This window comes from Blautia sp. ZXY-1-C6 (genome assembly GCF_056339875.1).
The window spans coordinates 1-57,671 of the sequence record NZ_JBWJVQ010000170.1 but is presented as its reverse complement, the minus strand read 5'-3'; the positions used below and the strand labels follow the sequence as shown (position 1 = coordinate 57,671).

Below are 57,671 nucleotides of genomic sequence, written 5' to 3'. Positions count from 1 at the left end.
TGGCAAGCCAGCGTCTCGTCCTCATGACTCTGTTATTCACATTATTTTCTGTGATATGATAATGTCTGGCAACGAGACGCGTTGGTATGTCATATAACGTTACACTGACATAGATTTCATAATTTGTCCTGTTCTTTTCTCTCAGTTTTTCAAATATCGACTGCAGGTATCCTGCTGCCTCCAGATTCAGAACAATCTCATCTACACGATTACCTTTTCTTACCCGCATATCTGTCATTTCCAGAATCGCATCTGAGTTCGCATATTCATATTTCCTGAAGGCCTTTTTGCGATGATCGGATGCCTTATGGTAGCTGATTCTGACAATCAGATTCTCCAGTTTCTTTTCATCTGAAAAATCCACACTCCGGCCCATATGAAACAAAGTCTCAAATACATCCTGACAGACATCTTCTGCTTCGTCTTCATCGCCAAGGATAAATTTTCCAATATTGAACGCCCGAGAGCGGTATTTCCTGTAGATACTTACAAAATCTATATTCTCCATCTTTTGCAATGTGCTGTATCAGAATATCAGGACAGCTGCTCCTTTACTTTTAACAGGATTTCTTCTTTATCTGCATCACTGAGTTCACCCGGGTGCCATGTGATTCCCACCTGATCTCCTTTATATCTCGGAATCAGATGCATATGAAAATGAAATACTGTCTGCCCTGCACACTCGCCATTATTCTGTACAATATTAAATCCGTCACATTTCAGTGCTGCTGTCATTGCTGTCGCCATTTTCTTTGCAAGAATCATTGCCTTTGCAGCCATTTCATCCGATAATTCATAAATATTGGCAGCATGCGATTTCGGAAGGATCAGCGCATGTCCCTTACTCGCCGGGCCCAGGTCAAGAATTACCCTGAAATTCTCATCCTCATAAAGTGTTGCAGCAGGAATCTCTCCATTAGCGATTTTACAAAAAATACAATTTTCCATCTTTAAATCCTTCTTTCTTAAAATTCAAGATTTTGATTTGCAATAATCAGTAATACTTGTCGTTTTATTGCGAATTTTTCAGGACGAAATCAGTTGCGGCTGAAAGTTCACAATGATACACTTTTCCTGAGGTGATAATATGCAGATTGAAATAACAAAACAATCAGAAAAAGATTTTCGTTTTCTTTTATCCAGACTTTCACATGAAATCCGTAATCCGGTCACGCTGATCAACAGTGAACTTCAGTTGATGGCTTCCTCTCACCCGGAACTGTGCAGTTACAGACAATGGGACAGTCTTATGGATAACCTTGAATATGTAAAAGAACTGCTGAAAGAACTCTCTGACTTCAGCCATGCGCAGACAGTTACTCTTGTTCCCGTAAATCCCGCGGAATTTCTGACCACTGTTTTATCCTGTCAGAAAAACACTCTGGACTATCTGGGAATCCGGCTGGAAATACATGTGGAACATACTTCTTCACCTGTTTTTCTTGACCGGATAAAAATGCGTCAGGTCATATTTAACCTGATCAAAAATTCCTGTGAAGCCATCGATCAGCCAGGCGGAAAGATTATTGTAAATCTCACCCCTGCAGATTCCGGCATCTGCATCTGTATTAAAGATAACGGATGTGGTATGACGCATAAGCAGACTGAGAATATCTTTCATCCCTTCATTACATATAAACCGGAAGGAACCGGTCTCGGGCTTGCAGTAACAGCAGAAATCATCTCTGCACACCATGGTCAGATCAGGGTTTCCAGCACTCCCGGTCAGGGTTCTGCCTTTTATATTTATCTGCCGGCATCCCCTGAATAAAGGTCGGTTATCCTGCACGCTGCGAAGGATGATAAAGCAGAACTGCAAGCAGGAATCCACAGATAAGACCGCCTACATGTGCCGCATTGTCCACCCCTTCGCTTGTAAAACCAAAATAAAGCGAAAAAGCAGCCATGATCACTACCTGTCTGGCAGAAAGATCTTCAATATGACCTCTGCCCCTGATCACAGCATAGATCATTGCACCCATCACAGCAAACACTGCACCGGATGCACCTGCTGAAACTGCAAAATCCGCACTGTCCAGTTCCAGGAACAGACACAGCAGATTTCCACCCATTCCTCCCAGAAGATAGATCAGCAGATATTTCAGTTTTCCAACTGTACGCTCCAGTCTGCCTCCAAGCACAAACAGTACCAGCATGTTATTTCCAAGATGCTGCGGTCCAAAATGAAGGAACATACTTGTAAAGATCCTATAGTATTCTCCCTGCATAATGGCGGGAGTATATGCCGCTCCGCACTGAAGCATATGCATGGTATCCTCTGATCCTCCGGTAAATTCCACTGCAGTAAAAACAAGAATATTCGCCAGAATGAGAAGCACTGTAACCGGTGCCTTTTTCAGTTCTTCCAAGTTTTACCTCTTTTCTGTTTCTTTATCTCAAAAACAATGTACCATTACTAATTGTAGCAGACCTCCTGTATTTTGTAAAAACATTTATTCCAGAAATATATATCTTGCCTGTGCAAAATCCACTTCATCTTCCGGTTCAAGCTGATATTCCTCATCCGGACGAAGTAATCTTCCATTTACAGACGTTCCGTTTCTGGAATTCATATCACTAAGGAAATAGTTTTCTTCTTTTTTTCGTATTTTTGCATGGATACGGCTTACGGTAGGCAGGCTGACCACCGCATCACAGGCAGTTTCCAGCTTTCCGATCACAGTCAGATCTTCATTGAGATAAATGGTCGCCAGTTCTCCCGGTTCTTTGCTCACCAGACTTGCAGGTCCGCTTACTGTTCCGGCAGATAGTACTACTGTTTCACCATAGTCCATATGTATCCGGGATGATTTGGAAGTTTTTTGTCCACAGTCTGACATTTTCTGCCCATTCACCGGCTGACTCTGATTTGTTTGCTGATTTCTCTCCACTGTCTGGGACAGGTTTTCATATAATCTGTCCTCCCATTTCTGCCCTGACACTTTTCCTTCTGCTTCTTTCCATCCTGATCTTTTCCCTGATGTTTTCTTTTCTGTTTTATTCCATGATGGCATATTTCTTATTTTTTCTATGTGTCTCACTGTTTCTCCTGATGCATACGCCTGTTCCGGGAGATGCAAAACTTTTTTTGTCTTTATAATACGCAGGCCCAGCATGATACCCGCTATAGCTATAACAATTACACCAAGTATGGTTTCCATTTCCACATGTGGCAGATATCCCTTCAGGATAGCAGCTGCCAGTCCACAGATCAGAACAGCAGCCGGCACAATAACACCGACCGGGTTCAGTCGGCCGGGTTCTTTTGAATCTTCTCCTTCTCTTACAAATTCATTCCGGTTTTCATTATCTTCCGGGAAAGTCTCTTCTTCTGCAAACTCCATCTCCTGCTCTGTCTTTTTTGCATTTATTTTTTCTTTCTTCTCCCCATTTACATCTGAACTCTGAGTTTTATATAATTCTTCTTTAATATGCTCCAGATGAAAACTGTCTTCCATTGCTCTTTTATATACTCCATATCCAAGGATTACCGCATCCTGATCCTGATGGTCTATTTTCGGCAGAATATATTCTGTCAGAAGCTGAAACTGTTCTTTAATATCCTTCTCATATCCGGGCATCATGCAGAAATAAATCTGTCTTTTTTCAATATCTGTATAAATATATTCCGGCAACATTATAAACTGTCCGGGATTGATCAGATATTCCGCCGCATCTTCCATAGCCTTTACAAAACCACCGAAAATAAGCCTGAGATCTTCAACTCCCATCTTCTTTTCTTCATACAGCACATTCACCGCCTGTTTTGAAGTAATATCAAAATAGATAAAAAATCTGCCATCCATCCCCTGTATCCTGCACTTTAGAAGAGAGGGAATCACATTTCCCGCAAGCATCCTTACCTGATAGGAATCTGTATTGATCTCATTCTCACCATAGACAATGAGATAATTATGATTCATATCCCTCTTATATTCTGTCCGCATACTATTCTATTCCCCCATTTCTCTCAGTACCGCCTGCGCCGCCCGCAGTCTGCGAATATGTTTCACCGGATTTATCACTGCGGATTTCCCTTCTGTCCTCAAATGCCAGCTCAGATTGCCATACGACGAGATCGTGTCCAGGTCATAGGTTACCTGCACTTCTTTTCCCACATTTGTCTGAGTGCCTAAATTCTCCGCCCCGAAAAAGCCAATACTCCCCAGCTCCTCACTGCGCATCCTTGCAGTATCATATATTTCTCCGTTTTTCTTAATCCCTTCCATGCTCCCGCTTACTGCCGATTCATAAGCTGCCGCTGTCAGCCATGCCCTGTTATGTACAAAAAAGCTCAGATAGATAAGTCCCATCAACACCAGCAGGATCAACGGCATGACACAGGCAGTCTCGATTGTAAAACTTCCCTTACGAATTATACTGTATTCATTTGTTATACGAAAATTATCTTTCATATCAAAAATCCTCCCAGATATCCTGCCAGCAGAAATGGCACAAACGGTATCTCCGTACTTCCCTTTCTGCAAAATCCCATCATCATGATGCCTGACCATACTGCACTGCAGATCATTCCCATAAAAAGTGTTGAAAAAAATTCTTCCGGGTACAGCACTGTCCCCAGTGCCATAAGCAGCCAGCCATCGCCCATTCCCACAGCACCTTCTGTAAGTATGCTGATCAGCACAAAGAGAAAACCTGTCCCCACGCACATAAGAACCTCCGGAACATTTCTTCTGCTATATATTGTCCACACAGTTCCGCAGACTGCAAATATTATGATCAGTAGAAGAGAAACCTGCTTTTTTCTGATATCTATCCATGAATTTATTCCCAGAAATCCAAGTACACATATTTCTTTTACACCATTCATCTCCATATACATCTCTCCGGCAAAATTCAGCCACACCTGCTACATGCTCCCATTTCCGAAACAGAGGAAGCTTTTACCAGTCTTACCGAACGTTTCAGCCCACTGCAGGACTCCAGATTATGGTATCTGTTTCCCTGTTCCGTAACATATACCACTCCTGCCGGATTCTGATTCCTGCTGCAGATTTCACAGGCTGAATAATGCTCCCCGTACTTATTGGATGCAGATTTTGCGGAACTTCCGGGAATTTGTTTTAATGAAACATTCAGATAGCTGCAGCCCGGATTTTTATGGTACACACTGCCCGAGGCAGTTACATAAACCATCGGTTCTGTTTCTCCCTGCTCTCCTCCATTGTCAGGAAATTCGGTTCCTGTCCATGCATGGACTTTCACATGGTTATAAACTCCAACATCCGGAAGAGGTATCAGTCCACCAAAGGGTTTATACGTGTAGATATCCGGCAGCGTAATATCATCAACACTGTCCCCACCCGGAAGATACGCATACATTCCCGCCTGTTTTGCCTTCGTACACAATGCAGTCAGATGTTCCGTCTGCAGTTTATATATATCCATAAACGAAATCAGCGTAACCATTCCCAGGAAGAACAGCGGCAGTACAAGTGCTGTTTCTACTGCCAGACTTCCCTTCTTAATCTTTCCCCGAAAAGAGGTGCAGAAAGATACTTTTACAGAAGAAACTTCTCCAATATGTTCTTTTGCATTTGTCCGAAAATATTTCCGACTCTTTTGGGGGAATAAAAGATCGTAAATATTGCTTAGAGAGACTTTTCTCCTTTCATAAATTTTTTTATCTTTTTTTCCGATTTCTTCAATGCTTTGTTTTTCTTTCTGTAAAAGCATCTTTTCACACCTCTTTTCAGCAATTCATTCATAACAATACTGACGTATCACCTGAAATTCCTTTTTCCTGTTTGCTTTTACCTCCGCAAATGCCTCCAGAGCTACAACACAGGAATCCATATAAAAATTTGCCCTGCCTTTCTTTCTTATCGCATCTTCGATCATATCCATAGCTCTCATCACTTTCTTTTCCTTTGAAACAGGCAATATCAGAACCTGAAGGTAATCCTCATAGGACAATCCATGTTCATTGTTTTTCCGCATGGAATCCAGTCCTTCCATCAGACTTGAAAGATTAGACAGCGAAATCTGCCAGTCTGCGGAAGTTTTTACAAGGGGAATCTTCCCTCCTGCAAAAAGTTCTCTCACATCCAGTACGCTCTCCGCAAATGCCCAGCATAAAAGCAATGCAGACTCTATCACTACCGCTGCCGGAGGAACCAGAAATCCCGACGCAATGGCTGCAGCGAGTGCCTGTGCCTCTGTTCTTTTTACATTATCTGCCATCAAACATGCAAAGTTTACGCCTTCTCTGATGAACAAGAGCTTTGATGCCACAGATTTAAGGTTATCTATATCATTGTCTCTTCCTCCAAAAACATATTCCATCTGATATGCAAGACTTTCTTTTGACGGATCTGTGTAATTTCCCAGATGATTCATCAGATACTGCTGAAACAAAACCCCGGAAGTATAACTGCTATCTGCTGTCACTCCGTCCGGCATCTCCATTCCCTGTTGCAGCTGTCTTCCCGAAACCATTGTGTCTTTGCTGACTGTCCGGGTGGAAATTTCCCGTCCGGGTGGCAAAACCAGCTCCAGTATTCCCATTTTCATAATTCTTTTTATAATACTGATGGGATTGTCAGCCTGTGGCTGCGTCGGTGCTGGCTGGGTTGATATTTGTCCTTCCTGTTGCTGCCTGTTTTCAGCTTCCTGTGCTGCCTGCCGGCTTTTCTGAGAAGCCTGATTCATTTCTGAATCATATCTGTCGATGGAGCCTCCTGTCTCCGCCTGTTTCGCTTTCAGATCCGCCTCTTCTGTTTTTCTCTCTCGATCAGACATTTTGTTGAGAAGGAGCTGTACCCCCTGACTTCCAAGAGTTTCCTGCATATACTGCACAATCTGCTGATAAAAAACCTCTCCGCACTCATCTGTCAGAAGCCGGTAACCGGTAAGTCCGCTCTGATGCAGTTCAAGTTTCTGACTGTTCTGCTTTAACACCGGTTTCATATAGGATTCCAGATTATCGCAGATCTTTGCGAGATTAAGCTGCCCGCCTCCCATGGAACCATCCAGCGCAAACAGATCATATTCCTCAAGAAGTTTCCTGTCATACTGTCCAAATACAGAATAAAGTCCGATATCCATACTGTTGAGTATTTGGGTTCTGGCCGATGCCATACATACAGATTCTATACTTGTACATACAAGAGACAAAAGCAGACTGAGTATTAATGCAAGAAATAATGTAATGCTTCCTCTTTCCTTTCCGCAATATTTCATACAGGAAGTACACCTCCTTCTCTTTTCATCTTAAATAGAATTACTCTGTTTGGCGATCTTTGAAAGAATGCTCTGCACCAGTTCGGTCAGCTGCTCTTTGAAAATAATGACAAGCCCGATCAGGACTACAAGAATCAGAATGATCTCCACAACACCTACAGCGTCTTCTTCCTCTGCGAATCTTCGTATCAGTCCGTTTTTCTTTTTTATCTGTCTTATCAATTGTCCCATTTTTTCCCTCCATATCCAAAAGCACCCTTTACGCTGCACAGAATTTACTGCAGCACCTTATCATGTTTCTCCGTAGAAAGACATAAAAGCAGGAATCATGACAATTGCCATAACGACAATAAGCATCATGATCATCGGCACCAAAAGTTTTGTGGCTGCAGCCTCTCCAAGAACACGTGCTTTTCTCTTTCGTTCTTCCCATGCTTCGGTTGATTCTCTTTCAAGCATATCAGCCATCTGTCTGCTGCCCTTCTGGAGATTCTGGATAAGAAGCGTGGCAAATGTTTTATACTTTGCCTGACCACATCTTTCTCCAAATCTTCTGTATGCTTCACTTTCAGAAACTCCGCTTTCCATCTCATAGCAGACAATCCGTATCTCTTCATACGCAGGTCTTGGATTCCGCTTTCTCTTTCTTCCATAATCCAGAGAAATTTTCTGGAATGCCTTTCTTACAGTCATCCCGGCCTGAACCAGAAGTGTAAATTTCATGATCAGTCCCGGATAATCCATAAGAAGTTCTTCATACCGTTTCTGAAGCTGAACCTGTTCTTCTCTCCCTTTCATCACAAGAATTGCCATTGCCGCAATAAGAAACAGTCCTGTCAGAAGCATTCCGGAAGTGTCTGCCGGACTTTCCCATTTTACCTTTTTTCCATTCAGCTTATCCGGAAGATAATAATAATCCGGATCACTGCGCTGCTCGTTATACCGGGATACTGCCTCTGCAATACTTTTTTGTGCCTGTTCTTTTCTGGTCAGCTTCTTATTCTGTTTCGGTTCTTCCTCCTGCTCTTCCAGTTCCTTCTCCGGTACCTGAATGTACATGGAGACCGGTTCTTCTCCGTCAACGGATACCATAAATTCCTTCTCATATGATCCTGTATCCTCCTTTTCCAGACGGTATCCCTGAGGATACACCTGTCCACCGTTTTGCAAAGTAAGGATCATGCCCAGCAGATTTCCGGCTATCGCTACTACCGCAAAAAGTCTGATACCATCCTTCCCTCCGATTCCGGAAGATGGAATCCATCCTTTTTTCCAGCCGGTCAGTGCACACAGGATCATAACAAAAATGACAACATGTACCCACATTTGTACTGTCACACCTCAATATCTACAATCCTTCTGCCAAGCCAGTATGCCGCAGCATAAATGACAAGACAGATACTCATTGCTGCAATTCCAAAGGGATTTCCATAAAGAACACTTAAGAAGCCCGGTGAAGTCATCTGCAAGTACAGGATAATTCCCACAGGCATAAGACTCATGATCATCTGTTCTGACTTCTTTGCTGCCAGTGTAGCCTCTATCTCTTTTTTAACGTCAATCTTATCTCCAAGCATACGAGACACCTTCTGAATTACCCGGTTCATATCACCACCTGTACGCTTGGCTGTATAAAATACAGAGGCAAAATTTTCGATATCTTCTATCTGACTTCTTTCTCCAAGATCCAGAAACAGCTCTTCCAGCGGAACACTGATATGCTGCTGGCTTTCAATATAGCGAAATTCCTCCACAATATCCGTTCCCTTTCCGTAGAGTCTCTCCAAATCTCTGACACAGGTTTTTACCGCGCTTTCCACCGAATATCCGGCCTGAACCGCAACACTCAGCGAAGTAAGTGCATCCTTAAACTGATAATTCAGATTCTTCCGTCTTTCCCTGATCATACGATTTTTCTGCCATTTCAGATAAAACACAGGAACAGGAAGCATAAGAAGCAACACCCATTTACTTTTGTAAAAAAGATAATCTGCCATTATGCACAACGCCAGTGCCTGTCCCATATATTTCAGAAGTTCTTTCATAGAAAAACGATAATGATCATAATTACGTTTCTGATAAAGCTGTTCTTTTTCTTTCCCTTTCATAGTTCAATCCCCGCTCTTTCCAGTTTTTCCACATGAAGGAGGGATGCTGTCTTTACAAGACCTTTCCCTTCCTGCCATTGATACAGCGGCCGGATACGGATTTCTCCATTTTCAAAGCCGCACACCTCAGTTACTTCCAGCAATTTCCTTGATTTATCCCTCATTCTTCCCAGATGTACCAGAATATCCACTCCGGAAGCAATCTGTCTTCTGATTGCTTCCAATGGAAGATCAACGCCCATCAGAACCATTGTTTCCAGTCTGGATAACATATCCCTGGCAGAATTGGCATGGGCAGTAGACAGCGACCCTTCATGCCCTGTATTCAATGCCTGAAGCATATCCATTGCCTCTCCGCCGCGGACTTCTCCCACTATGATTCTGTCCGGACGCATTCGTAATGCAGATTTGATCAGATCTCTGATCGTAACGGAAACTGCTCCTTCCATGTTTGCCATCTTTGCTTCCAGCCGGACCAGATTGTCAATTCCCCTGATGCGAAGTTCTGCATTATCTTCTATTGTGATCAGTCTTTCGTCCCTGGGGATATATTCCGACATTGCTGCAAGAAATGTAGTCTTTCCGCTTCCGGTTCCGCCTCCTATGACCATGGAATATCTGGCCTTCACAAGCTTCTCCAGAAATTCTGCACATTCCTGTGTGATACTTCCCAGTGCGATCAGCTTTTCCATTGTAATGGGGTGTTCAGGAAAACGCCTTATAGTGAGAATCGGACCATTTAATGCAACCGGATAAATTACAGCATTTACCCTGGAACCATTTTCCAGTCTTGCATCCACGATCGGCATGGATTCATTGATCACACGATTACATTTTCCAACAATCTGCTGGATCACATCCTCCAGTTTCTCAGCAGAAGTAAAACTTTTATGCCATTTCATAAGCTTGCCAGCCCGTTCTACAAAAATGGTATCCGGCCCGTTTACCATGATCTCAGTCACTGTCTCATCATCCACCAGTTCCTGAAGCACATCCAGTTTGCGGACAGAATAAAACAGTTCCTGACGAAGCTGTACCTTTTCTTTCAGCGCAAGACGGACATCTTTTATCTGGTTCAGAATCAGCTCATCAATTACATCAAGGATTTCTTTATCCGATAATTCTCTGGACAGATCCAGTTCTTCCATCAGCATCTGCCGCAGCTTTCTAAATACATCTTTGTTCATCCTTTTTCCCTTTACAGCATCTTTCCGGAACTTTTTTAATTTTCTTTTTTCTGGCTTTCTTTCCTCAGAAGGTTCCGCACATAATCTCCCAGTTCACTCCACATCAGCTGTTCAACATACGCAGGTGATAGACAGGTTGCCATATGAAACGGTGGATTTATCTTTTCCGTCTTTTCCAGAATCTGAGGATAATCCCAGATTCGGACCAGATTCTCAAACTGCGCAATCTTACACTGTGAAACAGCATCAGACAATACAGGCATATAAATCTTCTTACACATATCCAGCAGCTGGAAATTTTCATCAATCCCACATCCAATATCCAGCACAATCACTTCATAAGAACTGTCAAGTATAAGCATCTGAAAAAGCCGTTCCCAGTCCTGCCAGGCTGTTGTACGGATATCTGCCGGCATCTGCACAGGTGGAACATAATCCAGATTATTGATCGTCTGTATCATACTGTTCATCTTATAGAGAAGATTCTGGTTATCCTGTCTCACATAATAAAGAAGATCACTCAGATTGTGGGCAAAACCTTTTCCCATCAATTCTTCAAATCCGGAATATTCTTCCATATTCAGATAAAGAACGGCTCGTTCTTTGGCAAGTATCTGTCCAAGTGTCAATGCAAAAGAGGTTTTCAGACAACGTCCCAGAGGTGAAAATATTCCAATAATTTCTGTTGTCTTTTTTAATACAGCAATCTGATCTGCCACTGTCTTTTTTTCGGCGCCATAACATGCCATCACTTCCCGGAGAACATCAGAAGAAGACTGATATTTATACACACTTGGATACTGGTCAAGTTCCGGAGGGTGTACCCCTTCCGACAAAATGATGATCTTCCCGATATCCAGATCCCGGACTTCCCGGCACATAGCCCGCCCGGAGATCAACAGCAACTCTATATGTGTTTGTTTCCCATAGGCGATCAGGTTCTCTACAGATGTAAATGCCTGTATCTCAAAGGGAATATTCTTCTTCCGATTCATATAGTCCATAAAGTTCAACGCATAATCCACTTCCAGATCGCATACTGCAAAAATATTTCTTTTCAATAGATACCTCCTGCATATAACAACACACTTATAAAAACAGGAATCGTAAAATGGAAATTTTCAGGAGCAGCAATATTTTTTCTCCGATAGGAACTAATCTTTCCCGTACCGACTGTACATTTCACATATTCAATAAAATAAAGGATACGTTCACAGAAATTGTGGTTAAAGATCAGAAGTGCGGCAGAAATACCTGCACCTGTCAGAAAAGAAATAAAGATGCATTTTATGATAGATTCACAGCCCATTATCCCTCCCAGTGCGCAGAATAATTTAATATCTCCGGCACCTATCATCCCAAAAGCAAAGAGGATCATAAGAAATAACGGCATTACGCTTCCCATTATAAAAAATCCAATTCCCGTAATATTCTTTTGCCATATACAGACAAACAGTCCCACAGACATGGAAAAAATAATCCATCCGTTATCAACTTTTGCTGTACGGATATCCATGATCATGGCAGTTCCGGCAACCGTTACAGGAAAAAGGTGAAAAAATGCATATTGCATCACCTCCAGTCTTATATTTTTCGCAACTGTTTCGATACTGTTCATACAATAGGAAACAGTCTGTCTCTTCTTTGGTATTTTAAAAAAATAAAAGTGGAATTAACCGCCGAACTGACGGGATTGAATCACCAGAAGAACTCTGGTGAGTATTATTATAGGACCGGACAATCCATTTGTCCAGTCCTATTTTTTGTCGAATTTCTAAAATATTTATAAACTTGTTACCTGTCCACACGCTGCTATCCCGAAATATACTATGCGAAGTGTATTACTGAGAACAAATTGAACAGTAACATAAACCCGGCTATAATGCACTTCACAGAAAGAATATCATGCACCTGTCAATTAGAGTTCGATTTCCTGTCTGCATCCTTCCGGTACAATGATAATACCATTTTCTGTATCTTTCACTATGCTTCCACCAGTAACATCGGCTATTTCATGAATATTTCTCAGCAGATAGGTCATACCTCCATTTTCTGCTGAAGCTTCCAGAGTGAGTTTATTTCCCTCTCTTACAGCTTTTACTGTAAAAGCTGTCTCTCCTTTACGCGTCACTACCTCACAGGATGCAGTTTCATTTACTTCATAAACCTGAATCTGTACATCTTTCTCCAGTTCATAATCAACGGTAGTATCTACAGCACCAATCGGAAGCAGAGTATTCTCTCTTACAAATACAGGCAGTGAAAAAAAATCATAATCTTCTTCATACCATCTTCCGCCTTCTTTGACTTCTCCGCTTAAAAGATGAGTCCATTTTCCTGCCGGCAGATAATATTCTGCATGACCTTCTTTGTTGAAGATTGGTGCAACCAGAATACTGTCACCTAACATATACTGCATATCCAGATATTTGGTTGCAGGATCATCGTTAAATTCCATGATCATTGCACGCATGGACGGAATACCTGTCTTGTGTGATTTTACGGCCATAGAATACAGATATGGGAGTAATCTTAATTTCAGCTTTGTAAACTTACGGCATACATCTACAGCTTCTTCATCAAACAGCCACGGTACACGATAACTCTTGGAACCATGGAGACGGCTGTGTGTGGAAAGAAGACCAAACTGCAGCCAGCGTTTGTATACATCCGGTGCTGCTGTCATTTCAAATCCGCCCATATCATGACTCCAGAAGGAAAATCCTGATAAAGTAAAGGACAGACCACCTCTTAAGCTCTCAGCCATGGAGGCATAGGTTGCAGAACAGTCACCGCCCCAGTGAACCGGGAACTGCTGTCCGCCTGCTGTCGCACTTCTTGCAAAAAGGATTGCTTCACCTTCACCTTTTACTTCCTTCAGCAGATCAAATACTGCCTTGTTGTAAAGGTACGTATAATAATTATGCATAGAAACCGGATCTGAACCGTCATAATATTTCACATCGACCGGAATTCTCTCGCCAAAGTCTGTCTTGAAACAGTCAACACCCATATCAAGCAAAGTTTTCAGCTTATTCTGATACCACTTCACTGCATCCGGATTTGTAAAGTCAACCAGGCCCATGCCAGGCTGCCAGTTGTCGATTTGCTTGATTCCTCTTCCGTCTGCACGCTGTACCAGGTATCCGTTCTTCAGACCCTCTTTAAAGAAGTTAGTTCCCTGTGCAATATATGGATTAATCCATACACAGATCTTAAGTCCTTTATCCTTATAACGTTTCAGCATTCCCGGTACATCCGGGAAGATTCTGGAATCCCATTCAAAATCACACCAGTGGAACTCTTTCATCCAGAAGCAGTCAAAATGGAATACACTCAATGGAATATCTCTGTCTGCCATTCCCTGGATAAAGGAATTGGTCGTCTCTTCATCATAGTTTGTTGTAAAGGATGTGGAAAGCCATAATCCAAAGGACCATGCAGGCGGCAATGCCGGTTTTCCTGTAAGATCTGTGTAGTTCTCAATTACACCCTTAATGTCATCTCCGTAAATAATATGATATCTGATCTCTTCACCTTTCACAGAGAATCCCACATTCTCAACCTTTTCACTTGCAACTTCGAAGGAAACATGATCACTGTGGTCTACGAATACGCCATAATGTTTGCTTGTTACATAGAATGGAATATTTTTATAAGAAATCTGAGAAGCTGTACCGCCATCTTCATTCCAGATATCAACAACCTGACCGTTCTTTACAAACGCTGTAAATCTCTCACCCAGACCATATACACATTCTCCAGGTGCAAGAGAAAGCTCTGTCACCATATATGGCTGATACTGTGCTGCCATATAGTTCGGTTCCGGGAATTTTGTCAGCGTAGCTCTGTCATATTGCATATAGCCAAGATTGCGGAATCCGATGTTTGTGAGAACTTTTCCGTCTGCTTCATATGTAATCTTAAAGTCTTTCAAGTCCACTCTTACTGTCATTCTTCCGGCTTTCATCACAGCTTCATCTTCTGTAATCTCAACCTCTGTTTCCTGTGGATCCTCATTCAGCTCATACCTTGGCTCACCTTTTACATAACCTTCATAATGATAACTTCTTACACTTATGATATCTTTACGTACAGAAATAAATTCTGTAGTGATAGTTCCAACATCCAGAGCACCGCCTCTGTCTGTGATCTGGCGGAATGGAGAAACAATTCTCATTCCTCCCGGAATTGCTTCCGCAGTAAAAGCCTGCATCGCATAGGATGCGTTTGCGCGTTCATTTTTCTCCCAGTAACCTTCTGTGAACTTCATTCCTGATCCTCCTTGCTTTTAATCTTATGATTTGCTTATTTTCCGAAATTGAAACTCTTTCAGTACCTTGCGGGATAACGGACTGCTGAATAGTTATCTGATACCAGTATACATCATGATTTTTTTTCTTACCAGCAATATAACCCAAATTTTATCTGTGCAAAAAACAAAATCTGTATATTGCATAAAAACAAAAGATTGTGGTAATATTCTTCAAAATATACACGTTCTACAAGTATATCTATTTTGGCACCAGGAGGTAAGAAAATATGTGCACAGCAGCAACTTATAAAACAAAAGATTTCTATTTCGGCAGAACCCTTGATTATGAATTTTCCTACGGTGATGAAATCACCATCACACCACGAAACTACCCATTCCATTTCCGTCATTCTGATAAAGCCCCTGACTCTCACTATGCCATCATCGGAATGGCTCATGTGGCCGGAGACTATCCACTCTACTATGATGCCATTAATGAAAAAGGTCTCGGCATGGCAGGTCTGAATTTCGTAGGAAATGCAGTCTATGCAGAACCAGTATCGGACAAAGAAAACGTAGCCCAGTTCGAATTCATCCCATGGATTCTCAGCCAGTGTGCCACCTTAAAAGAAGCCCGCCAGAGACTCTCAACTATGAATCTCACCAACACACAGTTCAGTGAGAACTTCCCATGTGCTCAGCTCCACTGGATCCTCGCAGATGCTTCCGGCTGCCTCGTTATCGAATCCATGCAGGACGGCCTCCATATCTACGAAAATCCTGTAGGGGTACTAACCAATAACCCACCCTTCCCACAGCAGATGTTCCAGCTTAACAACTACCAGTCTCTCTCCCCTCGCCAACCAGAAAACACCTTCGCTCCAGGATTAGAACTCCAATCCTACAGCCGCGGTATGGGCGCCCTCGGCCTCCCGGGAGACCTTTCCTCCGCCTCCCGCTTTGCCAAAGTTGCCTTCACAAAAATGAACTCCAGATCCGGCGACTCCGAACTCGAAAGCGTCAGCCAGTTCTTCCACATCCTCGGCTCCGTAGATCAACAGCGTGGCTGCTGCGAAGTAGCAAAAGGCAAATATGAGATCACTCTCTACACTTCCTGCTGCAACACAACAAAGGGAATTTATTATTATACCACCTATGAAAATCATCAGATCAATGCTGTCGATATGCATCGTGAAAATCTGGATACAACAGTCCTAATCCGATATCCTGTACTCGCAAAACAGAATATCTGTTTCCAGAATTAATGTGAAGCACTCTATACCTGTGGCAATTTCGACAAATATTCTTTAATTATAGCCATTGCCATTTTTCAGTTCTGTACGGTATAATAAAGACAAATTATTGGTTTCAAAAAGAGGTAATAACAATGGTACATTTTTTTGATATTACAAAGTTCAACTTATATAAAGAAGATAACCGGCGCGAAGTAAAAAAAGCAAATGGCGGCCTTCCTTCTTCTTTATGGGAGACTTACTCTGCTTTTGCAAATTGTTATGGCGGCGTAATTATTCTGGGAGTTGCCGAAAACAAAGATGGAACCTGGAGAACTACAGGTTTAAAAAGTACAGACAGGGACAAGCTGTTAAAACATTTCTGGGATACAATCAATAATCGAAAAAAGGTCAACGTAAATCTTCTATCTGATCAGGATGTAGAGATATATGAGAAGGATGAAGATACTATCATCGTGATTTATGTTCCTATGGCAAACAGAGAACAAAAACCTGTGTATATTAATGATGATATATTTGGCGGAACATTTCGAAGAAATCACGAAGGAGACTATCATTGTACCAAACTTCAGGTGAAAGCCATGCTCCGCGACCAGACAGACAACACTATGGATATGGATGTACTGGATGATGTTCCAATAAGCGACCTAAATTATGAAACCATTCAGGGATATCGCAACAGACATCGAGCCCTTAAACCTGCACATCCATTTGGCCGTTTAAATGATTCTGAATATTTACGCAGCATAGGAGCTGCTGCCATTTCCAATATTGATAAATGCCTTCATCCAACAGCTGCAGGAATGCTAATGTTTGGAGATGAATATAACATTGTACGACATTTCCCTGAATATTTTTTAGATTATCGTGAAATTCTGGATCCAACTATACGCTGGACCGATCGCTTACAGTCAAGTTCCGGTGAATGGTCCGGTAATATATGTGATTTTTACTTCCGAGTATATAATAAACTTGTTAAAGATATCAAGGTACCTTTTAAAACAATCGATGGAAACCGTATTGATGATACTCCCGTACATGAAGCATTGAGGGAAGCCCTCGCAAACTGTTTGATAAATGCAGACTTTTATGGTGTTCGAGGCATTGTAGTCCGAAAAGAAGCTGACAGAATAGTATTTGAAAATCCAGGATATTCCAGAACAGGAAAACAACAAATGAAAAAAGGGGGAATTTCTGATCCTCGCAACAAAGTACTCATGAAAATGTTTAATCTGATCAATATCGGCGAGCGTGCCGGCAGCGGAGTACCCAACATTTTTAACACATGGGAGGATCAAGGCTGGGTTGAACCAGTTATAGAAGAACAATTTGATCCAGATAGAACTCTTCTGATTCTTAGCTTCGATAAAAAACAAGCGATAAAAACAAGCGATAAAAAACAAGCGATAAAAACAAGCGATAAAAAACAAGCGAATAAATCCTGTCATAAAAAACAAAACCAAAAAACTTTGGAAAATATAGAAAAAATCAGAGAGTATTTATCTAAAAACAATATCTCAAAAACCAGTGATATTGCTGAATATATTGGATTAAGTCTTCCGCGAACCCGGGCTATTTTAAAAGAAATACCTGATGTATCTCCAATTGGAAATAATTCAAACAGAAAATGGACTCTGCAAAAATAATTTTCACCAGCCAAGAAATAAGTCAGAACATGGTACAAAGCAATAAAAGCATCTACGGAAAGCCTTCATCAGACCATCCAAAGATGCTTTTTATTGATATATTTTGTTTCTTTAAATTTCTTTATGACTCGTAACCCTAAGTCGTGCCATAGCTCTGGACAGAGCCAACTGATTCATATGATACTCCTGAATACTCTGCTTCTGTCTCATCTGCTCTTCTGCTCTCTCCTTCGCTTCCTGTGCCCTGCGGATATCAATCTCCTCAGGACTCTCTGCCGTCAGACAGAACAGCTTCACACGGTTATTGATCATCTCCACAAACCCACTGCTCACAGCCAGAACATGCTTTGTGCCATCAGCTTCCTCGAAACGCATTTCTCCCGGAATGATAGCAGCAACAATATTCTCATGCTGTGCCAGAAAGGCCTGCTCACCGTCAACAGCCGGGATTGTCAGGGTTTTGGCACGTCCTGCAAACGCCAGCTTATTACTGGCATAAATCTCAAGACCAAATGTATCTGCCATAAAATCCGCTCCTTATTCCTGACCCATCTCAGTCTTTGCTTTCTCGATGACATCCTCAATTGTACCAACATTGAAGAAAGCATTTTCCGGATACTGATCCATCTCACCATCAACGATTGCCTTGAATCCACGGATGGTTTCTTTCAGAGGAACATATTTACCCTTGATACCTGTGAAGTTCTCAGCTACATGGAACGGCTGAGAAAGGAACTTCTGGATCTTTCTTGCACGGAATACAGTGCTCTTATCCTCTTCAGAAAGCTCTTCCATACCAAGAATAGCAATGATGTCCTGAAGTTCTTTATATTTCTGAAGGATTTCCTGTACTTTACGTGCTACTTCATAATGTTCTTCACCTACAACATCCGGCTCCAGGATACGGGAAGTAGATTCCAACGGGTCAACGGCCGGATAAATACCCTGCTCTACGATCTTTCTGGAAAGAACGGTTGTTGCATCCAGATGAGCAAATGTAGTTGCAGGAGCCGGGTCAGTCAGGTCATCGGCAGGTACATAGACAGCCTGTACAGATGTTACAGAACCATCCTTAGTAGAAGCGATACGTTCCTGAAGTTCACCCATCTCAGTAGCCAGTGTTGGCTGATAACCTACGGCTGAAGGCATACGTCCAAGAAGGGCGGAAACCTCGGAACCAGCCTGTACAAAACGGAAAATATTATCAATGAAAAGAAGCACATCTCTGTGTTCCTCATCTCTGAAGTACTCAGCCATTGTCAGTCCGGTTTCAGCAACACGCATACGGGATCCCGGTGGCTCGTTCATCTGTCCGAACACTAAGGCTGTTTTTTCAAGAACACCGGACTCTTTCATTTCTGACCATAAGTCGTTACCTTCACGGGAACGCTCTCCAACACCTGTGAAAATGGAATATCCGCCATGCTCTGTGGCAATGTTCTGGATCAGCTCCTGAATCAGGACTGTCTTACCAACACCGGCACCACCGAACAGACCGATCTTACCACCTTTTGCATATGGTGCAAGAAGGTCGATAACCTTAATACCTGTTTCCAGGATTTCTACAGCCGGTTTCTGATGTTCGAAATCCGGCGGATCTCTGTGGATGACCCATTTCTGTTCTCCCTCAAGGGAAGGACCGTCATCTACTGTATCACCAAGTACGTTAAATAAACGTCCCAGTGTCTTATCACCTACAGGAACCTTAATGCCGCTTCCTGTGGCGATGACTTCTCTGTCACGCTGTAAGCCTTCGCTTGCGCTCAGCATAATGCAGCGTACCATATTGTTTCCCAGATGATGGGAAACTTCCATTACACATCTTTTACCGTTGTTCTCTACCTCAAGGGCATCCTTGATCTCAGGAAGATTTCCATCTTCAAAAACAACGTCTACAACAGGTCCCATAACCTGTACAATTTTACCTTTGTTCATCGTCGTCACTTCCTTTTTTGTGCTTTTGCACCGCTGACAATCTCAGTGATTTCCTGTGTGATGGCAGCCTGACGCGCACGGTTATACTCAATGGATAACTCCCTGAGCATCTTCTTTGCACTGTCCGTAGAGGACTGCATTGCCATCATTCTGGCATTATTTTCACTGGCATAGGCTTCTACAAGACATCCATAGATCAGACCAGTCAGGTAATTTGGGATCATGGTATTCAGAAGTACATCGGCTGATGGTGACAGCACGATTTCCTCCTGTGGCATGTCCGCAAGCATTGCCTGATTTGGCAGGAACTCTGCTTTCTTCAATGGAAGAAGCTGCATATTCACCGGCTCCATGGCAACTGCACTCTGCATCTCCGTATAGAAAATACGGACTTCGTCCAGTTCTCTGTCCAAGAACGCTCTGACAATCTCCTCTGAGATCAGACGCGCTCTGTGCATGGTCGGTTTCTGTACTGTATATGGAAAGTTCTCTGCGATATCCATATGTTTCTTCGTGAAATACTGACGGCCTACCATACCCAGCACATAAAGCTTGCAGTGCTCATGCTCTGCCATAAACTGTTCTGTCATTTTCTGGATATTATGGTTATAGGCACCTGCCATACCCTTATCACCGGTAACTACGATACAGCCGATCTTACGGTCTTCCTCCGCAATCTTATGACGGATACTGAAAAAAGGATGCTCTGTATCCGGCATATGACGCAGGATTCGGGAAATTGCTGCCTGCATATTATAGTAATACGGCTCTGTATCGGACAGGATTCTTTTGGCCTTCTGCATCTTGGATGAAGAGATCATATACATGGCATTGGTGATCTTCATGGTGTCCTGAATGCTTTTCATTCGAGTCTGAATCTCTTTCGTACTGCCCATATCAACACCTACCTGCTCTTATCTGCAAATTCTTCTGCCACTTTCACGATCTTTTCTGCCAGTTCATCCGGAAGCTGTCTCTTCTCCTCGATCTCTCTTCCGATTTCCGGATAAGCACTGTCAAAGTAGTCCAGCATATCTCTCTGATACTTCTTCATCTTCTTGGTTTCCACGTGCATCATTGCCTTGTGTGTTGCCGCACAAAGAGTGATGACCTGCTCATGAAGACTTAACGGGCTTGAAAGCGGCTGTTTCAGAAGTTCCATAAGTCCACTTCCGTATTTCAACTGCTGAGTTGTAGCCTCGTCCAGATCAGAACTGAACTGTGTAAAGATTTCCATCTCACGATACTGAGCCAGATCGATACGGACACTTCCTGCTGCTTTCTTCATGGCTTTTGCCTGTGCAGCACCACCAACTCGGGATACGGAAAGACCTACGTTAACCGCCGGACGCATACCGGAGTTAAACAGGTCACTCTCCAGGAAAATCTGACCATCTGTGATGGAAATAACGTTTGTAGGAATATATGCGGAAAGGTCACCTGCCTGTGTCTCAATGATAGGAAGTGCAGTGATAGAACCACCGCCGGCCTTTTCATTCAGACGGCTGGAACGCTCCAGTAATCTGGAATGGAGATAGAATACATCTCCAGGATAAGCCTCACGTCCCGGTGAACGTTCCAGAAGCAATGACAGTGCACGATATGCAACTGCATGCTTGGATAAATCATCATAAACCATTAATACATCTTTTCCCTTATACATGAAGTACTCAGCAAGTGCAGTACCTGCATAAGGAACAATATACTGAAGCGGTGCACAGTCACTGGCTGTAGAGGAGAATACTGTTGTATAGTCCATAGCACCGTGTTTCTCCAGAGTAGATACAATCTTAGCTACTGTAGAAGCTTTCTGTCCGATTGCAACATAGATACAGATTACATCTTTGCCTTTCTGGTTCAGAATGGTATCCAGTGCAACAGAAGTCTTACCTGTCTGTCTGTCACCGATGATCAGCTCACGCTGGCCACGGCCGATCGGGAACATGGAGTCAATGGAAAGAATACCTGTTTCCAGAGGAACTGTTACAGATTTTCTGTCAATAATTCCAGGTGCCGGATTCTCCACCGGACGATACCCGTCTGCCTTGATCTCACCTTTACCATCGATCGGCGCTCCCAGAGCGTTTACGATCCTTCCGATAAAAGCGTCACCTACAGGCACACCTGCCTGCTTCTGGGTTCTTGCTACCTTTGTTCCTTCTTTGATTCCTGTATCTTTACCGAACAGGATACATCCGATGCTGTTTGCACGGATATCCTGAACCATACCTTTCAGACCATTCTCAAAGGTTACAACCTCGCCATACATAGCATGATCAATACCATGTACCGTGGCGATACCATCTCCGACGGAGATGACTGTTCCTACTTCCTGGTCCTTGCTGATTTCGTCATAATTCTTAATTTCTTCTTTCAGAATCGAAATGATTTCATCTGGATTCATTGCAGCCAACTTTTATTCACCTCCGTGTCAATTTCTGTCTTAAATTGTTATAACGTCCGCGGAGACTCCAGTCGAACTCTTTGTCTCCGGCAGAAAGAATGAAGCCTCCGATCAAAGATTTGTCTTCTCTGAGAGTAAGGATTACTTCCTTTGCTCCAAATTCCCTGCGAAGGAAATCTTCCATCTTCTCTTTCTGGGCTTCTTCCGGTTTTGTTACATATGTGAGAACAGCTTTCAGAATTCCTTTCTGCTTGCGGCTGTAATTGCCATATGCTTCCAGGATATCATAAATGCTGCTGATTTTCTGATATTTACAGGTCACCTTCAGGAAATTTTTCATCTCCTGTGGGAAGACTCTGTCAATTACATGTTCTTTTTCTTTTAAAGAAACCAGTGGATTCTCAAGGGCACCTTTTAACTGCGGGGTACCCCTGAAAATCTTTTCTGTCTCCAAAACAGCTTCTTCCGGGACAGAAAGCTCATATAATGCTTTTGCATAATTAATGCTTGTTTCCGTCATTGGAATCACCTGCCTCTTTTATAAACTGGTCATAAAGGGACAAATCCTGCTGACTGCTGTTTTTCTCTCCCATGATCTTTGAGGCTGCATCCAGCGCGATCTCTGCCACTCTGCTTTCCATAGCCTTCATAGCATTTTCCTGCTCTGTCCTGATATCTGCCTTTGCTTTGTCAAGCATTGCACCAGCCTGTGTGTTTGCATCTTTTACAATACGCTCAGCCTGTACTTTTGCCTCATCCTTTGCCTGGTTTACAATACGCATGGATTCGTTTTTCGCAGATTTCAGTGCATCTTCATATTTGCCTTTCAGTTCATATGCCTGTTCTTCTGTATCTTTGGCACTTGCGAACTGCTGGTCGATCATGTTTTTTCTCTGCTCCATCACATTGAGGATCGGACCAAATAAGAACTTTTTCATTAAAAGATAAAGAACAATCAGGTTAATAATTGTAAAGACCAGGTTGATGTTAATCTCGATCACCTGTCCCACCTGCCTTTCTTAGTTATTCTTTATCCATCAATTAGCCAAGCATGATAACGATCAGAAGACCGATAACGAAACCGTAAATAGCTGTTGCCTCGGCAAGGGCACATCCTAAAAGAAGGGATTTGCTGATCTTGCTTTCTGCTTCCGGCTGTCTTGCGATTGCTTCTACTGCTTTGGATGTTGCCATACCAATACCGATACCAGCGCCAATACCTGTTAAAACTGCGATTCCTGCTCCAATAGCTACTAACATAACTTTTTCCTCCTGTTGTTTAACTGAAATAAACTAAATATTACAAATCTTTCTTCACAATATGCTATCCTGTCGATATTCCGATGAGATCATTGATGCCTGTGCAACAGATGTCTGTACCAACGGTTGTTTATGACCGTTATGACCCACCGGATATCCGGACAGCATTTAAGTGCTGTTCATAACTGCTGTCTTATCCATTATGTCCCGCGTCTCAGGTCTTATATAGGTGTCATATTCCTGTATGAACAGTAGTCTTTTTTATTCAATAGCTTCTTTGATAAATAAAGAAGTTAAGAATACAAATACATAAGCCTGAATGAATCCGTCAAAGAAATCAAAATACAGGCTGAATGGGATAGGAATAATTGCCGGGCATATAAACTCAAGAAGTTTCATAACCACATAGCTTCCTAACACATTACCAAAAAGTCGCATACAAAGTGATGTGGGTCGAATGGCGACCTCCAGAATATTGATTGGCAGCATAATCGGTGCCGGCTCTGCGAAGCTTTTAAGAAAGCCTTTCAGACCTTTCTTATGGAATCCTGCATACTCGATCAGAAAAATACTTGTGAGTGCAAGACCGATCGTACAGTTCAAATCCTTTGTAGGCGGTACAAATCCAAACACACCGAAAATGTTTGCAATTCCAATGTAAATGACAACTGTCATCAGATAGGGAATATACATTTTTCCCTCTTCTCCAAGGATATCCTTAAAGAAATCATGAAGAAAACTGACACCGGTTTCCAACAAAATCTGTTTCTTACCGGGGTTTTCCACACTCAGGTTTCTTACGAGCACCAATGACAAAATTAAAAGCACTGCCATGATCACCCATGTCACTGCTACTGACTCTGCAACTGGTATTCCTCCAAACACCGGTATGGTAAAAACTGTCTTACATTGAAGTTCTTCCATTAACGTGTCTGCTAAATTACCCGTTTCTTTTCCCTCCTTTTTCTATTTAAATCTCCGGAAGATATTCTGGCTTTTTATGCTGTCTGCCTCAGATGCCTCAGCCAGGATTCCTAAACTTATGTCTGTAAAATATTTCATAAGCTTTCCATCGATTCAAGATTTTGAGATTATTATATTAAAATCCGTTAAAAAGTCAACAATTATTTTGACTATTTCTGGCAAAAATAGATTTTCTTTTTGTGCATTTCATCCAGATATTTTGATTGAAAAATAGATTTTCATAATTTTTTTAATGCATTTTCACGAAAAAAAGGCAATTTTCATTGACCGAACTGTAAGCAGATGATATTATTTTATATGGTTTTTATATAAATTTTATATCTCTGCACTTACCAATCCTTATATTGGTAATACCAAACAGGAGGTTTTTTATGCAAATCATTTGTCTGGGAGACAGTATTACGGACTGTAATCATTTATTTGAAGATTTTCCTCTGGGAAATGGGTATGTACAGATACTCTCAGAAATGTTCCGTAATCAGCCTCCTTCTTTCTCCATATCCGCAGATACCGTCAGACGCTCATCAAGCGCTGTACAGTTAACAGATAGATCAACAGGTGCCATACATTTCAGGAACTGTGGCATAGATGGCTTCACTGTGGCAAGAGTCCTTGAAAATATCCGTCAACACCGTATTTTTTTGCATTGCTCTCCTGTTATAACTCTGCTGATCGGCATCAATGATATCGGTCTGATAATGAACACAGACCGGACGGATTCTCAGAAAGAACAGATGATGAGAGAGTTTGCCACTCATTACAATGAATTATTGAATCTGCTCACTGCAGATGCCAGGCAGGTAATCCTTATGGAACCCTTTATCTTTCCACATCCGGAAGAATATGAGACATGGATTCCCTATGTCCATACCATGTCTGATATTATCCGACAGCTCTCTGTCAGATTCAGACTTCCATTTCTGCCTCTGCATAACTATTTTAATAAGGAAGCAACTCAATCGGGATTTGATGCCATAACAACAGACGGGATTCATCTTACTTTGTATGGGCATAAGCTTCTGGCCGAGAAACTGTTCCCTCTCCTTCAAAGCATTGATAACAATCCCTGAACAGATAAACTATTGCGCATTTTCCCGGAACTTTGTATAATAAATCACTGTCCTCGCTCATATCTGCGGACTTATTATGGAAAGGAGTCTTCCTTATATTATGGAAACTACAATTAAACAGATTGAAGATATGTCTCTGAATGCCTGGCCATCTCACAAGATGGAATTATACGACGGCTGGATCCTGAGATTTTCTTATTTTTATACACACAGAACCAACAGCGTAGAACAGTTCGGCAATTCCACCCTCACCTGGCGGGAAAAAATCCCATACTGTGAAAGCGTATATAAGCGTCTGGGAACCCCCGCTGTATTTAAGATCAGTCCTCTTGTCTCTCCTGACTTTGATTATGTTCTGGAGAATCGGGGATATGCCATCCAGCATACCACCAATGTCATGGCAATGAGCATGAACGCCGCACGGCTGGATACTCCATATCCTGATGTAACCTTCTGTGACAATATTCCCTCCGAATGGATTGAAAGTCTGTTCCGTTTAAAAAACACCACCAATCCCATCCACCGGAAGGTTGTTCCATCTATGTATCAGGCAATCCTCAAGGAAACCATCTGTGCTTCCATCCGCATGGACAACCAGATCATCGCAACCGGACTTGGTATTCTGGACAGAGATTATATCGGCATCTATGCCATCCATGTCAAAGAAGAATACCGCAAACATGGCTATGCCCGTCAGATCTGCACCGGACTTCTGAAAGAAGGAATGAAAAAAGGTGCACAGAATGCATATCTTCAGGTTGTAGAAGGAAATGACAATGCCCGCGTTCTTTATAAATCGCTGGGGTTTCATCAGCTATACACCTACTGGTTCCGCGTGCAGCCGGATGAAAACGGAAATTTCCCGCCTGAGAAATAAAAAAGAACTATCTGTAAAGCATTTTCATTTTCTGCTTTTACAGATAGTTCTTAATTTTTATAGATTTTAACTTTTCTTTTTCGGGGAATCAGTTGATTCATTTAACATAGTTCGCGCCAACTATGTTGTATATCATTTTAATTTTAATATTCAAGTCTTATTCTGTATTTTATCTCTGACTCAATTATGTTACTGTTCACTCCGTTCACAGTAACGTAGCCAAAATTCATTCCAGATTGCCTGCGGCAATGGAATTTTGGCTTGTATGTCTCGGGATTTTGGCATATTCATGCCAAAACACCTCGCGGAATAGTGGTGTGTGAACAGTAACTCAATTATACTGTTTTGTTTTTCAGCACTGCAGGTGATGTATTACCTACAACCATCGCTGTCAGCGGGCTGAAATACAGCAGACATGTTAATACACAGTAAATCGGGATCATAATTGCAAACTGTACCAGTCTTCCGGGCATGATCGCATAGAAATTATATCCAAGCATGATCACAAGTCCTGCTGTTGTAAGCACCAGAGAGCTGAGAACTGCAGTTACCACGATAGATACGCAGATACCAACTGTCTTTCCTGTTTTCTTTCTATTTGCAAATAATGGTTTTGCAAGGGCAGGAAGCACACCCCAGAGGATTGCTGCAACTGTGATAAACGGATTTACAGCATAGCCTTTCATAAAGCACCCGATAATATCCGCACATAATCCACAGACACCACCAGCTACCGGGCCAAGCCACAGACCTGCAAGGATTGTACATACACTTCCCACAGAAATACGGTACGCACCAAGATCAATGACCAGAACTCGTGTGAGTACCAGATGCATGGCGATCAGAAGAGCCATGAACACCAATGTTTTTACGTTCCAATATTGTTTTTTCTGCATAATAAAAACACCTCCATAATGTGTTTAAAAAATAGAGTAGTTACATAAATAATAATCCCTCCACATTATGAGATGCTCTCATATGTAGCAACGGGTGCGGAAATTATATCGTAAGCAGCACGCTTTCTGCTTTTCGTTTCACGGCGACTCCCCAGCCTGTGAACACTTGACGCATAAAATCCTACTTCGCTATTATTTATTTATCGAAATTATAACACAATCCATAGAAATTTCAATATATTTTCCGTTATTATTTTCACAAATTTGAATGCTGTTTTTTGTTCATTCTATACGAATGGTCTGCTTTTTTTACTTGAGAATATTGCTGCAAACACTCGTAAGTCTATGAATAAAACAGCCGCATATACTAATACTATAACATTATGCAGCAGTCCGGCATCTTCAGAAATGAGAAATTACATGAATACAGATATCCCGCCTCGGTCTGCTATAATCATGGAGGTAAAAAATGTCAGAAATATGTAAAAATAACTGCCAAAATCCTTATAATATATGTTATGATAATTACCTGAATACCAACGCCTGTACGGAATGTACCGGCCTGATATGCACTCCTGCCAAAGACAATGACGAATGGGAAAGCTACCGGAAAATTTTTGATTTTATCCCCGAACCGCCGGAAAGCAATATCCCTCCCTATAAATAATTATTGCATACGGCAGGAATCATGTTCAAACGAATGATTTATCGGAGGTCCTGTCTGTATTATGAAAAAACTGCTTGCTGCATGTGTCTGTGCCGGCCTTAGCTTTTCTTTTGCCGGATGCAGCCCTGAAACCATACTGGAACAATTCACATCCACCGGAGACACATCCGTCCGGGAACTTACTTCTTCATCTGACACCACAACTGAAACCGAAACAAAAGACCGTATCTATATGGATGAACTTTCCGGTACCCTGCAGGATTTTTCAGGAAGCCAGCTTATTCTGAACACGGACAGTACCTCCTATGTATTTAATGTTTCCAATGCCACCCTGGAATGTAAAGGCGGCATGATCACCGGCGATGAGATCAGTATCATTTACGAAGGTCAGCTTTCCGGTACTGACACAGGCAGTGTACATGTTCTGAAGGTTGTAGATGAATTTCATAAAAAAAATAAGCTGAAAAAGCGCACTGCGCATGGGCAGGTCATTTCCCTGACTTCCAATACCATCACAATAAAATCAAAGAAAGGAAAAACAGCCACCTATCCGATCACAGGAACAAAACAATATTATCAGAATGGAATCAAAGCCGGTGACTGGGTTTACCTTACATTCAAGGGGAAATTCCCGGATACCTCCAATGATTCTTCCGTATCCTTAAATGCCAGTCACCTGAAAGTACTGAGTATTTCTGATCTGAAAGATCTGGAAATACCGGATCCTACCCCAACTCCGGATCCAAAACTCACACAGACACCGGAGCAGATAGAAAATAAAGAAAAACAGCTGCTGGCAACTGTACAGGGAGTAAATCTGAATATCCTCCGGATTCTTCCTGCCGGAAGTGACACCTCCTTTAATCTGGATATGTCAGCAATTCCCGCTTACTTCAAGGGAGGAATTGCCCCGGGATCTCATGTTAATGTTACTTATATCGGAGATCTGGAAACAACATCCCTGGAAGAAGTCCGTATTATTGCTGTGACAGGTGAAGATCCTGATACCATTAATGACAAACATATTTCCTTTACAGTAACCGGCACGATCATTGGAAGTACTGCCAACACCATCACTGTACAGACAGATGACGGTGCCATAGATACCTTCCGTACAGAAAACGCGCAGGATCTCACTGCAAGCGGCATGGAATACGGCGACTATGTGTGTGTTACCTTCCATCCATCCAAATCAAAATCTTCTAATATTTATACAGCAATTAAGGTACAGGATGCGTAAATTGTTACTGTTCACTCCGTTCTCAGCAACACGCTTCGCGATGCAGGAAATATGAACCTCCTTGTGCAATGCCCAAGGAGTATCGTTTGCTTCACAAACTTAATTTATGCTAATCGCATAAATTCGCGCGGTATGTCTCGGGTTTTCTGTGACCTTCGCTCACACAAAACACCTCGCGGGATATCACCAGTGAACAGTAACCGTAAATTTCTTCTTGATTTCCGCTTCACCTTCCGCAAGCCAGCGGTATGCAGCATCCTGATCACCCAGAATTTCCACAAACGACTGTACTTCATCCCGGATTCCTTTTCCATGAAGAACTCTGTAAGCCCCCGCATCACTTCCGGGGGCTGTTTTTATTCCCAGCCGGAATGCTTTTCTGATATTCTCTTCTGCAGATTCTATGATTGGTTTCAGAGTCTCATCATCATAACGTCCGTCTCCCAGAAGATTTCTCACTGTAATCAGAGTCGGAACCCAGACTGTATCACTCTCCGCCAGCATGGCAAGACTTTCTTCATTCATATAGTTTCCATGCTCCAGACTGTCCACTCCGGCAGCCACCGCTGCCTGTACTCCGTAATCTCCGTTGGTATGGGACATGACAGCCATACCTTCCTCATGTGCAATATGTACCATTTCCTTTACCTCTGACCCATCCAGAGGTGTTCCGGTAATCGCTCCATGTTCATTAAAATCCAGAATCCCGGTAGTCATGATCTTAATAAAATCTGCCCCTGCCTGTTTCGCCTCCAGAACACGCTTATGAAATTCCACCATTGTGGCAAAACCTTTTCCCACAATAGAACCATAATGTCCTTCTTTATGAATGGCAAATATCGGAGTTCTGTAATCTATTCCATACTCTGGTGCAAGCTCTTTCGCTCTCGCAGAAACACCCAGCGCATCACCGCCATCCCGTACAAAAACAATTCCCCGTTCCTGGTATGCTTTCAGATGCTCTCTTATGATCTTATCGTCCGGTCCATTTTTATGCATATCAATTGCATGGCGGTAATTCACGCCATCCATAATGATATGCGCATGACATTCTCCAAACATTTCCTGTTTCTCTTCCTCTTCCCTGCTGCTTTCTTAACTCAAAGCATAGAGTCAGACGGATAAACTCATCCGCTTCGCTATGCAACTCTATGCTCAATAACCACTCCGCAGTTTTACTTAATCTTTTATCTATAATCTTTTATCTACAATTTTTTATTTTTCAAAAAAATTTCGGATTTCGTCTTCTGTTGCCTGCACAGACCCCTGGACAAAGAATGGCTTTCCGCCGCCTCTTCCGTTTAATGCAGCATTCATTTCCTTTGTATACTGCCGTAAATCCCCGTCAATCTCGCCCATGGCATACTTATAGCTTCCATCTTCATTTCTGGAAAATACTGCACAGCAGCCCTCACAGGTATTCATCACTGCATCCGCAAGTTTACGTACAGAATCTGCTTCCAGACCTTCTTTGAAGATCAGGACACTTCCTGCACCTTCCCATTTCTTAGACTCTGCCCTAAACATCTCTTCTTCCATACGGGCAACCTGGCCTTTCATACGGAAATTCTCATCCTGCAGACGCTGTACTGCATCTGCTGTTCTGTCCATCTTTGCAGAAAGCTTCATGGAAATCTGATGATTCTGCTCATTCACCATATTCAGATAATCCAGAACACGTTTACCGCAGATCATCTCCATACGGATACCATCATGGAATTTCACTACAGAAAGAAGCTTCACCATTCCAATCTCACCTGTATGTGTCACATGGGTTCCACAGCAGGCGCATACGTCTACTCCCGGAAACGTCACGATACGAACCTGTCCTGTCAATTCTTTCTTACTTCTGTAATCAATAGTCTTCAGTTCCTCAGCATCAGGATAAGTGATTACAACTTCCCTATCCTCCCACACTCTCTCATTTACTTCCCGCTCAATTTCTGAAAGCTGCGAGTCATCCAGCATACCATTCAAATCTACAGTGATCACATCGCTTCCCATATGGAAACCTACATTATCATAACCATACTTCTCATGAATAATACCGCTGACCATATGCTCACCGGAATGCTGCTGCATCAGGTCAAAACGCCGCGCCCAGTCAATTTTTCCTTCAACCTTCGCACCCACTTCCAGAGCCTTATCAGTATAATGAAGTAATTCTCCATCTTTCTCATGAACCTCTGTCACCTTTGCATCCCCCAGTGTTCCCACATCACTTGGCTGACCGCCGCCCTCCGGATAAAAAGCACTCTCATCCACAATGACCGCATAACCTTTCTTTTGCTCTCTGCACTCTACTACGGTTGCGGTGAATTCTTTTTTATATACATCTTCATAGTATAAACGTCTTGTTTCTGTCATGATCTGTCTCTCCTTGTTAATCTGTCATATTGCCCCGCATTATCTTCCATATAAACATAAATGCTGTATTTCATTTCATTTCATTTCATTTCATTTCAATCAAGTATAGACCAAATCAGACAGGTTCGCAAGACCATCACTTAGAGATATTTTTATAAAAAATCCGCTAACCAACAGCCAACAACCAGCACAGAAAAATAGTTTGTTTTGTGTGCATTTGCAGGATACTTAGATATTCTTAGCCGGCAAAAATCTGCGTTATGAGAAAAATGACACACTGTCTGAGCCCCATGCGGCGAGTTTGTGGCATTTTTCTCATGCCTTTAGCAGATTTTTGGCAGCTTAGAATATCTTAGTGTCCGAAACCGCACACAAAACAAACTATTTTTCTGCGCGTCCCTTTTTTCTCAAAATTTCCAATATCTGAATCCATTCCCCCACCTCCTGCGTTATAATTAAATGAACAGGGAAAAGGAGACAGTAATGATCACAGAAAAGCAATATCTGGAATATCTGATTAAGCAATACCAGAACTTAATATATTCGATCTGCCTGAAATCTGTCGGTAATCCATTTGATGCCGAAGATCTCACTCAGGAAGTCTTTCTGTCTGCCTATAAGAACCTTTCCCGCTTTGATGGTAATTATGAGAAAGCCTGGTTAAGTAAGATTGCTGTCCGAAAGTGTCTGGATTATCTGAAAGCAGCCGGGCGGCGAAGTATTCCAACAGAAGACACCTACTTTTCCCAGATTCCGGACAGGCAATCCTCTCCCGAAGATGAATATATGAAAACTGCATCCAATACTCACGTAGAAGCATTGTGTATGCAGTTGAAAAGTCCTTACAAAGAAGTCGCTTACGCACATTTCTGCAAAGAATTATCAGTACCTGAGATTGCACAGCAGACAGGGAAAAATCCGAAAACAATTCAGACACAGCTCTATCGCGCAAGGGCAATGCTGAAAAAAATGCTTGAAAGGGGTGATTAGATGCATATTAATAAGAAGGATTTAATAGAATTTGACAACGGAAATATGAACACACAGGAAGTCATTGAGTTTCTGTCACATCTCGATCACTGCGATTTCTGTCTGGATCAGATGATGGAACAGGAAAACAACAGTACGGATACTGCTCCCGCCTATCTGATGGAACAGATTCTGGACAAAGCAGACTCCGGTGAAGTGCAGCTTGCCCGGGCAGCAAATAAAGCATCCCGCAAAATCCGGCTGCTCCATTACAGTCTTCAGACTGCTGCCGGTGTGATGGTTGCCCTGCTGCTTTTATTCAGTATCCCGAACCTGGATTTCACTTCCTTACATCAGGATACTTTCTCTCAGACAGACAGAATATTACCTGAGCATGAAAACGGCAGGCTCTACCAGTTCACCAGAGAACTCGGACAGAACATTGGTGATGGCACCGGTTCTTTTATAAAATATATCAGTGATTTTTCCGGCAAATTAATGAATGGAGGCAAATAAAAGTATGCAAAAACAAAAACGTGGATTCTGGCTTTTTATCTTCTCCCTGATCCCAGGTGCAGGAGAAATGTACATGGGATTCAAAAAACAGGGAATCAGTATTATGTTCTTATTCTGGGGCGTCTTTGCCATCGGAGCATGTACCGGAATGGACTGGCTTGTGTTCCTGATCCCGATCATCTGGTTCTACAGTTTCTTTAATGTGCACAATCTGAAGTCTCTTTCTGAGGAAGAATTTTACTCCATAGAAGATTCCTATGTCCTTCATATGGATGAACTGGCAGGAGATATCAGTTCTCTGCTTAAACATCACGGAAAGATAACTGCGATTCTTCTGATTTTCCTTGGTGCTTCTATTCTGTGGAACACCCTGGTAGATTTCCTCTATATGATCTTACCCGGATATCTGGCTGATGTTATCGGCAGATTCACATATCATCTGCCGCAGCTTGTGATTGCAGCTGCTATCATTTTTGCAGGGATTTATATTCTCACCCGCAAGAAGGATGCACTGGATGAAGAACAGCCCGACAGCTTTACTGAGGAAGAACATTACTGGACACCTTATCGTCCGTATCAGCAGAATATTTCGGATATGACAACTGACGCAGCTAAAAACACCACAGATACAACGAATCCCGATTGCTGCACAGATACAGATGTCACAGATAACATCACTACCGGCAACCCGGTATCTCTGAAAAAAGATTCTGCCGCCGAAGTGTCTCAGAAGGATGCTTCATCACAAACAACAAATTCTGAATCATGACACAAAATGGGATTGTCACATCAAGGAATCTACCTTCATGTAACAATCCCATTCTCATTATCCTCACATGGATACCGAAACTTCTCCAAAGGACAATATTGTCTCCTGTCCATCTTCTTCCCGTACTTTCAGCCGTCCGTCCCTGCATATCTCCAATGCAAATGCCTGTCTGGAAGAGTTTCCGTCTGTAATTGTGATCTGATGTCCCGGGATCATGTTATGTGTCACATAATCCGGAGATAATTTCAGATCTGCTGTTTCTTTTCTCAACTCGTTCACGATCATTGCAGTCAGTTTATTACGGTCAGTCTGTTCCGCATCTTCTTTTGTCTCATAAAGGGCTCCTGCTATACTTCTTAATTTCTGCGGCAGGTTCTCCTGGTCCAGATAGAGGTTCAATCCCATGCCAACTACCACAAACTCAATATTTCCACTCTCAAAATCTGTGACAGCCTCTGTGAGTATTCCACAGACTTTCTTTCCTTTATAAAACAGATCATTAACCCATTTAATATCAAGCTGGATTCCACAGAGCTGAGCAACTGCTCTGTAGACTGCCACTGCTGCCGCAGTTGTGATCAGCAGACTGTCATGTATGGTTCCCTGTGGCTTCAGGATCACACTCATGTAAAGACCTGTATCTGCAGGAGAATAGAATTCCCGGCCTCTGCGCCCCCTGCCTGCAGTCTGGCTCCTGGCAATGACAAATGCCCCATGTCCGGCCTCTCCCATCATAGCTTCTTTCTTGGCAGTCTGGTTCGTAGATTCCAGTTCATCATAAATATCTATCTTAACCTTCGGATCATCCAGAAACAGGCGGATTCCCTCCTGCGACAGACGGTTCGTATCCTTCGCAAGCATATATCCTTTATTCGGTCCTGCTTCTATATGATACCCTTCTTCCCGGAGCGACTTTACTGCCTTCCACACTGCTGCCCTGGTGCATCCCAGCTCACCGGCAATGCTCTCACCGGAAAGCACTTCTCCTTTATTCTTCTCCAGCATTTCCAAAAGACTTGATTTTACAGTCATAATTTCCCTTTCTTACTTTCTGTCCCATTATTTTCACGTTATCTCTTCTCTGATCATCTACTGCTAATCATATCATCTGGTATGCTTTTTGTCTAATGTTCTGCCGGAAATATCTTATCACATAATTTTCCGGTGTTACTGTTCACTCCGTTCTCAGTAACATTTTCCGTACAGTAATCAATTGTCTGTCAGGATTGCCACAATCCCCGCATATAACACCATAAATCCCATAACTACTGCAACCATGTCAGCAGAATGAAAATCAATATTAAATATCATACCACCTGCAACCATCACTTCCAAGGTAACGATCAGCCCCAGGATCACTGCCATTGTCCTTGAAAATTTATGTCTTTCCTTTCTTCTCATTCTCTGTGTGGTATTTACTGCATTCATCATTTTACTCCTCCTTCATGTCAGACAGATAAAAATCGCCCTTATCCTCTGATCGATTATGCCCGAACATATTTTCCGAACATATATTCTCTTTCTTTTGATATATAATAACATACCCATTTCAAAAATGGAAGAGTTTTTAGAACATTTGTTTGCCGTTTTTTTATTATAAATTTTTCCGGATTCTGAAACTTAAAATTAAGAAAGAATCCTGCCCGGAGGGCTTTTTTATGTTATAGGAACATTACGGAGTAATTTCCTATAACATAAAAAAGACTGCCGTGCCACTCATCACCTGCCACGACAATCCTCTTATCTGATTTTAATGTTATATTTTTTACATAAACTGAGCAAACACAGATGCACCTACAACTGTCAGCAGACCTGCAACCGCAATCGCAAGACTGCTCATGGCACCTTCTATTTCACCCAGCTCCATTGCCTTTGCAGTACCGATAGCATGGGCAGAGGTTCCAAGTGCCAGGCCCTTAGCAATCGGTTCTTCAATACGCGCAAGTTTGATCACAGTCTCTGCGAGCATATTTCCAAGAACACCGGTAATGATAATAACTGCAACTGTAATCGTTACTATACCACCCAGTTCTTCGGAAACACCCATTCCGATTGCTGTGGTAATAGACTTCGGAAGAAGTGTTACATACTGCTCATGACTCAGGCTGAACAGCTTTGCAAGGATCAGCACACTGACCAGACTGGCAAGCACACCAGAAACAATTCCAATGATTACAGCTTTCAGATTCTTTTTCAGAAGTTCCATCTGCTGATACAGCGGAACTGCCAGGCAGACCGTTGCAGGTGTGAGCAGGTAGCTTATATACTGACCGCTCTGATTATAGGTATCATAATCAATATGCAGTAAACAAAGCACAGCTATTACTGCAATGATCGCGATCAGAAGCGGATTAAAAATTGCCATCTTAAATTTTCTTTTCAAAAGAAGTCCTGCCTCATATGCGATCAGACTGATCGCTGCGCCAAAAAACAGGGAATTACTCATAAATTGTGTCATGATCTTTTCTGTCCTTTCTTTCTGTCCATACGAATAACTGCCTGTGTGACACGACCTGTCACAATCATTACCACAACTGTGGTGATCACTGTGATCAGAATGATCGGCACACATACCGGTTTCAGTATGCCCCAGGCTGTCAGTAATCCGACACCTGCCGGAATAAACATAACCGGCATGATCTCTATGAGAAATTCAGCTGCTTCTTTGACCTGTTCCAGCCTGATAATGTGTGTTCCCAGTGCGATCAGCATGATCACCAGTCCATACACACTTGCAGGTACAGGAAGCGGAATCAGAACATGTAATGCCTCTCCCATTGCGGATATCAGTAAAATAATCCAGAATTGTCTTACGTATTTCATTTTCAGTCTCCTCTAATCCTTACTGAACGGCTACAGGCTTCATCATTCCAGTTACCTGATCTTCGTACTCCTGAGTTTCCTCGAGAGATGCTCGACCGGTTCTCTGGATCTTTGTCACGCCCGGATACTGTCCCGGGAAAGATTCCAGCATGATCCCATCGCCGTATATCTTTACTTTATCCCCATTTTCCAATACATCATCGGAAATTAATTTTCCTTTTTTATTGTAAATGCCCTCTGCCGGTATGTCTGCGCTGAAAATAGTTCCATTGTTCAGATCCACAAAAACTCCGGTCTTCAGAAATTCTCCTGTCTCGATATAGATTGCAGAAATAGCATTTGCTTCCTCTTTCTGCTCTTCCTCCCTGACTATCTGTGCCTGCTTTCCTACCATATTCCAGAAAGCACCTCCCATTACAGCAAAAATGGCGAGCAGAACAATCATACCGATGATAAACTTCCAGTCTCGTTCTTTTTTATTTTTCAAATATTCAACTCCTTTATATTGGTCTAACCAATCTTGGTTCATTACGTTTTTTTATTATAGCGTATTCATCACAAATTGCAAGGTTGTTTCTGCGTAAAAAAAAAGTTTTTACAGAATCCTGATTCTTTTCTGCAAAAACTTTTTCTTCTATATATTATACTGTGGTAAGCAGAACTTCCATCCAGACTTCTTTACGAAAAAGAATAAATACGATATACTTTACATAAATTATAAAGGCTTTATCCAAAGGATTATTGAAGTAGAGACTGTGCTGTTACACACCCCTTGGGTCAAAAGAAATGTGGGAAAGGGCACACCTACCAATAATTCTTCTCTCCCATATATCCGAAAATCGAACGCCATCGAAGTTTAGATGCACATACCAAAGTTCCTGTGTCTCCATCTTCCAGCTCTGTTTTATCTTCGCAGTCGCTCCAGATGATACAATCCTCTTTCAGAATTATATTGGAATCGAGTATTTCGCATGAATAGCGTTCGTCTGCCGGAAATAACTTTAAGTATTTTAATCCCTGAAATTCCATTTCAATCATTGAATCTTCTTCATACTGCCGTTGTATTATTACTCTCAAAATCCTGCGATCGTTTACAGGATACATATCCAGGTTTTCATTAACATATGCTCCGCTCAGATAATGCATCTCTTTGATACAGCTATCATGGAAAAACGACACTCTTTCCATAAATTCCTTCAGCGAATTCTCATCTGTAATCTCATTCCACTTGTGCATATTATCACCACCTTCATTACTGTGTATTTTTTCTTCCCTCCTGACCAATCTACTTTGTCTTCTGTTTACTTTTCAGGAATCATAGCAACCTTTTCCCACTGATAGGTTCCATTGTCGACTGTCATTACTGCCATGGTAATCTCCTGGTCGAAGCGTCTGGGGCCGCAGCTTCCCGGGTTTAGCCATAGACGGTTGTCTATCATTTTTTCGAAGTATTTATGGGTATGTCCGAAGATGACTACCTGTGTGTCTTTTAAATCCCAGTCTACATCTTTTTTATTGTGAGTCATGAAAAATTTTACCCCTTCTATGGTAAAGTGTAAGGTTTTCGCCATTCCCTCTGCCCAATCTTTGTCGTTATTTCCTCGGACTACATAAATAGAACCCATCATACGCAGTGTATCCAGAATTTCCGGTTTGTTTACGTCACCTGCGTGGATAATACAGTCGCAACCCTTTAAAATTCCCAGTATTTCCGGCCTGAGCAGGCCATGGGTATCTGAAATAATCCCTATTTTCTTCATACACTATTTCCTCGCTAATCATTCTCTTATAGGCCGTTTTATAATTTCATCATTCTATGTTTAATTTTCATCAAACAATTCAATCTTTCCATATTCCCCATCATACCCCGGAATTCTCTTCACATTTCCGGTTCTTACATTTTCAATTCCTTCCGCAATCCGTTCTCCTGCACAGGATTTAATATCTTCTGACGGTACATTTCGCAGAATGTCGAATTCTGTCCCCAGTGTCTGAATCATCTGTTCAAAACACCCCTGCACTTTCTTACTTGCAGCGGAATAGCCCATACATGTAGAGATCACTTCCGGCAGAGGTACAAGGCTTTCATATTTCTTACCATCTTTTTTCACAAAACCTTCCGCTCTGTCTGCAAGCTGTTCTACTCTGTGATCTACGCCCATGGTCAGCTTCTTTCCGCAGACAGGGCAGATTCCTCCAAGCCGTTCTGCTTCCACCGGGCTTAATGATACACCGCATTTTCTGTGACCATCGAAATGATATTTCCCCTCTTCAGGAAAAAATTCTACTGTTCCTTCCAGCCCTTCGCCAGTCTGGATTGCCCGATAAAGTCCTTCATAGGAACAGTCAATATCCAACAGATTCGCCTCGCGCCCCAGCTTAGACGGGGAATGTGCATCTGAATTGGATACAAGCTGATAGCGGTCCAGTTTGGAAATTCTCCAGTTCATAGCCGGGTCAGAGGAAAGCCCTGTTTCCAGTGCATGTATATACGGTGCCAGTTCCTCGAAACATTCCTCTACAGAATCAAATCCTGATTTCGCACCTAATACAGAGAAATGCGGTGTCCAGATATGAGCCGGAATCAGAATTCCTTCCGGGCATACATCCAGCATCATTTCCAGAAGATCATGACTGTCCAGACCAAGAATCGGACGACCATCTGAGTGAATATTTCCGATTTTTTCCAGACGCTGTGCCATGGCATCTGCTGCCTCCAGACCGGGAAGCAGGATTACATTGTGTACTTTTCTGGTCTTTCCATTTTTCTTATAAATAGAACTGATTTCCCCGGAGACAACAAAACGTGTTCCTTCTCCCGGGAACTTCCGGCTTTCTTCTTTTACGTATTCATCTCTGAGACGATACAGGCCGTTTCCCTCTGAAACAAGTCTCTCCTTCAGTTCTTCTCTCCATACCGGATGCGTGAAATCACCTGTTCCAATCAGTGAAATTCCTTTCTTTCTCGCCCAGAAATCCAGATTTTCAGGCGTGCCCTCTTTGCTTGTCGCCATGGAAAATCTGGAATGAATGTGCAGATCAGCTATCATTTTCATTAACATTTATCCCCTTAAATTCACATCAAAGTATTTCTTTTCCAGAGTTATAAAATATCAACACCCAAAGATATATTTATAACTTCCATCCGTTTTCTTTCAGCCACAACTTGTACGTCTCATACTCCGGCATTACTTTCCCGACCTCGTCCCAGAATGCCTTCGAATGATTCATTTCCTTCAGATGGCAGAGTTCATGTACCACTACATAATCCAGCACTTCCGGAGGCGCCAGTATCAGTTTCCAGTTAAAGTTCAGATTCTTCTCACTGCTACAGCTTCCCCATCTTGTTTTCTGTTCTCTGATGGTGATATTGCGGTAAGAAACGCCCATGAGTCTGGCAAAATAAGAAACTCTTTTGGTAATCGTTTCTTTTGCTTTTCGTATATAGACATTTCGTTTCGATTCGCTCAGATCTGCGCTCAGCGGCTTCTGTTCCCGGTATTCTTTTGTCCGTTCCAGACATCCCAGAACCCACTCCTGCTTCTGGTTTACAAATCTTTTGATCCTCGGCAGACCTGTACGGAGAGGTGCGCGAACGATTACGTTTCCATCCCTGCGAACCTCCAGAGTCATGGTTTTTCTGGCACTTCTTATGACCTGATATTCAAATTCTCCGCAGGTGAATTTCTCCTGATTCTTCTCTGTTTTATCCATATCCATTTTGTTCACTCTTGTCTTTTCATATGTCCCCACCCACTGTTTATTGCTTTTCGCAATTTTTATTTTTTGTTTCGAATTCTCTCATCCATATATTCCCCCATCTCTGCTGCCAGAATATCCATCTTTTCCTGTGTTTCCGGCAATGCATAAGGAACCCTGTCCATGATCCTTTTCACATAATCATGTTCACGCATGATCTCATAGGTTTCCGGGAAATTGATGTCATAATACTGAGCAATATAGGAAATCCAGTAGTCCACTTTTGAAACTCTGTCTGAAGATAATACAGATTCCTTTGCCATACAGGACTCCCATACCTTTGGTGCGATTACTCCTTCACCAACACCCTTCTCATCCACTCCCAGAAGTGTTTCCATTGACTCTTCCAGCTTTACCCTGCAATTATCCAGCTTGTCTGCATCTCGGATTAACTTTGCATGAAGCAGGGTTCTCTCGTCCGTAATTCCTTCCAGTTTGAAATCACTGTGCTTCTCAATCGCAGTGCAGATCAAACTGTCAAACCTGTCATCCTTCACAAATCTGCGGATCATTTTCTCCGGTCCGAACAGAAGCTGTGCACCATATACTGCATGCTCCATGGTTCCCGGTTCAAAGCTGTCAAATCGTTTAATCTGTTCAAATCTTCCAATATCATGGAGCAATCCGATTACCTTCGCCAGCTGTACATCTTCCTCACCCAGCCCCATACGGCGGGCAATGTCCTCTGCTGCATCAACCACTCCATAAGTATGTACGATCTTCAGATGAATCTTATCATCTGCTCTGTCATATTCATCCAGATATGCTTCAAAAGCAGCTTTCGCTGCATCAAAGTCTCTTGTTAAGTCTAATAATTTATCCATTATTATTATAATCCCTTCTTTATTCCTGTTCGGACTACTTTATATTTTCTCAACCATTATTTTCTGCTTCCATACACCTTTTCTCACAATCATAAGATATACCTGAAACGATATGGAATCACAGTCATAAATGAAAGGTTCTTCTCTGTAGATCAGAGTCTGAACATTCTCTGCTTCCAATTCTTCTTTTCTTCGTTCAGCTTTTTCCATCAATTCATGTAGATATTTATTCTGTTTTCTGCCAAAATCTCTGTCCGGATAGACCGATGCTGCTTCCCTGATTTTTTCTCCCAGCAGAGTAATCACCGGTAAATGACTGCTCCTGCAAAGCATTCCGGCTATCTTTTTGGCATTTGATATATCCGAATTTTTTTCATAGCGCCTGAGCATTTTTCCCAGTTTTTCATCTCCTGCTTCCGTTGCCAGTTCCTGCATAACTGCCAGTGCTTCCGCCGTTACCTCCCATGGATTGTCCACCGGAACAATATACTTCTCCGGTACTGCCGGATAAAAAAGATAATTTAACGGTGGGAAATCACGCAGCATTGCCAGCTTTCCTTCATACTCAGTGCAATATTTTTCTCCCAGATACTCATATTTATCACGCAATATGGCAATCTGATACTCCATTACCCTGAGATTTTCATAGCCCTTCACCCAGAAATGTCCCAGCTCTCCATAATTATACAACTGTGTTTCCAGCAAAATATCTTCAAAGAATACAGTAAACACATTCTGCCCCTGATGAATCACCAAAATATACTCTGCCTCACATAAATCCCTGTCCGCTTTCTCTATAGAGCCCTCAAACTCTCCTTCATAATCCCTGACATAATTTCCCGTCATCCTGGCATTTTTCAGAATCAGAAAACTCTCCACTGCATCATTCATCAGATAGATCAGTCGTAATTCTCCACTCTCCGTCTGTCCGGTAAAACTATCTGGAATATCCACAAATTCACACTGTTCCTGCTCCAGAAGCAGATTTAATTTTTCAAAATTGTCTTCCATTATATCTTCCATCCTTAACTCCTGCTGTTTCTGTACAATGTCTTTCGCCGATTCTGTTTAACACACTTGATAAAAGAATCCATTGCATCGTTTCATGGAATTACCCCAATGCAGAAGCAGGATACATTTGCACAATTTTACAGATATATTTTTATGATATCACTAATCATATTTTCTGCCAAATAGAAAAATTTTTCTATTCAATAAAGAAACTGATTTTACTTCTCTGTAATTGACATCCCAAACATAATATTTTACAATATAACAAAGAACAAAGAAACCAAGCAGTATGTATATTACAGAATAAACAAACATAAAATAGGAAGGAGGCATACACGAATGGCAACAGCAACAATCCCATTGAAAGGCAGCGCATCCATGGAATCAAAAAAAGTCAGTATTTCATCTAAACGCCAGATTACTATCCCGCAGAAATTTTTTACGCTTCTGGGTTTTAATACGGAAGCAGAATGTATCATGCGTGGAAACGAACTGGTTTTACGCCCCGTTAAAGAAAATACCAGTGGTGAATTTGCCGAACAGATTCTTGCCGATCTGATCAGACAGGGATATAGCGGTGAAGAATTACTTGAGAAATTTAAACAGACACAGCGAAAAATCCGTCCGGCAGTTGAAGCAATGCTTGCCGAAGCAGACCGGGTCGCAGAATCTAAATCAGGAGGATACTCCTTAGAGGATGTTTTCGGAACGGAGGATGAAAAATGACACAGGTACAGATCCTTCCACCTGCAGCAAAATTTCTGAAAAAACTTAAAGATAAAAAGCTGAAATCTCTGTACAAAGAAGCTATTGAAATGATATGTGAAGATTATTCCATCGGCGAAGAAAAGACAGGTGATCTGGCAGGAATGTACGGTTATGACATTTATTATAATAAAACTAATTATGAACTGGCATATCGGGTGAGACAGCTTGATGATTTGATAATCATCATTATCATGGCCGGAACCAGAGAAAATTTTTACGAGGAGTTAAAACGTTATATACGCACTATATAACAGTACATATTTGTATCACAAGATAATCCCCCGGAAGTTAATCAGTACTTCCAGGGGATTATTCTATTGACAAAATTTATTCCTGCGCTCCCGTATCAGATGTCAGATATCTTTGCCATGTCTCATTGACATTCTGAATATAGCATTTTACAATAGAACAAAGAAACCAATCAGTATACATGATAAAAAACACTGAACAGAAAGGAGTCATTTCCATGGGACGATTTGTAAATTCGGGAAACAGCGCTTTTCAGGTTGCGCTGAATTCAGAAATCTATGTAGATAAAACCGGTTTACTGGCATATACAAATAAGGTTATGGACACCACTGCAAAATTCATATGCAACAGTCGCCCCCGTAGGTTCGGGAAATCCATCACTGCCGATATGCTCACCGCATATTACTGTAAAGGCTGTAGTTCCGAAGAAATGTTCTCATCTCTGGAAATCGGTCAGGCACCTGGTTTCACGAAATATCTGAATCAATATGATGTGATCCATCTGGATATTCAATGGTGTATGGAACCAGCCGGCGGTCCGGAGAATGTAGTTTCCTACATCACTGAAAAAACGATTCTGGAATTAAGAAATTATTACCCTGAAATTCTGCCTGACTCCATAAGCTCTCTGCCTGAGGCTCTGTCCTGCATTAACACTGCCACTGGTCAAAAGTTCGTAGTAATTATTGATGAATGGGATGTTTTAATCCGAGATGCCTCTACCGACCTGGTAGTCCAAGAGGAATACATCAACTTTCTCCGCGGTATGTTCAAAGGTTCTGAACCTACCAAATATATTCAACTGGCTTACCTCACCGGGATTCTTCCAATCAAAAAAATCAAAACACAGTCAGCTCTGAACAATTTTGCGGAGTTTACAATGACTGACGCCAGGATCTTTTCCAGATATATTGGCTTTACGGAGGAAGAAGTACGAATGCTCTGCGAAAAATACCACCGGGATTTCTCCAAAACCAAGCACTGGTATGACGGTTATCTGCTGGAGCAATATCAGGTATACAATCCTAAAGCAGTAGTAGAATTAATGATCTGGAATAAATTCCAAAGCTACTGGTCGGATACCGGAACCTACGAAGCAATTGTGCCTCTGATCAATATGGATTTTGACGGACTCAAAACTGCCATTATAGAAATGTTGTCCGGTAATTCCGTAGAAATCGATCCTACGACTTTCCAGAATGATATGGTGAACTTTACCTGCAGAGATGATATTCTTACCTGCCTGATCCATCTGGGATATCTGGGTTATGATCAGGACACTCATTCTGCATTTGTTCCAAACGAAGAAATCCGTCAGGAACTTGCCAAAGCTGTTAAACGAAAGAAATGGAATGAATTTCTGACATTCCAGCAGGAATCCTCAGAGTTGCTGGATGCCACTCTGGACATGGACGCAGACACTGTGGCCAGATCCATTGAAAAAATACACAATGAATACGCTTCAGCTATTCAGTACAACAACGAAAACTCCCTCAGCAGCATTCTGTCCATCGGTTATCTCAGCACTATGCGGTATTATTTTAAACCTATACGTGAATTTCCTGCAGGCAGAGGTTTTGCAGATTTTGTCTACCTCCCAAAACCAGAATATTCCAGAGATTACCCTGCACTTGTTGTTGAGTTAAAATGGAATCAAAATGCCCAGACCGCAATCCGGCAGATAAAAAACAGGCAGTACCCTGAGGCTGTTACAAATTATACTGACAATATTTTACTTGTTGGAATTTCTTATGATAAAAAACAGAAAACACATAATTGTGTAATCGAAAAATACTCTGAGAAATAATAAAGGGGCTGATTGTCCTTTACGAAGAACATCTTACCGATTATCTATACGAGAAAAGAAATGCAGGAATGGGAAGCTCTTGTAAGCTAACCCATTCCCACTCTCTGTCTATTCCTTCGTCATTTGTATTATTACCAGAAGTTTCCTGATACTTCCAATCACTTTATATATGTCCATAATGATTTTCAGACAGTCATTCTTATAATATTTTTCTTCTCCCATGGAAACAATACCGCTTTCACATATATTCTATATTCAGCGCTTGAAAGTACCAGGAATTAATAATTTTTCACGCACAAAATCTTTAAAATCGCTTCTTTGTTTCCATATCCTGATTGTATCACACAGACTCCCGAAATCGCATGCATTCACACAAACAACTATATTTCACTACATATTTAACCGATTTTTTCCAATCTTCCTCACAGACAAATTGCATCCCGTTATTTTTTATAGTATGATTATTGGAAATACAGTTCATTTTATCCATCTGGCATATCCGACAGATATTGTCACTGACATAAGAAACTACAACCACTTTAATCCAAAGGAGCTTAATCCAATTTTGAAACTTGCAATCTGCGAAGACAACCCTTCACATTATGAAATAATACATACTATTCTGCAAAAGTATCCTCCGGGAGCTTTTGAAATAACACATTTCGCATCCGGTGATGAATTTCTCCGGACTGTTGCTGAAAATGGATGTCCTTATTCCATTGTACTGACAGATATTGATCTTGGTTCTGACAATGTAAATGGCATCTCACTTGCAGAAAAGATCAACTATATCAGCCCGGACACTCAGATTATTTTTATCAGCCAGTATCTGCAATATGCTACCGCAGTATATGAGACAGAACATGCCTACTTTATCCATAAACAGCAGATGGAAAAGTATCTTCCTCTGGCTCTGAGGACAGCATGCCAGAAGCTCGAGAAACTGCATACACGGTATCTGTATTTCTCCGGAAATTCACGCAATTATCAGGTGCTCTGCTCCGATATTCTTTATCTGGAACGAAATCTGAGGCAGACCACGATCTATACCAGAACAGGAACATATACAACAAAAGAAAGACTGACAGCTCTTACAGAAAGAATGAAACCAGATTTCTGTCTCTGCCATAACAGCTTTGCCGTTAATCTTCATGCTGTACGTACTTACAGTCATAAGGGCATTATACTTTCTGATAATACAGAGATCCCTGTCAGCAGATCTTATTACCAGCAGTTTAAGGACGCGTTTGCTTTCATGATGCTTGCCGGTCACAGGGAGGTGCAGTAAATGAGCAGTCATATGATCAATCTATTCTTGTGTATTCTATCCAGCCTTTATCTGTGTTTTGGACTGCTTTACTTTTGCTGCAGGATCCTGCCAAGCAAACACAAGATCTCACTCCCGCTGTTTTTGTGTCTGTCAGTATTTATGGCACTGTTATTTTGGATCAAACGTGAATCACAGCATAATGGAATTACAATCGTATTTCAGCTTACAACATTTCTTGTAACACTTTTTTTATTCCAGGCATCTTTTATGAAAAAATTAGCCGTTTATTTTATTTTCCAGCTGCTGATAATCTGTCCGGAAATTTTATGTACCAGTGTTTTCATTGCACTTCATAATCTTTTTATACCGACCGATACCTATACTCCGCACAACCTGATATCCAGTTGTTCACCTGCAGAATATTTCGTTATCGAACTCTCCAACATCCTGCTTGGCCTGTTTCTTCTCTGGAAAATATCAGAAATCCTGCGGCAGTGTATAGATTATTTGAAAATACTCACCTTTTTACAACTGTTACTGCCACTGATCGCTCCGGTTTTTCTCAATGTTATAATTTCCCTTCAGAAAAAGCCCGAAGCAGTTCTGGCTCTGAGCATCATTTACTGGATCATATGCATCGGCAGTTATCTGTTGTTTCTGCGTGCAGTCCGTTCTTTAGCCCAACAGCACAGGGAATATTTACAGAAAAAAATGGAAATTAAGCTGATGAAAAAGCAGATAAACGATTCCGTTCAGTTAAGTAATGAATATGCCAGTCTCCGGAAATGGAATCACGATATTGAGAATCACATCATGTCTGTCATGTATTTGATGGATATGAAAAAATATGAGGAAGCAGAAACATATACCGCTTCTGTTCTGTCCCGGATTAATTGCAGACCACAAGAAAAACAACCAGAGGAGGATTGCAGTCATGAGAAAGAACATTAAATTGATTCCTTTATTTCTCTTCCTCTTTGTATTCCAGCTACTATATTTTCTGTCTACAATTTATACAGAAAAAATTGATCATATGTTTCTGATCCTAGCAGTATTTATGGTCCTTATCTGTATCCTTTTATACTGCGTTCTTTCTGATGTGTTAAAGAAATCCAATACTGAAATGGAACTGGCTTTTCTTCAAAAGCAGAAACAATTAAAACAGGAACAGGATTACAGTCTTCAGATTCGCAGACAGGATACTCGGGATTTTCAGATCAAAACTGTACAGGGACTTCAGGACTTCCAGTCACTCCTGGAACAGGAAAAATATGAACAGGCTGATACTGCCATCAGAAATCTGAATCAGACTTTTCAGAAGGAACGCTTTCATCCTTACTGTCAGAATAACCTGTTGCAGGCAATCCTGGAAGGGAAACGGCTTCGTGCAGAACAGAAACATATCCAGGTATCCTACGAGATCCTTTTACCGGAAAAGATTTCCATTAATACGACTGACCTGAGCAGTATATTTTTTAATCTTCTGGACAACGCTATCGAAGCTTGTAGCGCTTCCGGCAATCCTGATCCTGAAATCCGGCTGTCTGCAAACATTTCCAACGGATTTCTGACTGTGTATATGCACAATACCAAGAACCCGATGCAGACTTTTACACATAAGACTACGAAATCAGAACCGGGAGCTCATGGATATGGGCTTTCTATTATTGAAGATATCTGCCAGAAGTATAATGGCTCTTATCAGTGGATCGACCATAATAATACTTTTGATTCCATTGTCTTACTACAGATAAAAAATCTCTGAAAAAAGGAGGCGCTTTCCATGCCAGTTACTCCCACGATCGAAGTAGATGATACCCTGAAAGAACGAAGTTCTCACGGCTCCTTTGAACTTCCCATAGAAACTTATACAGACAACTGCGAAATCTTCCATTCCCTCTACAACCACTGGCATGACGAGATGGAACTGATCTATATTGAATCTGGCAGCGGACTGGTCCGTCTGAATAAAGAGATCCTCCGCGTCAAGGCCGGTGACCTGATCATTGTGAACCGTGGGGTTCTCCATGGCATAAAAACAGATCTGAAGAATATCCTTTATTTCCGTAGTATTGTTTTTGACCTGAACTTTCTGTCAGGCCCGGCGGGAGATTTATGTCAGGAACGTGTCATTTCCCTGTTGATGGATAATCAGGCGGAATTTACCCATATTATTTCCAGATCTGATGACAATTATGGGAATATCTGCCTGCTTTTTGACAGGATCCATTCCTGCCATAAAGAAAAAAAGCCGTATTATTTCGTAAAATTAAAGGCTCTGTTCTTCAGCTTTTTCTACGAAATGCTCATGGGAAATTACATCACTCCCGCAGATAAGGAAGAGAACAAAAGTCTTGCTTCTATTAAAAAGATCCTGGACTACATCAACCTCAATTATTCACAGTCACTGACCGCGGCAGAGCTCACTGCGCTCTCCAATTACAGCGAATACTACTTTATGAAACTGTTTAAGCAATATACCGGCAAGACTCTGATCGCCTACATCAATGACCTGCGCATCGAGAAAGCCAAGCCTCTGCTTCTGCATTCCGACTCCTCTGTCACAGAGATCGCACTGGAAGTAGGTTTCAACAACACCAGCTATTTCATCAAGAAGTTCCAGCAGGCAACCGGAATGTCTCCTCATAAGTTTCGCAGAAACCTGTCATAAAATCGCAATTTTGTTGTATTTTTTTGAATAGACTGCTGATATAGTTATAGATGTCAGCAAGAGAACTTCTCTTACTGATATAACCCAAAACAATACACTATTCAAACCTAAAAAAATAAGCAATCTAACTCATAAAAAACACATATTTATTTCAGAAAGGGAGATTACGATGGAAAATTTAGAAAAGCTCATCTATGACCTGTATAAGAAAAATGCACGCCAGTGCACAAATGAAGAAATTTACAACGCATTATTAATCTATACAAAAAATCAGCTCTTTGAAAAAGGCTATCAGAATGGAAAGAAGAAAATCTATTACATTTCCGCAGAATTCCTGATCGGTAAATTATTATCCAACAACCTGATCAATCTGGGAATCTATGATGATGTTGCTGCATTCTTAAAAGAGAATGGAAAAGCCATCGCTGACATCGAAGAAGTTGAACCGGAACCATCTCTTGGAAACGGTGGTCTTGGACGTCTGGCAGCATGCTTCCTGGATTCCATCGCAACTCTCGGTCTTCCGGGCGAAGGTATTGGTCTGAATTATCATCTGGGTCTTTTCAAACAGCTCTTTGAGAACAGACTTCAGAAAGAAACTCCGAACCCATGGATTGAAAAACACAGCTGGCTCACACCTGCAGGTGTTTCCTATACTGTACCGTTCCGCGGATTCTCACTAAAATCTTCCCTGTACGATATCGACGTTGCAGGCTACAATAACAAATCCATTCATCTGCACTTATTTGACATCGATCTGGCAGACGAATCTATGGTTCACGATGGAATTTCCTTTAACAAAAAGGACATCCTTCACAACCTGACACTGTTCCTGTATCCGGATGACAGCGATGATGACGGACGTAAACTCCGTATCTTCCAGCAGTACTTCATGGTATCCAATGCTGCACAGTTCATTCTTGACGAGGCAACAAAGAAAGGCTGCAATCTGCATGACCTTGCAGACTACGCAGTGATCCAGATCAACGATACTCACCCAAGTATGATCATTCCTGAACTGATCCGTCTCCTGACAGAACGTGGAATCGCCTTTGATGAAGCTGCTGAAATCGTATCCAAAGTATGTGCTTACACAAACCATACTATCCTTGCAGAGGCTCTGGAAAAATGGCCAATGGACTACCTTCTTGATGTAGTTCCTCACCTTGTACCAATCATCGAAAAGCTGGATGAAAAGATCAAAGCAAAATATCCTCAGGAAAATGTAGCCATCATCGACAAGAACAACCTGGTTCACATGGCACATATGGATATCCACTATGGATTCTCCATCAACGGTGTTGCTGCCCTGCATACAGAAATCCTGAAAACAAGCGAGCTGAAAGCTTTCTATGATATTTATCCGGAGAAATTCAACAACAAAACTAACGGTATCACATTCCGCCGCTGGTTAATGCACTGCAATCATCCACTGACAGACTATATTACCTCTCTGATCGGTGATGAGTTTAAAACAAATGCAACTGCTCTGGAAAATCTCCTGAAATATAAGGATGATGAGGCAGTTCTGAACAAGCTTCTTGAGATCAAAACAGAAGCTAAGAAAACCTGTAAAGAATTTATCCTCTCTAACACAGGTGTTGAAATTAATGAGAACAGCATCTATGATATCCAGATCAAACGTCTCCATGAGTACAAACGCCAGCAGTTAAATGCTCTGTACATCATCAGCAAATATCTGGAGATTAAGGGTGGCAAAAAACCATCTCAGCCTGTAACCTTTATCTTTGGTGCAAAAGCAGCTCCTGCTTATGTGATCGCAAAGGATATCATTCATCTTCTGCTCACACTCCAGGATCTCATCAAAGATGATCCGGAAGTTGCACCATACATGAAGCTTGTTATGGTTGAAAACTACAATGTATCCGCAGCCGAAAAATTATTCCCTGCATGCGATATTTCTGAGCAGATCTCCCTGGCTTCCAAAGAAGCAAGTGGTACAGGTAACATGAAGTTCATGCTGAACGGTGCCGTTACTCTGGGAACTATGGATGGCGCTAATGTTGAGATCAGCGAACTGGTTGGTGAAGATAACATCTATATCTTCGGTGAATCCAGTGAGAAAGTTATCGCACATTACGAGAAAGCTGACTACTGCTCCAGAGATATTTATGAAAATGACAAACGCATCAAGGAATGTGTTGACTTCATTGTAAGTGAAAAGATGCTGGCACTTGGCCACAAAGAAAATCTCGAAAGACTGCACCACGAACTGGTAAGCAAAGACTGGTTTATGACACTGCTTGACTTCAACGATTATGTTGAGAAGAAAGATCAGGCACTGGCTGATTACGCAGACAGAAAAACATGGGCAAAGAAGATGCTGGTTAATATTGCAAAAGCCGGATTCTTCTCTTCTGACAGAACTATCGAACAGTACAACAACGATATCTGGCACCTGACACCGGCAAAATAATCCAATAAAATTTGTGATCATATAAATTCTGTAAAAAACAAACAGCAGGCATTGTATATTCGATGGAATATACAGATGTCTGCTGTTTTATGTTTATCAGATCATAAAATCATAAAAATCTCCCACTGTGTTAATTCAAATCAGACTATAACTACGGCAACCGAATCCGAGCAAAATATACCGCTTTATATATCCTTGTAATAAGCAGGAGAGATAACATCCGCCTCCTTACAGGAACATCCGTTCTCATAACTGTCGCAGCAGTCACAGTTTGAACAGTACATATGAGTATCCGGGATATAAAACAAGCCTCCATAGAGCGGTGAAGTACGGAGTTCTTTTGACTCTTTCTTGCTGTTGGCAAAATGGATTCCATTAGAGATTAGCATATTTTCAGGTTCATACTGAGAGAAATCAAAATAATGTCCCTGTGTTCCATGATGGGGCACCTTGATACACCAGTAATGTTCGTATAATGGCAATTTTCCATCATAGTTCTCTGCGATCATTTTCAGATGCTCAGGCTGTGCATCCCCGGTAAACAAAAGATTTAATTCTCCGTCTCTGGCATTCTGGAACACAATACTGATCTTATGTTTGAACTGCCGCAGATTTATCTGATTCTCATTCAGCCATGCCAGCAGTTTCTTAAAATCAGGAAGTGCTTTGATTCTGCGAAATTCACGCTCATACACATATGCCCGGATAATTTTCTGACGGACCTCCGGCTGTTCTGTCAGCTCAGATGCTGTTAAATCTGTTTCTTTTTCCACAGTTTCCGCCGGTTTATTGCCTTCAGCAGTCATAGACCATACGATCAGTCTCAGTTTCTCTGCAAATTCAAGCAGAACATCCATTACTTCTTTAAATTTCCCGTCTTCACAGATTCTGTTATAGACTTCGTCCGTCTCCTTCCAGATTACATCTGTATCCGGCCAGAGTGCCTGATATTTGTTTTCAAACAGTTTTCCCCTGCTTAACAGTTCCACGTTCTGTTTGTTCTCCAGAAGTGCATCCACCAGTGCAAACAGGCTGACCTGACGGCTTGGCAATCCGGATTCTTTTAACAAATCTGCCAGAAGCAGCAACACCAGTGTTCTGCTCATTTCTTTTTTTGAAAAAACATCGGGAAGATAAATTTTCCCAAAGTCAACAGAAATATCTTTTTTCTTCATCATATAAAGAAGCCCTGACAGATGATCCATATGAAAATGTGTCAGAAGCAGATTTTTACTCTTGATCGTAGACAGATCTGAGATGATCACATCAAATATTTCTTTTCTGGGGCGCCCCTCTATCCTGCTGTTATTTGTTCCGAAATCTACCAGCAGACTCTTCTTTCTGTCCCGGAGACAGAAGCAGTCTCCGAAACCTACATTATACATTCGTACCTTCATTCTTTTCCCTCTTGTTTACAATGGTTAGTTTTATTTTAATATAGGGAAATTGGAAATGCAAGAGGGTGTTGTTTGTGTTATTATAGTGTCGTATGATTACTGGTTACTGTTCACATATCACTATTCCGCGAGGTGTTTTAGCATAAATATGCCAAAATCCCGAGACATACAAGCCAAACTCCCATTGCCGCAGGCAATCTGGAATGAATTTTGGCTGCGTTACTGAGAACAGAGTAAACAGTAACTCATCTGAAATAAAAGAGCGTGTTTGAAAAATGTTTTTCGCAAGATGTGTGTCATGATTTGTGAGAATGATTTTTCAAATACACCTGAGGAAAAACAAATATAAAATATCAGCAGAATGGAGATAGAACACTTATGACAAAACAGGAACTGGCTCTCGAGGTCATTGAACGGTTAAAAAAGGAATATCCTGATGCAGACTGCACTCTGGATTATGATAATGCATGGAAATTACTGGTAAGTGTGCGTCTGGCTGCACAGTGTACAGATGCAAGAGTAAATGTAGTTGTACAGGATCTGTATGCAAAGTTTCCTACTGTAGAAGCTCTTGCAAATGCAAATGTTGCAGATATCGAAGCAATCGTACGTCCCTGTGGTCTGGGTAAGAGTAAAGCAAGAGATATCAGTGCCTGCATGAAAATCCTCCACGAACAGTATCATGACAATGTTCCCGGGGATTTTGATGCTCTGCTGAAGCTTCCCGGAGTTGGAAGAAAGAGTGCCAATCTGATTATGGGAGATGTATTCGGCAAACCGGCGATCGTGACAGATACCCATTGCATCCGTCTCTCCAACCGCATCGGTCTGGTCGATAATATGAAAGAACCTAAGAAAGTAGAAATGGCTTTATGGAAAATCATTCCGCCCGAAGAAGGCAATGATCTCTGTCACCGCCTGGTCAATCATGGCCGCGATGTCTGTACAGCACGCACTAAACCTTACTGTGACAGGTGCTGTCTGAATGATATCTGTGAAAAAAATGGTGTAGACAGCCAGGAATAATTACTTTATACACATATAACCAAAATAATCCATACCATTATACACATTATCCCAAAGAAAATCCCCATCTCTGTGTTTCTTTAACCAGAGCGTGTCTGAAAAAGGCTTTCTGCAAGATGTGCGTCACAATTTGTGGGATATTTTGCCCGGATGAGGGCGCCGTAGTGGGCTACGGCAACTGAATTCGGGTGAAATATCCCGCAAAGTGGGGCGTGCAGATTGCGGGAATGATTTTTCAGACACACTCTAGCTCAGCAGATGAGGACTTTCTTATTTTCCTAAATGTGCTCCTCAAGGCTTGCGAAGAAAAGTTCATAGAAATCGTCTTCCCCTGCAAGCTTCGGAGAGTTTTCACCTCCACCGTTGGTACTTCTTCGCATGGTAGCATAAAATTCTTCTCCGGCTGTGATCAGATCCATCTCATAAATCTGATATCCCAGTTCCCGACACTTCGCACAGAAAGCGGCAAGCGGCTGTTCTGCCTTTCTGGTGTCCATCAGTTCCTGCCAGATGTTACGGTCTTTCAGTGCTTTTTCTCTTAATTCGTCTAACATTGCTCCGATTTCCATAATAACATTCCTCCTCTTTGTTTTCTGACCTTCATCAAATAACTATTCCATCGTTATCTGCTGAATTGTTACTTCATCAGTTCATAATAAAATATATACTGCTGCATCACGCCCCGGCAGCCCTTATAACGTCTGTTTGGAAATCCCCGTTTATAATGGGCATCCAACGCCTGGCGGATGTGAGTATCTACAGGAAATGCATCCAGCTGATGCAATCCGAAAAGACAGATACAGTCAGCTACTTTCTCACCAACTCCATATAGTCCCAGCAGTTCTTTTCGTGCAGCTTTATAAGTCATATCATACAGACTGTTAAGTGAAATATCTCCGAAACAGACTTTTCTGGCTGTGTCCAGCACATATTTTGCTCTGTATCCCAGATTACACTCCCGAAGCTGTTCCTCCGTTGCCAAAGCCAGTGCCTCTGCAGTCGGAAACGCATAATATTCCGCACCTGTGCTGCTTGTTTTTCTTACTCCAAATTCCCGGCTGATATTTTCAATACACTTCTTTATTCTTGTAATATTATTCTGTTGAGAGATCAGGAATGAAATAATCATCTCCCACAGATCCTGCTGCAGAATGCGGATTCCGCTTCCCATCTCTCCTGCTGCTGTCAGATATTTATCCCTTGGATTGATCATGTTTATATATTCACTGTAATCACAATCCAGATCAAAATACCGGATCCAGAAGAAAATGAAATCTTCTTCCGGACAAAAGAAATTGACAATTCCTCTCTCCTGAGTCAGTTCCAGATATTTATCTCCCGCAATCACCCGGTAACGGTCATCACCGATCTGATCCATCCGAAAGCACTGCCCGGATCTGCAGATCTGCCCCAGGTCAAAATTATCCATTTCTATTGTCAGCATACTATATAACCCCTTATCCTTCTATTACCAATGTTACTGTTCACTCCGTTCTCAGTAACGTTACTAATAACTCTTTTTTTTTCTTGATGAATATATGAATGTATTATATACTATTCTAAGTATAAACGTAAAGCAGAAAGGGGTTCTTACCAATGAAATTTATATATCCTGCGGTTTTCCGCAAAAATGAAGAAGGCAGATATAAAGCATTTTTTCCGGATCTTGCCTGTTGTGAAGCTGAAGGCGACACTCTCGACGATGCGATTGATAATGCAAACGAGGCTGCTTATAACTGGATTTATGCAGAAGTAATGGAAGATGAAATGGATCTCCCTGCAATTTCCGATGAATCCGATCTGGATCTGCTGGAGGGAGATATTGTAAGAAATATTCAGGTCAATATCCGTATGTATGACGGATGGGATGAGTAACCACTACCCGCAACGACAAATTACAGAAATTCAGCTCCGTTATGTTACAATAAATCAAACATTAACGGAGCTTTTTTATTATTTAAATCTGCTCAGACACACTTCGGTGTACTATCTGCAAAACAATTTTTTTCTCTCGTTTTGCACTTCAAAAGGAGGTTTTACTATGAAAGCAAGAAGTTTTAAAAAATTCTTTGTGAGTATTGCACTCAGTGCTGTTCTCACGTTATCGTCCGCTTCCTCTGTATTCGCAGCCACAGCACAGCTGGCACCCGCTGAACAATCTGTGGAACAGGCTCAAAGTGACGATTCTGACACCCCTGCCATTGAATCATCCGATGCACAGAATGCCTGCGCTTCTCTTACCGCCCAGCCAGGGATCAGACAGACAGCAGCTTCCGAGAATTCTGTAACTATTCAGTGGAACCCTGTTACCAATGCTTCCAAATATGCTGTCAATATCAGCCCTTTAAGTTCCTCTTCCTATCGTTTTCTCGGCTATATTGGCAATACCCGCAACAAAGCTAAGATCAATAAGCTAAAAGCAGGAACTGCTTACGTTATTAAAATCACAGCACTGAATTCATCCGGCATTGCGATTTCTTCCCGTACTGTGGGATGTACCACGCTTTATTCAAAGGTAAAGATTAAATCTTCCTATGCATCAACCGGCAGATATACCTTCAATATGCAGACTGTAAACCCTTCAAACTCCATTACAGGTTATAAGGTTGTATACCAGAGTTCTGCAGCCCACAAACTTATAACTAAATATTTTAATACCAGATATTCCTTTACCATTCCAATATCCGGCAATACATTTTATCAGGTGAAGATTTACCCTTACCTGGTTCTGGGAAATAAACGGTATGTAAGTTCAACCTCTACGGACAGATATATTTCCAATGTCATCACTCTTCAGAAAGCAGGCAACACAAACAGCTCCATGAGCGTAAAATGGAACAGAACTGCCGGTGCAGACAATTACAGTATTTACATAAAATATCCGGGAAGCAGTTCTTTCAAAAAAGTAAAAACAACAACTTCCAATTTCTTTACACTCACCGGAATGAAAAAGAATACCAAGTACGGCATTAAGGTAATTGCCAATAAAAAAATGAAAAACAAAGTATGGCATTCTGATTCCAAAGCCTATAATATGTCCTTAGTCTGACCATAGTTATCCATAGCAATTGCATAAATCCGGCTACGTTATCAATGACGTAGCCAAAATTTTATATTGACTTTCCCATATCTAAGTGATACACTGATTATAATTGAGACAAGGGGTGCTTGTGTAAACAGGCTGAGAGTAAGCTGTATCGCTTTAACCCATTACCTGATTTGGATAATGCCAACGTAGGGAAAGTTATAGTTCTTCCACACTGCAATATGCTTGTTGGCATATTGCAGTTTTCCTTTTACTCTGAACGGACATATCATATATCTCCCCCTTGTTTTAATTGCGGACAAATAGTCAGGCAAATGATTTCATACGCCTGAAAGGCAATAAAATATTGCCACGACAGACCGGGGGCACCACTCTCTGTCACACCAGTAGTTTACTTAAAAACTTACGAATATGCGCAGGTGCAAGTCCCTGCTGTATGCAGGAGGCGCAGTTCATTTAATATTGCTGTTTATCTATTACTATGTGCAGCAATTAAGAGCCCACAGTGCAGGGCAAGGAGGAAAAAAATGACACAGTATACAACGCAGATGGACGCGGCACGTCAGGGAATCATCACACCACAGATGGAAATCGTAGCAGAAAAAGAACACTTTGACGTGGAAGAATTAAGAGAACTGATTGCAAAAGGACAGGTAATTATTCCCTGCAACAAAAATCACAAGAGCATCAGTCCGAGCGGTGTCGGTGCAAAGCTGACCACCAAGATCAATGTAAATTTAGGTGTTTCCAGAGACTGGAAAGACGTTGATATGGAATACGAAAAGGTACATTCAGCAGTAGAAATGGGTGCAGAAGCCATCATGGATCTCAGCTCCTACGGAGATACCAGAAGCTTCCGCCGCAAACTTACATCCGAATGTCCGGCAATGATCGGTACTGTTCCGATCTACGACGCAGTAGTATATTATCACAAAGCACTTGGCAAGATTACTTCTGAAGAGTGGATTGATATCGTA

At 41.8% G+C, this 57,671-nt stretch carries 60 protein-coding genes, 3 pseudogenes and 2 riboswitches (1 of these 65 running past the window's edge); of the genes and pseudogenes, 23 read left to right on the top strand and 40 right to left on the bottom strand.

Annotated elements, in window-relative coordinates:
* Together AC075J_RS08580 and AC075J_RS08575 are read right to left on the bottom strand one after the other, a co-directional pair.
* Nucleotides 1-508: the 5' portion of an RNA polymerase sigma factor gene (locus AC075J_RS08580; protein WP_008706973.1), read on the bottom strand. 26 nt of this gene lie to the left of the window's left edge; 508 of the gene's 534 nt are visible here — the first part of the coding sequence; the start codon lies at nt 506-508; its stop codon lies off the left edge, out of view.
* A gap of 26 nt (nt 509-534) precedes the next feature.
* A complete protein-coding gene (locus tag AC075J_RS08575; protein ID WP_025578568.1) occupies nt 535-948 on the bottom strand; it encodes an HIT family protein in 414 nt (137 codons plus the stop codon).
* A gap of 139 nt (nt 949-1,087) precedes the next feature.
* Between AC075J_RS08575 and AC075J_RS08570 the strand changes: the two genes are divergently transcribed.
* Nucleotides 1,088-1,771 (top strand): sensor histidine kinase, encoded by a 684-nt coding sequence (locus AC075J_RS08570; RefSeq protein ID WP_008706975.1) that lies wholly within the window; start codon nt 1,088-1,090, stop codon nt 1,769-1,771.
* A 7-nt stretch (nt 1,772-1,778) separates the two neighbouring features.
* Here the strand turns inward: AC075J_RS08570 and AC075J_RS08565 are convergent, their stop codons facing one another.
* From AC075J_RS08565 to yicI, 13 genes are all read right to left on the bottom strand, one after another.
* Nucleotides 1,779-2,369 (bottom strand): rhomboid family intramembrane serine protease, encoded by a 591-nt coding sequence (locus tag AC075J_RS08565; RefSeq protein WP_020993258.1) that lies wholly within the window; start codon nt 2,367-2,369, stop codon nt 1,779-1,781.
* Nucleotides 2,370-2,453: 84 nt separating this feature from the next.
* Complete coding sequence (locus AC075J_RS08560) at nt 2,454-3,923, bottom strand: DUF6382 domain-containing protein (RefSeq protein ID WP_476390241.1); 1,470 nt, start codon at nt 3,921-3,923, stop codon at nt 2,454-2,456.
* Nucleotides 3,924-3,953: 30 nt separating this feature from the next.
* Nucleotides 3,954-4,415, bottom strand: coding sequence for a TadE family protein (locus AC075J_RS08555; protein WP_196002529.1), 462 nt, complete (start codon nt 4,413-4,415; stop codon nt 3,954-3,956).
* A complete protein-coding gene (locus tag AC075J_RS08550) occupies nt 4,412-4,837 on the bottom strand; it encodes a prepilin peptidase (RefSeq protein ID WP_022380467.1) in 426 nt (141 codons plus the stop codon). The genes AC075J_RS08555 and AC075J_RS08550 overlap by 4 nt, the downstream gene beginning before the upstream one ends.
* Before the next feature lie 20 nt (nt 4,838-4,857).
* A complete protein-coding gene (locus AC075J_RS08545) occupies nt 4,858-5,697 on the bottom strand; it encodes a TadE family protein (RefSeq protein WP_025578561.1) in 840 nt (279 codons plus the stop codon).
* Nucleotides 5,698-5,721: 24 nt separating this feature from the next.
* Nucleotides 5,722-7,203, bottom strand: a complete 1,482-nt coding sequence (locus tag AC075J_RS08540) for a DUF5702 domain-containing protein (protein ID WP_055199837.1) — start codon at nt 7,201-7,203, stop codon at nt 5,722-5,724.
* A gap of 30 nt (nt 7,204-7,233) precedes the next feature.
* On the bottom strand, nt 7,234-7,434 hold the full coding sequence (locus AC075J_RS08535; protein WP_020993262.1) for a Flp1 family type IVb pilin: 201 nt from the start codon (nt 7,432-7,434) through the stop codon (nt 7,234-7,236).
* Between the two features lie 60 nt (nt 7,435-7,494).
* Nucleotides 7,495-8,529, bottom strand: a complete 1,035-nt coding sequence (locus tag AC075J_RS08530) for a type II secretion system F family protein (RefSeq protein ID WP_020993263.1) — start codon at nt 8,527-8,529, stop codon at nt 7,495-7,497.
* 8 nt (nt 8,530-8,537) lie between these two features.
* Nucleotides 8,538-9,311 (bottom strand): type II secretion system F family protein, encoded by a 774-nt coding sequence (locus AC075J_RS08525; protein ID WP_008706986.1) that lies wholly within the window; start codon nt 9,309-9,311, stop codon nt 8,538-8,540.
* Nucleotides 9,308-10,498, bottom strand: coding sequence for a TadA family conjugal transfer-associated ATPase (locus AC075J_RS08520; protein WP_008706987.1), 1,191 nt, complete (start codon nt 10,496-10,498; stop codon nt 9,308-9,310). Before AC075J_RS08520 ends, AC075J_RS08525 begins: the two co-directional genes overlap by 4 nt.
* Before the next feature lie 35 nt (nt 10,499-10,533).
* A complete protein-coding gene (locus tag AC075J_RS08515) occupies nt 10,534-11,559 on the bottom strand; it encodes a P-loop NTPase family protein (protein ID WP_022380463.1) in 1,026 nt (341 codons plus the stop codon).
* Nucleotides 11,556-12,116 (bottom strand): prepilin peptidase, encoded by a 561-nt coding sequence (locus AC075J_RS08510; RefSeq protein WP_242971736.1) that lies wholly within the window; start codon nt 12,114-12,116, stop codon nt 11,556-11,558. Before AC075J_RS08510 ends, AC075J_RS08515 begins: the two co-directional genes overlap by 4 nt.
* A 300-nt stretch (nt 12,117-12,416) precedes the next feature.
* On the bottom strand, nt 12,417-14,771 hold the full coding sequence (yicI, locus tag AC075J_RS08505; protein WP_062807082.1) for an alpha-xylosidase: 2,355 nt from the start codon (nt 14,769-14,771) through the stop codon (nt 12,417-12,419).
* Between the two features lie 269 nt (nt 14,772-15,040).
* Here yicI and bsh point away from each other — a divergent pair, with 269 nt between their 5' ends.
* The gene (gene bsh, locus AC075J_RS08500; protein ID WP_008706993.1) at nt 15,041-16,018 is read left to right on the top strand and encodes a choloylglycine hydrolase; all 978 of its coding nucleotides are present in this window, start codon (nt 15,041-15,043) and stop codon (nt 16,016-16,018) included.
* A 122-nt stretch (nt 16,019-16,140) separates the two neighbouring features.
* On the top strand, nt 16,141-17,652 hold the full coding sequence (locus AC075J_RS08495) for an ATP-binding protein (RefSeq protein ID WP_008706995.1): 1,512 nt from the start codon (nt 16,141-16,143) through the stop codon (nt 17,650-17,652).
* A 111-nt stretch (nt 17,653-17,763) separates the two neighbouring features.
* On the opposite strand, the gene atpC is transcribed toward AC075J_RS08495, so the two are convergent.
* The 8 genes from atpC to AC075J_RS08455 all read right to left on the bottom strand — a co-directional run bounded on the left by atpC (nt 17,764) and on the right by AC075J_RS08455 (nt 24,175).
* The gene (gene atpC / locus AC075J_RS08490; protein WP_008706997.1) at nt 17,764-18,177 is read right to left on the bottom strand and encodes an ATP synthase F1 subunit epsilon; all 414 of its coding nucleotides are present in this window, start codon (nt 18,175-18,177) and stop codon (nt 17,764-17,766) included.
* A 12-nt stretch (nt 18,178-18,189) separates the two neighbouring features.
* Nucleotides 18,190-19,587, bottom strand: a complete 1,398-nt coding sequence (atpD, locus tag AC075J_RS08485; RefSeq protein ID WP_008706999.1) for a F0F1 ATP synthase subunit beta — start codon at nt 19,585-19,587, stop codon at nt 18,190-18,192.
* A gap of 5 nt (nt 19,588-19,592) precedes the next feature.
* Nucleotides 19,593-20,483, bottom strand: coding sequence for an ATP synthase F1 subunit gamma (atpG, locus tag AC075J_RS08480; protein ID WP_008707001.1), 891 nt, complete (start codon nt 20,481-20,483; stop codon nt 19,593-19,595).
* 8 nt (nt 20,484-20,491) lie between these two features.
* Nucleotides 20,492-21,991, bottom strand: coding sequence for a F0F1 ATP synthase subunit alpha (gene atpA / locus AC075J_RS08475; protein ID WP_055057703.1), 1,500 nt, complete (start codon nt 21,989-21,991; stop codon nt 20,492-20,494).
* A gap of 16 nt (nt 21,992-22,007) precedes the next feature.
* Entirely contained in the window at nt 22,008-22,511 is a 504-nt protein-coding gene (gene atpH / locus AC075J_RS08470) for an ATP synthase F1 subunit delta (protein ID WP_008707004.1), read from the bottom strand.
* Nucleotides 22,492-22,992 (bottom strand): F0F1 ATP synthase subunit B, encoded by a 501-nt coding sequence (gene atpF, locus AC075J_RS08465; protein ID WP_476390240.1) that lies wholly within the window; start codon nt 22,990-22,992, stop codon nt 22,492-22,494. Before atpF ends, atpH begins: the two co-directional genes overlap by 20 nt.
* 40 nt (nt 22,993-23,032) lie before the next feature.
* Nucleotides 23,033-23,251 carry an ATP synthase F0 subunit C gene (atpE, locus tag AC075J_RS08460; RefSeq protein WP_008707007.1) on the bottom strand — a complete coding sequence of 73 codons (219 nt, stop codon included), beginning with the start codon at nt 23,249-23,251 and terminating at the stop codon, nt 23,033-23,035.
* Nucleotides 23,252-23,512: 261 nt separating this feature from the next.
* Nucleotides 23,513-24,175: a F0F1 ATP synthase subunit A gene (locus AC075J_RS08455; protein ID WP_055199842.1), complete on the bottom strand. Its 663-nt coding sequence runs from the start codon at nt 24,173-24,175 to the stop codon at nt 23,513-23,515.
* A 431-nt stretch (nt 24,176-24,606) separates the two neighbouring features.
* On the opposite strand from AC075J_RS08455, the gene AC075J_RS08450 reads away from it, so the two are divergent.
* Together AC075J_RS08450 and AC075J_RS08445 are read left to right on the top strand one after the other, a co-directional pair.
* Nucleotides 24,607-25,305 (top strand): SGNH/GDSL hydrolase family protein, encoded by a 699-nt coding sequence (locus tag AC075J_RS08450; RefSeq protein WP_055199843.1) that lies wholly within the window; start codon nt 24,607-24,609, stop codon nt 25,303-25,305.
* 100 nt (nt 25,306-25,405) lie between these two features.
* On the top strand, nt 25,406-26,182 hold the full coding sequence (locus AC075J_RS08445; RefSeq protein ID WP_055199844.1) for a GNAT family N-acetyltransferase: 777 nt from the start codon (nt 25,406-25,408) through the stop codon (nt 26,180-26,182).
* Between the two features lie 335 nt (nt 26,183-26,517).
* Here the strand turns inward: AC075J_RS08445 and AC075J_RS08440 are convergent, their stop codons facing one another.
* Nucleotides 26,518-27,078, bottom strand: coding sequence for a folate family ECF transporter S component (locus AC075J_RS08440; RefSeq protein ID WP_008707011.1), 561 nt, complete (start codon nt 27,076-27,078; stop codon nt 26,518-26,520).
* An 86-nt stretch (nt 27,079-27,164) separates the two neighbouring features.
* Nucleotides 27,165-27,269, bottom strand: a riboswitch (THF riboswitch).
* 278 nt (nt 27,270-27,547) lie between these two features.
* On the opposite strand from AC075J_RS08440, the gene AC075J_RS08435 reads away from it, so the two are divergent.
* Nucleotides 27,548-27,745 carry a hypothetical protein gene (locus AC075J_RS08435; RefSeq protein WP_055199845.1) on the top strand — a complete coding sequence of 66 codons (198 nt, stop codon included), beginning with the start codon at nt 27,548-27,550 and terminating at the stop codon, nt 27,743-27,745.
* A 61-nt stretch (nt 27,746-27,806) separates the two neighbouring features.
* Complete coding sequence (locus AC075J_RS08430; RefSeq protein ID WP_055199846.1) at nt 27,807-28,985, top strand: hypothetical protein; 1,179 nt, start codon at nt 27,807-27,809, stop codon at nt 28,983-28,985.
* 183 nt (nt 28,986-29,168) lie between these two features.
* On the opposite strand, the gene AC075J_RS08425 is transcribed toward AC075J_RS08430, so the two are convergent.
* Both AC075J_RS08425 and AC075J_RS08420 read right to left on the bottom strand, forming a co-directional pair.
* Entirely contained in the window at nt 29,169-30,047 is an 879-nt protein-coding gene (locus AC075J_RS08425) for an amidohydrolase family protein (protein WP_055199847.1), read from the bottom strand.
* Between the two features lie 153 nt (nt 30,048-30,200).
* Nucleotides 30,201-31,352 carry an alanyl-tRNA editing protein gene (locus AC075J_RS08420; RefSeq protein ID WP_118592884.1) on the bottom strand — a complete coding sequence of 384 codons (1,152 nt, stop codon included), beginning with the start codon at nt 31,350-31,352 and terminating at the stop codon, nt 30,201-30,203.
* Between the two features lie 483 nt (nt 31,353-31,835).
* Here AC075J_RS08420 and AC075J_RS08415 point away from each other — a divergent pair, with 483 nt between their 5' ends.
* Genes AC075J_RS08415 through AC075J_RS08405 form a run of 3 tightly spaced genes read left to right on the top strand, consistent with a single transcriptional unit; the run spans nt 31,836 to nt 33,606 of the window.
* Nucleotides 31,836-32,342: an RNA polymerase sigma factor gene (locus AC075J_RS08415; protein WP_081017031.1), complete on the top strand. Its 507-nt coding sequence runs from the start codon at nt 31,836-31,838 to the stop codon at nt 32,340-32,342.
* Nucleotides 32,343-32,837 carry a hypothetical protein gene (locus AC075J_RS08410; protein WP_118616672.1) on the top strand — a complete coding sequence of 165 codons (495 nt, stop codon included), beginning with the start codon at nt 32,343-32,345 and terminating at the stop codon, nt 32,835-32,837.
* A gap of 4 nt (nt 32,838-32,841) precedes the next feature.
* A complete protein-coding gene (locus tag AC075J_RS08405; RefSeq protein WP_022380926.1) occupies nt 32,842-33,606 on the top strand; it encodes a hypothetical protein in 765 nt (254 codons plus the stop codon).
* 63 nt (nt 33,607-33,669) lie between these two features.
* On the opposite strand, the gene AC075J_RS08400 is transcribed toward AC075J_RS08405, so the two are convergent.
* From AC075J_RS08400 to AC075J_RS08350, 11 genes and pseudogenes are all read right to left on the bottom strand, one after another.
* A complete protein-coding gene (locus AC075J_RS08400; RefSeq protein WP_008707024.1) occupies nt 33,670-34,638 on the bottom strand; it encodes a biotin--[acetyl-CoA-carboxylase] ligase in 969 nt (322 codons plus the stop codon).
* 177 nt (nt 34,639-34,815) lie between these two features.
* On the bottom strand, nt 34,816-35,037 hold the full coding sequence (locus tag AC075J_RS08395) for a hypothetical protein (RefSeq protein ID WP_022380928.1): 222 nt from the start codon (nt 35,035-35,037) through the stop codon (nt 34,816-34,818).
* 334 nt (nt 35,038-35,371) lie between these two features.
* Nucleotides 35,372-36,064, bottom strand: coding sequence for an LrgB family protein (locus AC075J_RS08390; RefSeq protein ID WP_055053348.1), 693 nt, complete (start codon nt 36,062-36,064; stop codon nt 35,372-35,374).
* Nucleotides 36,061-36,429, bottom strand: a complete 369-nt coding sequence (locus tag AC075J_RS08385) for a CidA/LrgA family protein (RefSeq protein WP_020993269.1) — start codon at nt 36,427-36,429, stop codon at nt 36,061-36,063. Before AC075J_RS08385 ends, AC075J_RS08390 begins: the two co-directional genes overlap by 4 nt.
* Before the next feature lie 19 nt (nt 36,430-36,448).
* On the bottom strand, nt 36,449-36,916 hold the full coding sequence (locus tag AC075J_RS08380) for a hypothetical protein (protein WP_022380930.1): 468 nt from the start codon (nt 36,914-36,916) through the stop codon (nt 36,449-36,451).
* Nucleotides 36,917-37,233: 317 nt separating this feature from the next.
* Entirely contained in the window at nt 37,234-37,665 is a 432-nt protein-coding gene (locus AC075J_RS08375) for a hypothetical protein (protein WP_008707032.1), read from the bottom strand.
* Nucleotides 37,666-37,730: 65 nt separating this feature from the next.
* Nucleotides 37,731-38,189, bottom strand: a complete 459-nt coding sequence (locus tag AC075J_RS08370; protein WP_055199850.1) for a metallophosphoesterase family protein — start codon at nt 38,187-38,189, stop codon at nt 37,731-37,733.
* 69 nt (nt 38,190-38,258) lie between these two features.
* A pseudogene (locus tag AC075J_RS08365) lies at nt 38,259-39,485 on the bottom strand (endonuclease Q family protein); the annotation flags it as partial.
* 76 nt (nt 39,486-39,561) lie between these two features.
* Complete coding sequence (locus AC075J_RS08360) at nt 39,562-40,149, bottom strand: M48 family metallopeptidase (RefSeq protein WP_055053344.1); 588 nt, start codon at nt 40,147-40,149, stop codon at nt 39,562-39,564.
* 59 nt (nt 40,150-40,208) lie between these two features.
* Nucleotides 40,209-41,012, bottom strand: a complete 804-nt coding sequence (locus tag AC075J_RS08355) for an HD domain-containing protein (RefSeq protein ID WP_055059455.1) — start codon at nt 41,010-41,012, stop codon at nt 40,209-40,211.
* Between the two features lie 39 nt (nt 41,013-41,051).
* The gene (locus AC075J_RS08350) at nt 41,052-42,035 is read right to left on the bottom strand and encodes a DUF3878 family protein (protein WP_055059456.1); all 984 of its coding nucleotides are present in this window, start codon (nt 42,033-42,035) and stop codon (nt 41,052-41,054) included.
* A gap of 327 nt (nt 42,036-42,362) precedes the next feature.
* Between AC075J_RS08350 and AC075J_RS08345 the strand changes: the two genes are divergently transcribed.
* The 8 genes from AC075J_RS08345 to AC075J_RS08310 all read left to right on the top strand — a co-directional run bounded on the left by AC075J_RS08345 (nt 42,363) and on the right by AC075J_RS08310 (nt 51,225).
* Nucleotides 42,363-42,749, top strand: a complete 387-nt coding sequence (locus AC075J_RS08345) for an AbrB family transcriptional regulator (protein ID WP_044996646.1) — start codon at nt 42,363-42,365, stop codon at nt 42,747-42,749.
* Nucleotides 42,746-43,042, top strand: a complete 297-nt coding sequence (locus AC075J_RS08340; protein WP_055059457.1) for a type II toxin-antitoxin system RelE/ParE family toxin — start codon at nt 42,746-42,748, stop codon at nt 43,040-43,042. Before AC075J_RS08345 ends, AC075J_RS08340 begins: the two co-directional genes overlap by 4 nt.
* Nucleotides 43,043-43,257: 215 nt before the next feature.
* A complete protein-coding gene (locus tag AC075J_RS08335; protein ID WP_055059458.1) occupies nt 43,258-44,847 on the top strand; it encodes an AAA family ATPase in 1,590 nt (529 codons plus the stop codon).
* 565 nt (nt 44,848-45,412) lie between these two features.
* Nucleotides 45,413-46,135, top strand: coding sequence for a LytR/AlgR family response regulator transcription factor (locus AC075J_RS08330; protein WP_055053386.1), 723 nt, complete (start codon nt 45,413-45,415; stop codon nt 46,133-46,135).
* A gap of 249 nt (nt 46,136-46,384) precedes the next feature.
* Nucleotides 46,385-47,068, top strand: a complete 684-nt coding sequence (locus AC075J_RS08325) for a hypothetical protein (RefSeq protein WP_147418846.1) — start codon at nt 46,385-46,387, stop codon at nt 47,066-47,068.
* A complete protein-coding gene (locus AC075J_RS08320) occupies nt 47,052-47,882 on the top strand; it encodes a sensor histidine kinase (RefSeq protein ID WP_055053339.1) in 831 nt (276 codons plus the stop codon). Before AC075J_RS08325 ends, AC075J_RS08320 begins: the two co-directional genes overlap by 17 nt.
* Before the next feature lie 18 nt (nt 47,883-47,900).
* On the top strand, nt 47,901-48,788 hold the full coding sequence (locus AC075J_RS08315; RefSeq protein ID WP_022380938.1) for an AraC family transcriptional regulator: 888 nt from the start codon (nt 47,901-47,903) through the stop codon (nt 48,786-48,788).
* 169 nt (nt 48,789-48,957) lie between these two features.
* Entirely contained in the window at nt 48,958-51,225 is a 2,268-nt protein-coding gene (locus AC075J_RS08310; RefSeq protein ID WP_118409206.1) for a glycogen/starch/alpha-glucan phosphorylase, read from the top strand.
* A 185-nt stretch (nt 51,226-51,410) separates the two neighbouring features.
* Here the strand turns inward: AC075J_RS08310 and AC075J_RS08305 are convergent, their stop codons facing one another.
* Nucleotides 51,411-52,622: an MBL fold metallo-hydrolase gene (locus AC075J_RS08305; protein WP_476390239.1), complete on the bottom strand. Its 1,212-nt coding sequence runs from the start codon at nt 52,620-52,622 to the stop codon at nt 51,411-51,413.
* A 378-nt stretch (nt 52,623-53,000) separates the two neighbouring features.
* Between AC075J_RS08305 and AC075J_RS08300 the strand changes: the two genes are divergently transcribed.
* Nucleotides 53,001-53,648, top strand: coding sequence for an endonuclease III domain-containing protein (locus AC075J_RS08300; protein ID WP_118759004.1), 648 nt, complete (start codon nt 53,001-53,003; stop codon nt 53,646-53,648).
* A gap of 80 nt (nt 53,649-53,728) precedes the next feature.
* Here the strand turns inward: AC075J_RS08300 and AC075J_RS08295 are convergent.
* Nucleotides 53,729-53,827: pseudogene (locus AC075J_RS08295) on the bottom strand (DUF6783 domain-containing protein); the annotation flags it as partial.
* Here AC075J_RS08295 and AC075J_RS08290 point away from each other — a divergent pair.
* Nucleotides 53,786-54,190, top strand: a pseudogene (locus tag AC075J_RS08290) (DUF6783 domain-containing protein). The pseudogenes AC075J_RS08295 and AC075J_RS08290 overlap by 42 nt on opposite strands.
* A gap of 95 nt (nt 54,191-54,285) precedes the next feature.
* On the opposite strand, the gene AC075J_RS08285 reads toward AC075J_RS08290, so the two are convergent.
* Nucleotides 54,286-55,092: a DNA-3-methyladenine glycosylase family protein gene (locus AC075J_RS08285; protein ID WP_055060623.1), complete on the bottom strand. Its 807-nt coding sequence runs from the start codon at nt 55,090-55,092 to the stop codon at nt 54,286-54,288.
* A gap of 152 nt (nt 55,093-55,244) precedes the next feature.
* Here AC075J_RS08285 and AC075J_RS08280 point away from each other — a divergent pair, with 152 nt between their 5' ends.
* The 3 genes from AC075J_RS08280 to AC075J_RS08270 all read left to right on the top strand — a co-directional run.
* A complete protein-coding gene (locus AC075J_RS08280) occupies nt 55,245-55,523 on the top strand; it encodes a type II toxin-antitoxin system HicB family antitoxin (protein ID WP_008707065.1) in 279 nt (92 codons plus the stop codon).
* Nucleotides 55,524-55,689: 166 nt separating this feature from the next.
* Entirely contained in the window at nt 55,690-56,697 is a 1,008-nt protein-coding gene (locus AC075J_RS08275) for a fibronectin type III domain-containing protein (RefSeq protein WP_055060624.1), read from the top strand.
* Nucleotides 56,698-56,798: 101 nt separating this feature from the next.
* A riboswitch (TPP riboswitch) is annotated at nt 56,799-56,907 on the top strand.
* Between the two features lie 314 nt (nt 56,908-57,221).
* The coding region (locus AC075J_RS08270; RefSeq protein ID WP_476390238.1) for a phosphomethylpyrimidine synthase ThiC at nt 57,222-57,671 on the top strand (450 nt) is incomplete at its 3' end.

What these genes read in the sequence shown, in the direction of transcription:
- AC075J_RS08415 (WP_081017031.1), top strand. Translation starts at nt 31,836, where the DNA reads ATGATCACAGAAAAGCAATATCTGGAATATCTGATTAAGCAATACCAG.
- AC075J_RS08385 (WP_020993269.1), bottom strand. Translation starts at nt 36,429, where the DNA reads ATGAAATACGTAAGACAATTCTGGATTATTTTACTGATATCCGCAATG.
- AC075J_RS08400 (WP_008707024.1), bottom strand. Translation starts at nt 34,638, where the DNA reads ATGACTGTAAAATCAAGTCTTTTGGAAATGCTGGAGAAGAATAAAGGA.
- atpD (WP_008706999.1), bottom strand. Translation starts at nt 19,587, where the DNA reads ATGAACAAAGGTAAAATTGTACAGGTTATGGGACCTGTTGTAGACGTT.
- AC075J_RS08335 (WP_055059458.1), top strand. Translation starts at nt 43,258, where the DNA reads ATGGGACGATTTGTAAATTCGGGAAACAGCGCTTTTCAGGTTGCGCTG.
- AC075J_RS08510 (WP_242971736.1), bottom strand. Translation starts at nt 12,116, where the DNA reads ATGAACAGTATCGAAACAGTTGCGAAAAATATAAGACTGGAGGTGATG.
- atpH (WP_008707004.1), bottom strand. Translation starts at nt 22,511, where the DNA reads ATGACGGAAACAAGCATTAATTATGCAAAAGCATTATATGAGCTTTCT.
- yicI (WP_062807082.1), bottom strand. Translation starts at nt 14,771, where the DNA reads ATGAAGTTCACAGAAGGTTACTGGGAGAAAAATGAACGCGCAAACGCA.
- AC075J_RS08555 (WP_196002529.1), bottom strand. Translation starts at nt 4,415, where the DNA reads ATGAAAGATAATTTTCGTATAACAAATGAATACAGTATAATTCGTAAG.
- atpE (WP_008707007.1), bottom strand. Translation starts at nt 23,251, where the DNA reads ATGTTAGTAGCTATTGGAGCAGGAATCGCAGTTTTAACAGGTATTGGC.
- AC075J_RS08420 (WP_118592884.1), bottom strand. Translation starts at nt 31,352, where the DNA reads ATGACAGAAACAAGACGTTTATACTATGAAGATGTATATAAAAAAGAA.
- AC075J_RS08450 (WP_055199843.1), top strand. Translation starts at nt 24,607, where the DNA reads ATGCAAATCATTTGTCTGGGAGACAGTATTACGGACTGTAATCATTTA.
- AC075J_RS08275 (WP_055060624.1), top strand. Translation starts at nt 55,690, where the DNA reads ATGAAAGCAAGAAGTTTTAAAAAATTCTTTGTGAGTATTGCACTCAGT.
- AC075J_RS08350 (WP_055059456.1), bottom strand. Translation starts at nt 42,035, where the DNA reads ATGGAAGATATAATGGAAGACAATTTTGAAAAATTAAATCTGCTTCTG.
- AC075J_RS08370 (WP_055199850.1), bottom strand. Translation starts at nt 38,189, where the DNA reads ATGAAGAAAATAGGGATTATTTCAGATACCCATGGCCTGCTCAGGCCG.
- AC075J_RS08570 (WP_008706975.1), top strand. Translation starts at nt 1,088, where the DNA reads ATGCAGATTGAAATAACAAAACAATCAGAAAAAGATTTTCGTTTTCTT.
- AC075J_RS08550 (WP_022380467.1), bottom strand. Translation starts at nt 4,837, where the DNA reads ATGGAGATGAATGGTGTAAAAGAAATATGTGTACTTGGATTTCTGGGA.
- AC075J_RS08345 (WP_044996646.1), top strand. Translation starts at nt 42,363, where the DNA reads ATGGCAACAGCAACAATCCCATTGAAAGGCAGCGCATCCATGGAATCA.
- AC075J_RS08355 (WP_055059455.1), bottom strand. Translation starts at nt 41,012, where the DNA reads ATGGATAAATTATTAGACTTAACAAGAGACTTTGATGCAGCGAAAGCT.
- AC075J_RS08305 (WP_476390239.1), bottom strand. Translation starts at nt 52,622, where the DNA reads ATGAAGGTACGAATGTATAATGTAGGTTTCGGAGACTGCTTCTGTCTC.
- atpC (WP_008706997.1), bottom strand. Translation starts at nt 18,177, where the DNA reads ATGGCAGATACATTTGGTCTTGAGATTTATGCCAGTAATAAGCTGGCG.
- AC075J_RS08390 (WP_055053348.1), bottom strand. Translation starts at nt 36,064, where the DNA reads ATGACACAATTTATGAGTAATTCCCTGTTTTTTGGCGCAGCGATCAGT.
- AC075J_RS08405 (WP_022380926.1), top strand. Translation starts at nt 32,842, where the DNA reads ATGCAAAAACAAAAACGTGGATTCTGGCTTTTTATCTTCTCCCTGATC.
- atpG (WP_008707001.1), bottom strand. Translation starts at nt 20,483, where the DNA reads ATGGGCAGTACGAAAGAGATTCAGACTCGAATGAAAAGCATTCAGGAC.
- AC075J_RS08340 (WP_055059457.1), top strand. Translation starts at nt 42,746, where the DNA reads ATGACACAGGTACAGATCCTTCCACCTGCAGCAAAATTTCTGAAAAAA.
- AC075J_RS08310 (WP_118409206.1), top strand. Translation starts at nt 48,958, where the DNA reads ATGGAAAATTTAGAAAAGCTCATCTATGACCTGTATAAGAAAAATGCA.
- AC075J_RS08285 (WP_055060623.1), bottom strand. Translation starts at nt 55,092, where the DNA reads ATGCTGACAATAGAAATGGATAATTTTGACCTGGGGCAGATCTGCAGA.
- atpA (WP_055057703.1), bottom strand. Translation starts at nt 21,991, where the DNA reads ATGAATCCAGATGAAATCATTTCGATTCTGAAAGAAGAAATTAAGAAT.
- AC075J_RS08280 (WP_008707065.1), top strand. Translation starts at nt 55,245, where the DNA reads ATGAAATTTATATATCCTGCGGTTTTCCGCAAAAATGAAGAAGGCAGA.
- AC075J_RS08535 (WP_020993262.1), bottom strand. Translation starts at nt 7,434, where the DNA reads ATGGGACAATTGATAAGACAGATAAAAAAGAAAAACGGACTGATACGA.
- AC075J_RS08440 (WP_008707011.1), bottom strand. Translation starts at nt 27,078, where the DNA reads ATGCAGAAAAAACAATATTGGAACGTAAAAACATTGGTGTTCATGGCT.
- AC075J_RS08445 (WP_055199844.1), top strand. Translation starts at nt 25,406, where the DNA reads ATGGAAACTACAATTAAACAGATTGAAGATATGTCTCTGAATGCCTGG.
- AC075J_RS08495 (WP_008706995.1), top strand. Translation starts at nt 16,141, where the DNA reads ATGGTACATTTTTTTGATATTACAAAGTTCAACTTATATAAAGAAGAT.
- AC075J_RS08530 (WP_020993263.1), bottom strand. Translation starts at nt 8,529, where the DNA reads ATGTGGGTACATGTTGTCATTTTTGTTATGATCCTGTGTGCACTGACC.
- AC075J_RS08325 (WP_147418846.1), top strand. Translation starts at nt 46,385, where the DNA reads ATGAAAAAATTAGCCGTTTATTTTATTTTCCAGCTGCTGATAATCTGT.
- AC075J_RS08575 (WP_025578568.1), bottom strand. Translation starts at nt 948, where the DNA reads ATGGAAAATTGTATTTTTTGTAAAATCGCTAATGGAGAGATTCCTGCT.
- bsh (WP_008706993.1), top strand. Translation starts at nt 15,041, where the DNA reads ATGTGCACAGCAGCAACTTATAAAACAAAAGATTTCTATTTCGGCAGA.
- AC075J_RS08545 (WP_025578561.1), bottom strand. Translation starts at nt 5,697, where the DNA reads ATGCTTTTACAGAAAGAAAAACAAAGCATTGAAGAAATCGGAAAAAAA.
- AC075J_RS08525 (WP_008706986.1), bottom strand. Translation starts at nt 9,311, where the DNA reads ATGAAAGGGAAAGAAAAAGAACAGCTTTATCAGAAACGTAATTATGAT.
- AC075J_RS08425 (WP_055199847.1), bottom strand. Translation starts at nt 30,047, where the DNA reads ATGTTTGGAGAATGTCATGCGCATATCATTATGGATGGCGTGAATTAC.
- AC075J_RS08560 (WP_476390241.1), bottom strand. Translation starts at nt 3,923, where the DNA reads ATGAATCATAATTATCTCATTGTCTATGGTGAGAATGAGATCAATACA.
- AC075J_RS08395 (WP_022380928.1), bottom strand. Translation starts at nt 35,037, where the DNA reads ATGATGAATGCAGTAAATACCACACAGAGAATGAGAAGAAAGGAAAGA.
- AC075J_RS08300 (WP_118759004.1), top strand. Translation starts at nt 53,001, where the DNA reads ATGACAAAACAGGAACTGGCTCTCGAGGTCATTGAACGGTTAAAAAAG.
- AC075J_RS08320 (WP_055053339.1), top strand. Translation starts at nt 47,052, where the DNA reads ATGAGAAAGAACATTAAATTGATTCCTTTATTTCTCTTCCTCTTTGTA.
- AC075J_RS08455 (WP_055199842.1), bottom strand. Translation starts at nt 24,175, where the DNA reads ATGGAAGAACTTCAATGTAAGACAGTTTTTACCATACCGGTGTTTGGA.
- AC075J_RS08315 (WP_022380938.1), top strand. Translation starts at nt 47,901, where the DNA reads ATGCCAGTTACTCCCACGATCGAAGTAGATGATACCCTGAAAGAACGA.
- AC075J_RS08360 (WP_055053344.1), bottom strand. Translation starts at nt 40,149, where the DNA reads ATGGATATGGATAAAACAGAGAAGAATCAGGAGAAATTCACCTGCGGA.
- AC075J_RS08540 (WP_055199837.1), bottom strand. Translation starts at nt 7,203, where the DNA reads ATGAAATATTGCGGAAAGGAAAGAGGAAGCATTACATTATTTCTTGCA.
- AC075J_RS08520 (WP_008706987.1), bottom strand. Translation starts at nt 10,498, where the DNA reads ATGAACAAAGATGTATTTAGAAAGCTGCGGCAGATGCTGATGGAAGAA.
- AC075J_RS08410 (WP_118616672.1), top strand. Translation starts at nt 32,343, where the DNA reads ATGCATATTAATAAGAAGGATTTAATAGAATTTGACAACGGAAATATG.
- AC075J_RS08430 (WP_055199846.1), top strand. Translation starts at nt 27,807, where the DNA reads ATGAAAAAACTGCTTGCTGCATGTGTCTGTGCCGGCCTTAGCTTTTCT.
- AC075J_RS08375 (WP_008707032.1), bottom strand. Translation starts at nt 37,665, where the DNA reads ATGCACAAGTGGAATGAGATTACAGATGAGAATTCGCTGAAGGAATTT.
- AC075J_RS08435 (WP_055199845.1), top strand. Translation starts at nt 27,548, where the DNA reads ATGTCAGAAATATGTAAAAATAACTGCCAAAATCCTTATAATATATGT.